Raw genomic sequence first — 51,963 nt, 5'->3', positions numbered from 1 at the left:
CCGGGGCGGCTGCCGCCGGTACCACGCCCACGGCCCGCTACGAAGCCACGCTGGGCCGACAGCCGTTCACGGCCGAGCTGCAGGACGCCAGCGGCCTGCCCGATGCCAACGACCTGACCGCCCAGGAGTGGGAGCGGCTGTTCGCCCTGCTGGGCACGGCCCCGCCGCGTGCGCGCGAGCTGGCGCTGCTGACCATGGAGTTCAAGAACCGGGTGATGGACGCGCGCGGAACGGCCGGATTTTCAAGCATGCGAGAATTGCTGGATTGGAACGAGATACCGCGCCCCCTGGTGCGGGGTGGCACCACCCAGGTTCCCGTGGGTTTGCAGGACCTGCTGGTGGTTGGCACCAGGAACCGCAAGGTGCGGCTGGACACCACCCCCATCGTGCTGCTGCGGACCCTGGGCAATCTCACGGACGACCACCTGCAGCGGCTGGCCACCATGCGCCGCTCAGGCACCCCCATCACGGCAGCGCTGGCCCAGCAATGGACCAACGGCACGGGGCTGATCGCGGCCGACATGGCGGGCCCGCCCACGGCCGTCACGGCGCGGTTGCGCCTGGGCGGACCTCGGCCCACCGGCGCAGCGCTGGTGGCAACCCTGGTCCAGCAGGGTGGAAGGTTCAGCGTGGTGGATTCCGTGGTCGATGTGAGCGCCCGCTGACAACCGCCAACCCTGTGACCGACACCCGAAGGCTGCCCCGAAAAGAACATCCCGATCAGATTGAAACCTCAACCGATGCGCAATTTCTCCCCCTCAGCCAGCTGGCGGCACCAGCTGGTGCTCTCCCTCTCACCGCACAGCCTGTGCATCCTGCATTTCTACCGCGGGCTGCTGGGCTGGAAGCGTGCGCATGAGCTCGTGGTGCCCCTGCCCGAAGGTGATGGTTTCTCGTCGCAGTTGCAGCAGCAGCTCGCCGACAACGTGACGCGCTGGAAAATTCCGGCAGGCACGCGCGCGCACTGGGTGCTGGCCGGCGACATCCTGGGCATCGTTCCGCCCAATACCCAGGGGGCGGGCGCCCCCCCTTCGCTGCCCTTCCCGGCCAGCGACACGCGCACGCAGGTGGACGCCTTCGGCGGTGCCGAGGGCGCATCGCTGATGTGGATGCACAAGGACTGGGTGACCGAGATCGAGCGCATCAGCAGCGCCTGCCGCCTGGCCCTGGTGGAGCTGTACGCCCGCGCACAGCTGTTCCAGCGCATCGCCGCCAAGCAGCCCGCCTCGCTGCGCGCCGTGGTCGAGACCGATGCCTCCGACCAGTACCTGCATGTCTACGCGGCCAACGGCACCATGCTGCGCACCCGTGTGCTCGACGCGGCCGACACCCACGAACACCTGGCGCAGACCCTGCAGATGGAGCTGGCCGCGCTGGGCGCGCCTGCTGATGCCGCCCCTGGCCGCCCGGTGCAGCTGACCACGCCCAAGGGCTACGCGGCCGAGCCGCAGACCTGGGCCGACTACCAGCACCACGTGCTGCCAGCGGCGTCGCACAGCGACCTGCTCGAAAAGCTCTGGCGCTCGGACCAGGGCGGCATCATCGTGCGCCACACGCACAACGACATGGTGCAGGCGCTCAAGGTGTTCAGCCTCGGGCTGGGTGCCGTGGGCCTGGCGGGGCTGGCGCTCATGGTCTGGCACGACGGCCGGCTGGTGCGCCAGATCGAGGAGGGCCGCGACCGCGTTCGCAAGGACCTGCCCAAGGTGGAAGCCGCCAAGCTGCTCAAGGCCCGCACGCTGCGCATGGCCGACGCGGTGCAGGCGGTCAACACGGCGCGCGAGGCGCCGTCCGCGCTGGGCCCGTTCTCGCAATTGGTTGCGTATTTCCCACCGCCGCCCGCCACCTTGCAGTACTTCAGCTCCGACAATGGCGTCGTCGCACTGGCAGGCCAGGGCAACGAAGGCAGCGTGAAATGGCTGCACGAGCGGCCGCTGGCCGGCTTCGGCGCCTGGACCGATTTCCCCGTGCCGGAGTACCTGGCCGCCAGCACCCCGCAGATCCACCTGCAGGCGCGCAAGGAAGCACCCAAACCCATTGTTCCAGCACCGGCCAAGCCACCCGCATCGGGGGCATCCCAACCATGATGAAGCGCGATCTCAAGCGGGTGCATGCCGCCCACGGCATCAAGTACTTTGCCTTTCCCGTCGTCGTGCTGCTGCTGATCGCGGCCCTGGTGGACCAGCGCCTCACGGGCTACCTGGAGCACCGCGAGCAGGCCAGCGACCTGCAGACGCTGCTGGAAAGCAACCAGAACACCCTCGACCTCGACAAGAAGGTCCAGGCCAACAGCGAGCAGGTGGGCGGCAGCTACACGCCCATCCAGGAGCAGCTGTTCGTGGCCAACGACATCACCGAGTCCGTCAACGCCATGCAGCAGCAGGTGACCAAGCTGCTGCAGGGGCTGTACTTCGACAACATCGACCTGTCGGAGTTCTCGGACGCGCCCAAGGGCAGCGTCTCGCGCATGTCGCTCACGGCGCGCTTCAACGGCGTGCCCCAGCAGCTGCCGCGCCTGCAGATCGCCCTGGCGCAGTCGCCCAAGCTGCTGGTCATGGACAAGGTCGAGATCAAGGTGGTGGACGACACCCAGCGCGGCGGCCAGCAACTGCACGTCGTGGCGCGCTTCTCGGGCCTGCACATGAAGCCGCTGCCCGAGGCCGCCGCCCCTGCTGCGCCTGCGGCAGCCGCCCGAAAATAAATCGAAACCCAGCCGAACTGCTGAATTTCAGAAGACTGCAATGAACAAATCCATTCCTCCCATGCTGCGCAAATTGACCGCTGTGAGCATTGCGCTCCTGCCCACGCTGACGGCAACGCACCTGGTGATGGCCCAGCAGCCACCGATCAACCCCTTCACGGGCCAGCCCATGCCCGCAGTGCCCAGCGGCGGCGGCACCCCCGTGCCCGGCGGCTTCAGCATGCCCGGCATCACGATCCAGGCACCGCAGGCAGGCGGCGCCGTGGCCGCTCCGGCCGCGTCACCAGCGGCACAGCCCACCCCACCCGGTACTGCAGCAGCGCCCACCATGCCCGCCCCCCTGGCCATGCCCGCACCCGGCGCTGTGGCAGCCACCACGCCCGCTGGCGGCAACCCTGGCGCGGTGCTGTCCAACACGCCCAACCCGGGCGTGACGCTCAAGTTCGACAATGCCGACATCTACGAGGTGATCCAGGTCGTGCTCGGCGAAGTGCTCAAGCTCGACTATGTGATCGACCCCACCGTGCAGGGCCGCGTCACGCTCAAGAGCACCGGCGCCATCAGCATGGCCGACATCTACAGCACGCTGGAGACGGCGCTCGCGGCAAGCAACATCTCCATCGTGCGCCAGGGCAAGCTCTACAAGGTGCTGCGCGACACCAACGCCGTGCGCGACGCCGGCCTGGGCCCGGGCGTGGGCGCGGCCTCGTCGGTGATGCAGATCATCCCGGTGCAGTTCGTGCAGGCCAACCAGCTGGCCAACACGCTGCGCGGCTTTGTCGGCTCGCAGGCGGCCATCACCAACGACCCCTCCAACCGCTACCTGATCGTGGTGGACAAGGCCGCCAACGTCGAGAAGATCGTCGAGATGGTCAAGACCCTGGACTCGGACTACGTGAGCCAGGTGCAGATCAAGCTGTTCCCGCTGGCGCACAGCGAGGCGGCCGACGTGGCCAAGGAGCTCGACGCGATCTTCAAGACCTCGGGCATCTTCAACAAGCCCGGCACCGACGCCACCAAGACCTTCTTCCTGCCCGTGGCGCGCATGAACGCCGTGATGGTGGCTGCGGCCAACCCGGCCCTGCTGCAGACGGCCGAGCAGTGGATCAAGACACTGGACGCCGAGCCGCGCAATGGGCTGGGCTCGTTCGTGCATGTGTACCCGGTGGCCAATGGCAATGCGGCGAATCTGGCGAGCCTGGTGACGCAGATCTTTGGCGGGTCGGCGCCTACGCAGAACAATGCGAACACGGGGGCAGCGGGGTTGTCGTCGGCAACGGGAACGGCATTTGGCTCCTCTGGCGGCGCAACGGGGACCAACACCGGACTGGCTGGTGCCGCATCGGGTACCAACAACCAGAACAACAGCTCTGCTGCCCGCACCATCGAGCGGGGCAACACGCCTTCGCAAGGAACGACGGGCACCGCGCCTGGTCTGGGCGGATCGGTGCAAGTGATTGCGGATACGGAAACCAACACGCTGATCGTGCGCGCCTCGCCACAGGACTACCAACAGGTTCGCAAAGTGCTGGAGCGTCTGGACTCTTCGCCCCGCCAAGTGATGGTTCAAGTGATGGTGGCCGAAGTGACGTTGACCGATGCACTGCAATACGGCGTGGAGTGGTGGATCAAGTCTGCGTTGACCACGGGGGGTAAAAGTTGGCCAGGTTTTCTCGGCCTGGACGGTGCCATTGGCCCAACGGGTGTGAACACATCTGCCGTTGGATCAAGCACCTCAACACCTATCGTTGGCTCCACTCCCCGGGTGACAGGCACTTCCACGGGCCTCAACTACGCCGTGTTTGGAAGTGCCGGCCAGGTCATCGGCCTCTTGAACGTACTGGGCCGGGACACCAATGTGAACATCCTGTCGGCACCCCATGTCCTTGCCAGCGATGGCAAGGTCGCCAAGATTGAAGTCGGTAGCGAGGTTCCCGTCATTACCCAGACCGTGTCCACCCCCAGTAGCGGCCTGCTCACCAACTCGTTCTCCACCTCCAACTCGGTGCAATACCGTCCGACTGGCATCTTGCTGGAAGTCAAGCCCAGCATTACCTCGACTGGAAGGCTGACCCTCAGCATTTCACAGGAGGTCAGCAGCCTGGGCGATCAGTTGGATGCTGGCGGAGCCAAGTACCCCAGCTTTCTCAAGCGCAAGGTCACCACGGATGCCACCATTGAAGACGGCAAGACCATCCTGCTGGCGGGTCTGATCGAGAACAGGACTGAAAACGGCGTCGTCGGCGTGCCGGTGCTCAAGGACATTCCCATTGTGGGAGGTTTGTTTGGAACCACCAGCAAGACGAAGACCAAGACCGAGCTGCTGATCAGCATCACGCCGTACATCATCAACAACCGCGAAGAAGCGGATCGGCTTGCAGGCAGCTTCCAGGAAAGCCTGCACAAGCTGCGTGGAATGCTGCAGGACAAGGACACGACGGTTCCGCCCAATCTGGGTCGCGACGCACCGGTTCAAAGTCAGCAAAAACCTGCTGCCTTGAGGGCCCCACAGATCCAGAACAGCGAAGCCTTCGTCAACTGATCTCGCCGGCCCGACAACAAAACAGCCCACCTCGGTGGGCTGTTTTGCTTTGTAGCGGACTCAGGTCAGCAGCGCCACTGCTCCTGAAAAACTCAAAAACGCCAGCGCCGTCGACACCAGAATGATCCGCGCCACACGCCCGTTGTTGGCGCCAAAGCGCTCGGCCAGCAGCGAGACATTGCTGGCGCTGGGCAGGGCCGCCACCAGCACCAGCACGGTGAGCGCGAACGGCGTGAGCGGCACGCCGGCGGCCATGGCCGCCGTGCCTGCTGCCCAGACCAACACCGGGTGCACCAGCAGCTTGGCCAATGCCACGGGCACGTATTCGCGCGTGGGTACCTGCTCGTGCTGGTTCATCTGCGAGCGCGCCAGCACCGCACCGATGGTGAACAGCGCCACGGGCGACGCCGCATCGGCCAGCATGGCCACGGTGCGGTCCACCGGGCCCGGGAGCTTGAAATGCAGGGCCGAGGCCAGCGCACCGAGCGCGATGGACCAGGGCATGGGGTTCGTGGCCATGCCCTTGAAGGCATTGCGCAGCGCCACGCCCACGCCGTGCGTGCCCGCGCCGTCCATGCGCGACAGGGCGATGCACAGCGAGCTGGTGACCAGCATGTCCACAGCGATGGTGACGATGGCCGGGCCGGCGGCCTGGGCGCCCAGCAGCGCCACGAGCAGCGGCACGCCCATGAAGCCGGTGTTGGGAAAGGCGGCCACCAGCGCGCCGAAGGCCGCATCGTTCCAGCCGATGCGCCCGCGCCGCGTGAGCGCCACCGTGGCCGCCACCATCACCAGCGCGCACAGCACGTAGACACCGGCCACGGCCGGGTCCAGCAGCTGCGCGATGGGCGTGCTGGCGCCGAAGCGGTACAGCATGCAGGGCAGCGCAAAGTACAGCACGAAGGCGTTGAGCCCCGGAATGGCAGGCTGCGGCAGCACGCCACGCCGGGCGGCCAGGTAGCCGCACAGCACGAGGGCGAAGAAGGGGAAGGTGACGAGCAGGACGGAGAGCACGGGAGATATTGTCGGGCGGCCTGCGCCGTGCAGGGCCGCACCGTCAGCGCAGAGTCAGGCGGGTGGCATCGCCAGCGGCGAAGCCGCCGGCCTGTTGCTCATTGCTTGCGCTGGATGATCAGGTTGCGCTTGGCATCCTCGGGGTAGGCAAAGGTGATGGCGCCGTTCTTCACCGCGCCGATCACCAGCATGTTGCGCGTGATGGCGTCCTTGTCGGCGGCGCTGAAGGGTTTGTCGTAGGTGGCGACCACGCCGTAGTAGGTCTTCATCTTGCCCTCCAGCGACTCCTTGAGCGCCGGGCCGTTGAGGTTGCCGTCCCGGATGCCGAGGAAGGAGTACATCAGCAAATAGGTGGCGTCGTAGGCATTGGCCGCTGCCATGGGCACGGCCAGCTTGCGCTGGAACTTGCGCGTGTAGCTCGACAGGAAGGAGGCACGGCGCTCGTTGCTGGGCTCGGCGATGAAGGTCTGCACCATGAGTGCGCCTTCGGCCGCATCGCGCGCGCCGTCGAGGAAGTACGGGAACGACAGGGTCCACGGCCCGACCTGCGGCACCTTCCAGCCCAGGGTTTTCTTGCCATTGGCGATGACGGCGTTCTCCTGCCCCACGGTGTAGCTGAAGACCACGTTGGCACCGGCACTGCGCGCGGCCGTCAGCTCGGCGGTGAGGTCCTTCACCCCGAGGTCGAAGCGCGCCACGTGCACGGGCTTCAGGTTCTTGGCGGCCAGCGCCGCCACCACGTCGTTGTAGCCGCCTTCGCCATAGCCAGTCTTGTCGGCGAAGATGGCCACCTTGTCCCAGCCGCGCTTGACGATGTCTTCCACCATGAAGGGGGCCTGCAGCGCGTCGCGCCCCTGCACACGGAAGATGTAGCTCTCGGCCGGCGGGTACTTGGCCGTGACGGCCGTGCCCGAGGAGCAGGGCACGATGAGCGGCGACCTGGCCTCCTGGAACAGGTCAATGGCCTTCATGGCCACGCCGGTGTTGCAAAAGCCGATGGTGGCGACGACCTTCTCGGCCAGCAGGTCCTGCGAGACCTTGCGCCCCTGGTCGGGGTTGGCGGCGTCGTCCTTGACCACCAGTTCCAGCGGCCGGCCCAGGTAGCCGCCACCGGCATTGATCTCATCCACCGCCATGCGGATGCCGTTGAGCATGGGCACGCCGAAATCGGCCGATGCCCCGGTGAACGGCCCGACCACGCCGATGCGTACGGGCGCGGTGCTGCCGATCTGCGCGCGGGCGGGCAGCGCGGCCAGGCTGGTCGCCACCAGTGCGCCCAGAAGAAGAAACGCTCCATTCCACCATGCACGCTGCCGCGTGGTGGTGGCGATGGAGCGCGATGGCGCAGGGCTCTTGGTCGGCATGGCACGGCCTTTCAGGCTTGTCTCGTTGGTCCATGCAGTATCAAAGTGCCTACAGACCTGGGACAGCGGGGTTTCCCGCAGGAAAGCGCGTGCCGGTGCGCTCCGTCAGAATTCGATCAGCTTCTCGATGTCCTGCACCTTGCGGCGGGCCAGGGCCAGGTTGGAGCGGGCCTTGTCGAGCACCACATAGATGAAGATGCCTTCCTTGGAGGCCATGGGGCGGATGATGTGGTACTGCTTGCCCAGGGTGATCAGGATGTCGTCGATGGTGTCCTCCAGGCCCAGCGCCTTCATGGTCTTGTTCTTGGCGCGCACGACCTCGGTGTTGCCGGCGGCGGCCAGCTCCATGTCCACCCCGGTGCCTGCGCTGCCCAGCAGCATGCCGCTGCCGCTGTCCACGACGGCAGCGCACAGCGCGCCCTCCACGGCCAGTAGTTGGTTCAGGGATTCATTGATGCTCGCCATTTTCGGTTCCTTGTTGTTCGTTCACACTGGCTGGAAAGAGGAGTGGGCGCAGGCTGCCAATGAACGCCCGCGCCCGGAAATCGCGTGCGGGGGCTCAGGCCCGGGACATGTCCTGCATCACTTCGCCGGCGGCCCACAGGGCACGGCCGAGCAAGGCATCGCTGCCCAGTACCAGGCACAGGATGCAGGGCACGGGCGCATCGATGGCCTGGAAGACCACGGTGCTGCCCTCGGCCTCGAAGGTCAGGCGCTTGCACTGCGGGCTCTGGATCTCGCGGCCCACGGCGCGGGCCATGGCCATGAGCGAGCTGGCCATGGCCGAGAGGCGGCCCGCCTGCAGGTCGCTGCGGTTGCGCAGGCAGGCGATCTCGAAACCGTCGGGCGTGGCCAGCAAGGCCAGCTGCAGGCCGCTGATGGGGGCCGCATGGGTTTCGAGGGCCCGCAGGGCCGTCTCGGCCAGGGCATCGGAAATCAGGGGGGCACTGCTTTTCATGGGGATTCACTGCGAAGGGACAACATCGACACCAGCACGCTCAGGGCCTGCAGCACATCGGCACGCTTTCGCACATCGACCTGGAGCACGGGCACCACGCCATGGCCGGCAGCCTGCAGGCCATCGGCGAAGGCCTGGGTGGCCGCGGTAGACGCCGGGCGGGCGCTCAGCACCAGGGCCAGGGGCGGGGTTTCGGCCGCTGCGGCCTCGGCCAGCAAAGCACCGGCTGCGTGTACGGCATCGGCCGCGTTCACGTCGACCATCACGAACACGCCCACCGAGGCGGACACCACCCATTGCCGCAGGAAGTCGAAGCGGTCCTGCCCCGGGCAGCCGCAGACCTGCACGAACTCGCCATCACCCAGGTCGATCTGACCGAACTCGGCGCCCACGGTGGTGAATTCCTTGGCGTGGGACTGGCGGTCCAGGTTGGGCACGTCGGATGCCACCATGTCATCGCCGCACAGCGCGCGGATGGCCGTGGTCTTGCCCACGCCCATGGGCCCCATGAAGGCGATGCGCGGCATGGGGGAAATGCTGGAATAGGTCATTGCAGGGGAGGTCATGGCCGGCTGGCACCACTGATCCAGTGGGAGAGGCGGCGCACCAGGCCTTTGTTCACTGGTGCCGGGCGGCGGGATTCGGCAGCAGTTGACGAGGGCGCCACCGGCTGCGCGGGCGCGATCACCTGCAGCACCTTGCGGCGCGCCAGCTCCTTGAGCAGCTCGGCCAGTTGCGCCGGGGCCAGGCCGCTGTGGACGTGCAATTGCTGCGCGGTCACGGGCTGGCGCGCGAGCAAGGCCAGTGCGCTGATGCAGCCGGAGCTGTCGAAAGGCGGCCCCAGGAACACCCAGGCCCCCAGCCGGTAGCGGCTGCCCTGGGCTGCGGCCATGGCGGCTGTGCCAGCGGCCGCAGGGGGTGTGGGCTGGATGGTGCTGTGGGCAAATGCACGCGACGGTGTCGATACAGGGACCACCGGAGGAATGGCCGCAGGTTGCGCCGCCACGGCGACCACGGCTGGCGCAGCGGGCCGGCGTGCCTTCCAGTCCAGCAGGAAGACGGCTGCGCGGTCCAGGATGTCGATCAGGTCGGCCACGGTGTAGTCCTGCGGCAGGCGTCCCACCCAGGCGTCGGCAAAGCGCGCGGCGGCCTGCTCGCGCCCGATCCAGATCACGCAGGGCGGTAAAGGCTGCAGGCGCACCAGGTTCGACGACACGTCGAGCACCGCCACCTGGGCTTGCTCCAGCGGCGATTCGCGCCAGGCAAAGACGGATTTGCGGGCCGCGACCCCGAACAACTCGGAAAACCGGGTGCGCAATGCAGGGGCCAGCAGGCCGGTCGCCAGATCCCCCTTCAGATTGGTCTTCACGCAAAATACTCCGCAGTGCAGGGTGCAACTGGTCAGTTTAAGTGAGCACTCCATTCGCAACCAGTACAAAACCGTATCAGTCAGGTTTTGTGACAGTAGTTGACCTTTCTGTTGCCAATTGTTCACATCAGGGCCCGAGAGGTGCCCAAGGTATGATCTGCCACTCCCCTGCTGCAAACCACGCCGCGCGCCTTCGGCGCATGCGCGTCACCCCTCCCCGGTCGCTGCCTCCCCCATGTCTTTCGGTCTCAACCTCGCCCAGCTCCAGGCTGTCCACTACACCGACGGGCCCTGCCTCGTGCTGGCCGGTGCCGGTTCGGGCAAGACGCGGGTGATCACGCAGAAGATCGCGCACATGATCGAGCGCGGGCTCGATCCCAAGCGCATTGCGGCCATCACCTTCACGAACAAGGCCGCCTCCGAAATGCGCGAGCGCGCCAAAAGCCTCATCGGGCGGCGTGCCAAGGATGTGCTGATCTGCACCTTCCACGCGCTGGGCGTGCGCATGGTGCGCGAGGACGGGTCGGTGCTCGGCCTCAAGCCCCAGTTCAGCATCCTCGACTCGGACGATGTGACCGGCATCCTCAAGGACGCCGCGGGCGGCACGGTCGACATGGCCACGGCGCGCCAGTGGCAGTGGACCATCAGCGCCTGGAAGAACAAGGGCCTGACCTCCGAGCAGGCGCTGGCCGAGGCTGCGGACGACAACGAGCGCAGTATCGCCGTGCTCATGACCCGCTACGAGGAGCGCCTGGCGGCCTACCAGAGCGTGGACTTCGACGACCTGATCGGCATGCCGCTGCGCCTGCTGCGCGACTTCCCCGAGGTGCGCGCCAAGTGGCGGGCCTTGCTCGGCCATGTGCTGGTCGACGAATACCAGGACACCAACGCCACGCAGTACGAGTTGCTCAAGCTGCTGGTGGGCGAGCGTGCCCGCTTCACGGCGGTGGGCGACGACGACCAGTCCATCTACGGCTGGCGCGGCGCCACGCTGGACAACCTGCGCAAGCTGCCCATCGACTTCCCGAGCCTGCAGGTGATCAAGCTCGAGCAGAACTACCGCTCCACCAGCGCCATCCTGCGCGCGGCCAACAACGTGATCGGCCCCAACCCCAAGCTGTTTCCCAAGACGCTGTTCAGCGAACTGGGCGAGGGCGAGCCGGTGCGCGTGATCGACGCGGACAGCGAGGAGCATGAGGCCGAGCGCGCCGTGGCGCGCATCCTGAGCCTGCGCGCCGCCGCCAACCCGCAGCCGGACTGGAAGCAATTCGCCATCCTGTACCGTGCCAACCATCAGGCGAAGCCCTTCGAGAAGGCGCTGCGCCGCGTGAACATCCCGTACAAGGTGTCGGGCGGAACGAGCTTCTTCGACCGCGCGGAGATCAAGGACCTGTGTGCCTGGTTCCGGCTGTGGATCAACAACGACGACGACCCGGCCTTCCTGCGCTGCATCACCAGCCCCAAGCGCGGCATTGGCCACACCACGCTGGGCTCGCTGGGGGCCTTTGCCACCCAGCACAAGCAGAGCATGTTCGCGGCGCTGTTCAACAACATGCTGCCGGCAGCGGTACCCAAGCGGGCGCTCGAAAGCCTGCATGAGTTCGGCCGCTACATCAACGACCTGGAGTACCGCGCCCGCCACACGCACGGCGCCGAAGCCTCGCGCGCCTTCCTGGGCGAGTGGCTCAAGGAGATCGGCTACGAGCAGCACCTGTACGACGGCGAGGACAGCGAGACCGTGGCCGCCGCGCGCTGGACCAACGTGCTCGAGTTCTGCGACTGGATGGCCCAGCGCGCGGGCGGCCAGATCGACGACACCTCGGGCACGCCCGTGGCCGCAGAGACCAAGAGCCTGCTCGAGGTCTCGCAGACCATTGCCCTGCTGTCCACCATTTCGGAGCGCGAAAAGGAGCAGGACATGGTCGTGCTTTCGACCCTGCATGCCTCCAAGGGGCTGGAGTGGCCGCACGTGATCCTGGTCGGCGTGACCGAGGGCATGCTGCCTTTCAAGCTCGACGACGACGAGGGCCGCCAGAAGGTCGTGGCCGAGGACACGCAGCAGCGCCTGCAGGAAGAGCGCCGCCTGATGTACGTGGGCATTACCCGCGCGCAGCGCACCCTGGCCGTGAGCTGGACCAAGCGGCGCAAGAAGGGCCGCGAGATGGTGCAGGCCCGCCCCAGCCGCTTCATCGCCGAGATGGGGCTGGACCGCACCACCGTGCGCGAGGACCCACGCGAAAAGCTCAAGGCGCTGCGCGCGGAGTTCGCAGCGAAGGCCAAGGCCAGCAGCGACGCCGCATCCCCATGATGCGCACACACAACACCCGCATGTAGGTCAAGATCGCCAACGACATCCGGCGGCGGCCCGTCTCTGGAAAAATGGGCACCGGCAAGAAACCCAGCGGCCTGGCCCAGCCAGATCGCCCACTGCCATCGCGGCAAGAAATACCAGGCACATGCAACAAGCTCACAGCACCTCTCTCCCCTTCCTTCGTCCTGCACAGGCGAGTGCACCGGGCATGGCGGCGGCCCACCGCACGGTGGCGCTGGCGCTGGCGGTGCTGGCACCGGCCGGTGCAGCTTTCGCACAAGGTACCCCCACCCCGGCCATGGCCCCTGGCAGCACCTCTGCAGGCGACCAGGCCGTCTGGCGCCGCTGCGCCGCGCTGTCCGACGACAACCAGGCCCGCCTGGCCTGCTTCGACCAGTGGGCCGGCCAGCAGGCCTGGCAGTCACCTGCGGCCACGGCCGCGGCGGCCAGTGCCGTGCCCACCCCGGTGGACACGACGCTGCCCGCCACCCGCATCATCGAAGTGGCGCGCACCGAAGGTTGCCGCGACCCGCAGTACAGTGACCTGTCGCGTTTCTGGGAACTGGAGTCGGGCAGCGATTGCGGCACCTTCAGCTTCCGTGGCTACCGCCCCATCACGGTGTCCGTGGCGGCCGGCAGCAACGTGAACCGCCAGCCCACCTCGGGCGCGGACGGCAACTCGGCGACCGAGTCCACGCCCTACCGCCGCACCGAGAACCGCATCCAGCTGTCGGTGCGCACCAAGGTGGCGCAGGGCCTGCTCACGCAGGGCCATCCCACGCTCAAGGATTCGGTGTGGTTCGGCTACACCCAGCAGTCGTACTGGCAGCTGTTCACGCCCGAGCTCTCGCGCCCCTTCCGCACGACCGACCATGAGCCGGAAGTCATGTATGTCTACCCCACCGATGCCAAGCTGCCCTTCGGCTGGCGCTGGCGCTACAGCGGCATCGGCCTGGTGCACCAGTCCAACGGCCAGAGCAAGCCGCTGTCGCGCAGCTGGAACCGTGCCTACCTGATGACGGGGCTGGAGCTGGGCAACGACATCAACGTGCGCGCCCGGCTGTGGAAGCGCATTCCCGAAAGCAGCGGCAGCGATGACAACCCGGGCATCAGCGACTACATGGGCCGTGCCGAGCTGGCCGCTTTCTGGAACTACGACAAGGACAACTCTGTGGGCGCGACGATGCGCCATTCGCTGGCCAACAGCGACCGCGGCTCGCTGCGCCTGGAGTGGCTGCAGACCCTGGGCGCGGGCTTCCTGGGCAGCAAAAGCAACCTGCGCCTGCACACCCAGCTGTTCAGCGGCTATGGCGACAGCATGATCGACTACAACCGCAAGCGCACCGTGTTCAGCCTGGGACTGAGCCTGGTGGATTTCTAGAGTACATCCCCCTGAGGCGCTGCGCGCCTTCACCCCTTCTCTCGAATGGCTGCGCCATTCGGGAAGGGGGACGCAGCCAGTGCGGCGGGGCGGCCCTTGCACGGCTGCCCTGGCCTGGGCCGTAGGTATTCGACGGCTGTTGGCAGCGCTTCGCGCCTGGCATGTCGCGTGAGAAGACGGCGCATTTCGGACGTTCACAAACCGTTACGCAATTGCGGTCAAGTTTCATTTGCACATGCCGAGGGGCCGCGCACAATGGCACGCGCACCGACTGGCATGCCAGCACGGATCACGCGCCGATAAGAGGCGTTTTCCGGCCCCATTCCCTGCGATTGCCCTGTGGTGCGCCCTCGACAATGCCCCCAGAGAGGAACCACCATGGACATGCAATACCAGCTCAAGGCCGGCAGCTACTACCTGTACGACATGCGCGAGGCGCCCAGCGCCGTGACCGGTGAGCGCAGGTTCAAGCTCAAGACCGATACCGTGGCCATCGCCTTCGATGCGCACACGGGCGAGGTGCACCAGCATGGCAGTCCTACCCGCATCCAGTCCTGGGCCAACAACACGCGCCGCCGCCTGCGCGCCGCCGGGGCGCAGGACATGGCCAACGACATCGTGGTGGTGTCCGGCCCGCTGCCCGTGGACGAACTCAACAAGTGCCTGTGGGTCAACGGCTATGTGCGGCGCATGTTCTCGCGCCTGGCCAGCCTGCCGCACGGCAAGCTGCAGCGCAGTGCGGCCGAGCAGCCCTTCCGCAAGGCGGCCTGAGCCGCCAGCAGCGAACGGGGGATGATGCCAAGGGGCCGCTCACGCGGCCCTTGTCGCATCTGCGCGGGGTGCAGCGCGCGGTCAGAGCGGGGCGTCCGCCGTCCCGTCTTCCGACTCCGGTTCAGGCTCCAGCTGCCGCGCCACGTCGACATGCTTGACGATGGTCACGGGCACGGGGCTGGCATGGGCCACTTCCTGGGACACCGAGCCCAGCAGGGCACTGCTGATGGCCCCCTGCCCGCGCGCACCGATGACGACCAGATCGCAACCGCTGCGCTCGATCATGTCCACCAGGGTGTGCGCCACGTCGCCCACGCCGATGTCGGTTTCGTAGGAGACACCGGCCGCATCGAGCAGGGCCCGGGCCGGGGCCATGAGGTGCTCGCCGGCCTCCAGGCTGGCGGCGGCGATCAGGTCGGCATCGCGCGCGGTGACCATCTCGTAGAGCGTGGCCGGCTCCTGCACGTTGGCCAGCACGATGCTGGCCGACAGCCCCTGGCGCACGAGGCCCAGGGCATGGTGCACACCGTCCAGCGAGAGGTCCGAGCCGTCCACGGCAATCAGGATCTTGAACATGGGGTTCTCCTTCCGTTTGTGTGCGACCCAGTGTACAGACTGCGGGGTGCGCCGCACCCCATGGCCTCACCCAGGGCCTGTCAATACCCATTTCGGGGCCGCGGGGGCCGTGGCGTGCGGTCTGGGACAATGTGGCCCATGCTGCAGTTTGACCTCCTCACCACCGACCCCACCAGCCATGCGCGGCGGGGCACGCTCACGCTCAACCACGGCGTGGTGCAAACACCGATCTTCATGCCCGTGGGCACCTATGGCACCGTCAAGGGCGTGATGCCGCAGAGCCTGCACGACATGGGTGCGCAGATCATCCTGGGCAACACCTTCCACCTGTGGATGCGCCCGGGCCTGGATGTGATGGAAAGCTTCGGCGGCCTGCACGGCTTCGAGCAGTGGAACAAGCCCATCCTCACCGATTCGGGGGGCTTCCAGGTCTGGAGCCTGGGCGCCATGCGCAAGATCACCGAAGAGGGCGTGACCTTCGCGAGCCCGGTCAACGGCGACAAGCTGTTCATGTCGCCCGAGGTGAGCATGCAGATCCAGACCACGCTCAACAGCGACATCGTGATGCAGCTCGACGAGTGCACGCCCTACGAGACCAAGGGCCACCTGACCACCGAGCGCGAGGCGCGCCAGTCCATGGAGATGAGCCTGCGCTGGGCCAGGCGCAGCCAGGACGAGTTCCACCGCCTGAACAACCCCAACGCCCTGTTCGGCATAGTGCAGGGCGGGATGTACGAGAACCTGCGCGCCGAGTCGCTCGAGCGGCTGGTGGAGATGGACTTCCCCGGCTACGCCGTGGGCGGTGTCTCGGTGGGCGAGCCCAAGGACGAGATGCTGCGCATCATGGCGCACACCCCGCACCTGCTGCCGGCGCACAAGCCGCGCTACCTGATGGGCGTGGGAACGCCCGAGGACCTGGTCGAGGGGGTGGCCCAGGGCGTGGACATGTTCGACTGCGTGATGCCCACGCGCAATGCGCGCAACGGCACGATGTTCACGCGCTACGGCGACCTCAAGATCCGCAACGCGCGCCACAAGAGCGACCACCAGCCCCTGGACACCAGCTGCACCTGCCACGCCTGCGCGGGCAAGAGCGGTGTCTCGTGGGAAGCCGGCGGGCGCGAGGGCTTCAGCCGCGCCTACCAGCACCACCTGGACCGCTGCGGCGAGATGCTGGGCCCCATGCTCACCAGCATCCACAACCTGCACTACTACCTGAACCTGATGCGCGAAGTGCGCGAGGCGCTGGATGCGGGCACCTTCGCCCAGTTCCGCGCGAAGTTCAAGGCCGACCGGGCGCGCGGCGTCTGAGCCCCGGCCCCACAGCCCACACGCCGTGCCCCCCATCCTGCGCAAGCTGTTGCTGTGGCCGCTGCGGCTGATCGGCCACCTGGCCGGCTGGCTGCTGGCACTGGTCATCGTCTTCGAGGAATGGGGCTGGGAGCCGCTGCAGAAAATCCTGGCGCGCATCGGCCGCTGGCCCGGCTTGCGCTGGATCGAGGGCGCCGTGCGCGGCCTGCCGCCCTGGGCCGCGGTGCTGGTCTTTGCCCTGCCTTCGCTGATGCTGCTGCCCATCAAGCTGCTGGCGCTGTGGACCATCGGCCAGGGGCATGTGCTGCTGGGCATGCTCATCATCGTGGTGGCCAAGCTGGCAGGCACGGCGGTACTCGCCCGCCTGTTCACGCTGACCCAGCCGGCACTGCTGCAACTGCGCTGGTTCGCCTGGGTGTACACCCGCTGGATGCGCGCCAAGGCGGCGCTGCTCGAACGCGTGCGCGCTTCCTGGCCCTGGCGCGCGGGCCGGGTGCTCAAGCGCCGGTGGCGCCAGCGGTGGCAAGCCTGGCGCGCCAGGTAGCCAGAAGCCAGGTTCGGCCCGCCAGGCACCTGCCCGCGCTGAAAAGCGATTGCCAGGGCGGCGTCACAGAGCCCTTCGATAATCGGTGCGACATTTCTGCGCACAAGACTCCATGGACTTCCAGCTCGACCTGGCCACCGTTCTTCTTCTCTACAACACCTCCCTCATCGCCGGTGCCCTGAGCATCTTCCACATTCGCCGCCACTCATGCCGGCCGCAGGGCCTGGCATCGCTGGCTACGGCCTATCTGATGCTGGCGGTGGGTGCGATCCTGGCCTGGCGCGGCGAAAGCGCAGCCCTGCCGATGTGGATGTGGACCCATGGCAGCCTGCTCTTGGGCACTGGCGGGTACGCCCTTTTCTGGGCAGGAGTGCGCAGCTTCAGCGGGCGCAGGCGAGTGCCCTGGCGGGCCGTGGTGCTGCTGCCACTGGCATGCCTGGCGGCGGGCATCGCCACGGGTTTTCCCCTCCAGAACCTGCTGCGCGCAGGGGCCTTTCACGCCACGGCTACGCTGGTACTGGCCGCCTGCACGTTCGAGATACTGCGCGACTGTCGCACCGAACCCCTGCCTTCGCGCGCACTGATGGCCGCCTTTCTGGGATTGAGCGGCAGCATCTATGCGTTGCGGCTCGCCTACATCCTCGGTGGCACGGCAGGCTCCACCGGCTTCGCCTGGGCGTTCTCCGTGCAGATGTTCTGCCACTTCGGCATGGCACTCATGGTGGCGGCATTGTCCAATGAACGCGCCGAGATCCGGCTGGAGCAGGCGGCCCACACCGACCCGCTGACAGGCACTGGCAACCGACGCTGGCTGGAATCCCGGCTGCCCGCCCGGCTTGCGCCCCAGAGCGCCATCGCCCAGCTGGACCTGGATCGCTTCAAGCAGATCAACGACCGCTTTGGCCATGCTGTTGGTGACCGGGTGCTCGTGGAGTTTGCACGCTGCCTGCAAGGGCAGTTGCGCAGCTCGGATCTGCTGGCGCGCATGGGGGGCGAGGAATTCGTGGTCTACCTGCCGGCGGTGACACAGGCGGAGGCCCAGGCGATTGCCGAGCGGCTGTGCGCCAGCGTCTCCATGCTGCACATCGAAGCACAGGGCTCGCAGATTTCCGTCACGGTAAGCATCGGCCTGGCCTGGGTACATGACACGCCCGTCGCTGCGGACACCTTGTTCAAGAGAGCCGACGATGCCCTGTACCAGGCCAAGCAATCGGGGCGCAACCAGGTGGTTCTGGCGGCTGGCACTGCCGTGCAAGGGGCCTGAGTGCCTGGAAAAATGCCGCCCGGACACAATTTTCCACCGTTGCCGGCTGCGTCTGCGGTCAGACCCCGCTGGGGCGCTGAGGGGTTTCGCGGCTACAGTGGGTCCAAATCGCCCCGCGCCCCCTGAACTTCAACGCATGCCGTCTTTGCTTCGCCCCCCCTCCCCCGGCACCGCCGCCGGCCCGCTGAAGGGCTGGGGCCTGTGTGCGGCCATCGGACTGCTGGTCTTTGCCGCCTCCCTGCTGGGCATCGTGACCCGGCCCCTGGGTTTCATGGCCGCCTTCTGGCCCGCCAATGCGCTGCTGCTGGGCCTGCTGGTGCGCTACCCGCGCCTGGCCGCATCAGGCACCTGGGCGGCCGCCGCGGTGGGCTACGTGGCCGCGGACCTGGTGACCGGCACCGCGCCCCTGGCCACGCTGTGGCTGGCTACGGCCAACCTGAGCGGCGTGGCGCTGGGCTGGTGGCTGTTCGGCCAGGTGCCGGTGGCCACGCGCTTCCTCAAGCGGCAGATGTCGGTGGTGCTGATGTTCGGCATCTGCGTGGCCAGCAGTGTGCTGGCTGCGCTGGTCGGTTCGGGCACCGGGCCACTGCTGTTCAACACCACCTGGCTGACGGCGCTGGGCATGTGGTTCTGCACGGAGCTGATCAACAGCGTGCTGATCCTGCCGGTCATGCTGAGCCTGCCGACCCCGCAGGAAGCACGGCGCACGCTCAAGAAGCGCCGCTGGTCCCGGCGCCGCTGGAAGTACGCGGCGCCCCTGCTCGCACTGGCGGCCAGCGAGGCGGCGGCGATCGCCATCGGCGGCCCCGGGGCGCTGGCCTTTCCGGTTCCGGCGCTGCTGTGGTGTGCGCTCACTTATGGTGTGTTTGCCACCAGCGTGCTGTCCATGCTGACCTGCTTTGGCCTGGCGATCGCGGCCGGCGCGGGCATGCTGGACCTGGCGTTCGCGCCCACCCATGCCTGGGCGGTGTTCTCGCTGCGCGTCGGGATCTCCTTGCTGGGCCTGGGCCCGCTCTCGGTGGCCACAGCCAAGGCGGCGAGTGTCGAGGCCATGCGCCGCCTGCACCGCGCGGCCAGCCATGACTTTTTGACCGATGCGTTGGCACGCCGCGCCTTCATGGCCCAGGGCAGCAAGCTGCTGGCCCGGCTGGCACGCGAGCGCAGCAGCGTGGCGGTGCTGATGCTGGACCTGGACCACTTCAAGCGCGTGAACGACACCTATGGCCACGCCCAGGGCGACAAGGTGCTGCATGGTTTTGCCACCACGGTCAGCGAGGCCCTGCGCCCCGGCGACCTGTTCGGTCGCCTGGGCGGCGAGGAGTTCGCCGTGGTGCTGCCGCGCATCCGCCAGGCCGACGCCATGGCGGTGGCGCGCCGCCTGTGCAAGCAGGTGCGCAACCACCCCTTCGCCTTGCAGGGGCACCAGGCGCCCCTGCACGCGACCGTGAGCATCGGCCTGGTGGTGCGCACCGGCGTGTCCACGCAAGACTCACTGGGGGCCCTGATGTCCGATGCCGATGCCGCGCTCTACGAAGCCAAGGCGGCGGGCCGCGACCGCATCCACCTGTACGAGCCCCGGCCCGCGCCGGTGCCCTGAGATCAGGGCACGCCGACGGGCGCCACCTGCCCTGGCGGTACCGGTGGCGTGGGCGGGATCACCGGCAGCACCTGGGGTGCTGGCGCACCCGCTGCTGCGGCGCCGCAGGCATGGCAGAAGCGGGCAAAGGCGCTCTTGCGCGTGGTGCACACGCCGCAGTGGTCGAACAGGCCGATGCCGCAGTGCGGGCAGAAGTCGATGGCCTCGTTCTTCAGGTCCACCGGCCGCTCGCAGCCGGGGCACACGCTCTTGGCCAGGCGCGCCAGGGCCACGTCGTAGCTCAGCTCCTTGCGGCGCTCCTGGTCGGGCAGGGCCTCGGCCAGCTTCTGGCGCTCCAGGTAGCGGTTGAGCGCCACGATGGCATAGCGCCCGACCAGCACCGTGATGCCGATGCCCACCACGTAGCGCACATAGCCGCCGTAGCTGGGCAGGTAGGGCACCAGCTCCACGAAGAAGGCGAACAGCGCGAAAAAGATGAAACCCCAGACGAAGGGCCAGTAGGTGCCCTTGCGCTTCTTGACGAACAGCCAGCCGGCGATGGCCAGGAGCGGCAGGGTGAGCGCCAGCCGGTACAGGAACACGCGCAGCTCCAGCTTGCGCTGCTCGACGGACATGCGGTCATAGCCCTCGCGCTCCATTTCGCTCTGGCGCTGCTGGGCAGCGCTGGCGGCCTGGTGGGCATCGAGCGCAGCCTGCTGCTGCGCCTCGACCGCCTGCTGGGTCTTGCGCTCGGCGAGCTTGAGCACGTCGAGCTTCTGGGTGCGGGCAATGACCTCGGGGTCCTGGTCAGCGCGTTGGGTGGCGCTGCGCGTGGCCAGCCAGTTGTTGAAGGTCTCGCGCTCGGCCGCGCTTTCGCTGCGCGTCTTGCTGCGCTGCAGCTGGGCCTGTTGCAGCGCGGTCTCGGCATCCTCTTCGGCCTTGCGCGAGGCGCGCACCTCCTCGCGCACCCGGTCGTAGGCCGCCTTGTCGACGAAGTCTTCGACCACCAGGCGCTTTTCCACCTGAGGCAGGTCGCCGACGATGGTGCCGCCCAGGCCGATCAGAAAACCCGCGAAGACGAAGGCCACCAGCCACAGGCCGCGGCGGAACCACTTCTCGGAAAGTCGCAAGGATTTGCTCATGGACAGTTCTCCCGGTTGCCGATCGCGCCCGGACCGGGTCGCCCAGGCGCATCGTCACGTCACTTCAGAACCAGCGTGGCGGGCGCCGCACCCAGCTGCGCGCGCTGCAGCCAGGCGAGCATCGAATCCACGGTCACCGTCTCGATGCGGTCGGAGTACCGCTTGTCGTTGGGGTGGTCGTCGAAGGCGATGTTGGCCGATCCCACGCGCCCGCCCATGCGGGTCAGTGGCCCGATCTTGAGCGTGGTGGGCTCATAGCCCTTGAACTTGAGCCAGGCCTGCGCCTGCTCGCGGCTGTTGACGGTGGCCGGCTCCATGGCGGCGGCCAGGGTCTCCAGCGCCCACTGGTTGGACTGCTGGTACTTGGTGCCCCAGACGTAGCTCACCATGCTGTAGGCGGGCTGGTTCATGGCCTTGGTGCGGCCCTTGTCCTGCAGCAGCGTGTACAGGCGCTGTTGCACCTCGGGCGTGGGCACGGCCCACACGGCCTCGTAGCGCCACAGGTCGTCGAGGAAGAATTCGCCCAGGCCCTGGCGGTAGACATGGCCCACGGCGGTGCCGCACTCGTTGAGCTTGTGCGCCACGCGCCAGGGGCCCTCGGGCGTCTTGTAGGCCCAGCCCAGGTGCGAGTAGCGTATGCCGTACTTGCCCAGGTCCTGGCCGGCGCGGCCCAGCATCACGACCTGGGCACCGGTCGCGTCCAGCGCCTGGGAGGTGCGCTCGGCCAGCTGCATGCCGCGCTCCACGCTCTTGGCGGGAGGCGGCTTGGCCGCCTCGCACGAGCGGCCGGCATGGGCCTGGGTGGCAGGCAGCAGGGCAGCGCCGGTCAGCAGCGCCGCGCCCAGGGCCCAGCGCAGGCCGGGCTGGTGCAAAGTGGTGGTGGTGTGCATGGCTGCGGCCTTCTTCACAGGCGCTCGTTGTGCAGCAGTGCCCGGCCGATGGCATTGGGGACGAAGGCCAGGGCCTCGCCGGCCACCGACAGCACCACGCCCGAGCCGATCACGGTGCAGACCACCACCGTGCCCACGGCATGGGCCGAGGCACCGATGCCGCGGCCCAGCACCTCCACGCTGACGCGGGCGCCGTCCGAGGCACGTTCGAGCACGTACACGGTACCGACAGCCGACACCTCCACGGCGCGCACCGAGAGCACGGCGCCACCGACCGACAGGGCTGCGGGCAGGGCCACGACGGCGCCGGCAGCGGTCGAGGCGACCGAGGCCGTGCCCACGACGGAGGCCACGGGCAGCAGGGACAGCGCGGCCGAGGCCTCGCTCTGTGCGCGGGCCGGCAGGCTGGCCAGGGCCGCGAGGAAACTGGCGGCCAGCAGGGTGCGGGCCAGGGTGCGTTGCAGGGTCTTGTTCATCGACATGGTGTCACTCCAGAGGGTTGGGTGCGCCTGGCGCACACAAGGCGCCAGGCAATGCATTCAGGAAAGGACTGCGCGGCTCAACCGTTGCTGCCGGACGCTGCCTGGGCCGCTTCGCGGCGGCCCTGGAGACGGGCTTCGGCCAGGTCGGCTTCATGGCGGTCGCGCAGCATCTTGGCCAGCGTGAACGCGGTGGTGATCAGGTACAGCCAGCTCACACCGAGGAAGGCCTTGTAGGTCTGGTTGACCTCCATGCTGAACAGGCCCCAGCCCGTCAGGCCCATCGCGACCGCAAAGCCACCCCACACCACCAGCTTCCACATGGGGGTGTCGCCAGCGCCGCGGCGGCCCGCACTTTCGTTGTCCCGCACGAACTTGGCCAGCACGAAGGCGGCCGAGAGGCAGAACACATAGCCCATCACCATGAACGCGCGCTCCAGCTGCTCCCCGGGCAGCCAGGCCAGGCCGACTGCGCACAGGAACACGGCAATGCCGAACGAAATCCAGACCTGGAGCTGCCAGGCACGGGTATCACGCTGAACGACGAAGGAAGATGCTGACATACGGGTGGTGTGGCCCTGGGGCCGTTGTTGAACACGGAACGAATGGTCGCAAAGCGCCAGCCGGGTGTCCGCATTGAACCACCACAGTGGCATTGCGCCAGCTCTTCAGTATCGTTTTACGGTACTTGGTCACACTTTGACACCCTTATCCGACCCCACAGTTGCGCGCAAGCCACCACCAGTATCCCGAGTTGGAAATTCGTTGAATCAATCTACCGACAATCCCCGCCATGCGTCGTTGCAAATGCTCGACATGCTCCCAGCATGGCTGTGCTTTGCGCCTAGCCTTGCAGCGATTTCGGCAGATTGCTTTCTTCAACGAACTTCCAACTCGGGACACTAGGAAGCGCATGGGCGACAGCCGATGCTGCCCGGGTCTTTCACAATCCCGGCGATTGCGGGGCCTGCCCGCCCTACCGAATCTCCTGGAGAACCGCCATGACCAAACCCTTTGACATCGTCGTCCACGGCGCCACCGGCTTCACCGGCCGCCTGGTGGTGGAGTACCTGCTGCAGCGTTACCCGGCCGGCAGCGGCCTGCGCTGGGCCATGGGCGGGCGCAGCGCCGAGAAGCTGGCCGCCGTGCGCGACGAGCTGGGTGCCCCTGCCGACACGCCCCTGGTGGTGACCGACAGCGCCAGCATGGAGAGCCTGCAGGCCCTGATGGCGCAGACCCGCCTGGTGCTGACCACGGTGGGGCCTTACCAGCTCTACGGCAACGAGCTCGTGGCCGCCTGCGCCGCCGCAGGCGTGGACTATGTGGACCTGTGCGGCGAGCCCGCCTGGATGCGCCACATGATCGATGCGCACGAGGCTGCGGCGAAGGCCAGCGGCGCGCGCATCGTGTTCTCGTGCGGCTTCGACTCCATCCCGTTCGACCTGGGCGTGTTTATGCTGCAGCGCGAGATGCAGGCGCGCTTCGGCCACCCTGCCAGCCGCGTGCGCGGCCGTGTGCGCAGGATGAAGGGCACCTTCTCGGGCGGCACGGCGGCCAGCCTGAAAGCCACCATGGCCGCATCGGCGGCCGACCCCAAGGTGCTGGAACTGCTCAAGAACCCGTTCTCGCTCACGCCCGGCTTCGAGGGCCCACGCCAGCCCACGGGCCACAAGCCCATGGAGGACGAGGCCCTGGGCATGTGGGTCGCCCCCTTCGTGATGGCGGCCATCAACACGCGCAACGTGCACCGCTCCAACTTCCTGCTGCAGCACGCCTATGGCACGGACTTCGTCTACGACGAGATGCTGGTGACCGGCCCTGGCGAGAAGGGCGAAGCCATCGCCAATGCGGTGGCGGGCGACAAGTCCATGGGCTCCAAGGAGGGTCCGAAGCCCGGCGAAGGCCCTTCGCGCGAGGAGCGCGAGGCCGGCTCCTACGACGTGCTCTTCCTTGGCGAGGACGGCGAGGGACACACCCTGCGCGTGGGCGTCAAGGGCGACCGCGACCCGGGCTACGGCTCGACCTCGAAGATGATCGCCGAGGCGGCGGTCTGCCTGCTGCAGGAAGCCGCTGCCACCCCGGGCGGCATCTGGACCCCGGCGCCTGCCATGGGCGAACCGCTGATCGCGCGCCTGCAGGCCAACGCCGGTCTGGCGTTCGCGGTCGAGACGCCGTGAATCCTGGGCCGTTGGTCAGAGGGCCAACGGCAGCTCCGTGGTGGACAGCACGTTGCGCAGCACCATGAAGGAGCGCACCTGCCGCACGCCCGGCAGGTAGATCAGTTGCTCGGCGTGCAGGCGGTTGAAGCTGTCGCTGTCGCGCGTGCGCACCAGCATGAAATAGTCGAACTCGCCCGTCACCACGTGGCATTCCATGCAGCCCGAGATCTTCACGGCCGCCTTCTCGAAGGCCGCGAAGGACTCGGGCGTGGAGCGGTCGAGCACCACGCCGATCATCACCAGCATGCCAGCCCCCACGGCCTTGGGGTTGAGCAGCGCCACCACCCCGTCGATGAGCCCCAGGCGCTTGAGCCGATCCACGCGGCGCAGGCAGGCGGGCGGGCTCAGGTGCACCTTCTCGGCCAGGGCCACGTTGGACAGTGAGGCATCGCGCTGCAGCAGGCGCAGGATGGCCTTGTCGGTGCGGTCCAGGTCGTCGGTGATGCCTTCGGTGGCAGGCACGCTCTTGCCACGAACTTTTGTTGCGCACATGGTGTATTTCGTGAAATCAATGGAAATCCATTTCCATTCTTGCATACCAAACCACCAAATATCCACCCATTTTCACAACCACGTTAACCACGGCTTTTTCTACGATGGAGGCACTGCAGGCAAGGCGCCAACGAAGCGTTCCTGCACGTGATACCCCCTTCCACCGCACACGAGAGCCCGCCATGAACCTGCAGAAATTCGCCCGCCACCCGCTGACCTTCGGCCCTTCGCCGATCACGCCCCTGAACCGCCTGTCGGCCCACCTGGGCGGCAAGGTGCACCTGTACGCCAAGCGCGAGGATTGCAACAGCGGCCTGGCCTTTGGCGGCAACAAGACGCGCAAGCTCGAGTACCTGATCCCCGAGGCGATCGCCGGCGGCTACGACACGCTGGTGTCCATCGGCGGCATCCAGTCCAACCAGACGCGCCAGGTGGCTGCCGTGGCCGCGCACCTGGGCATGAAGTGCGTGCTGGTGCAGGAGAACTGGGTCAACTACTCCGACGCGGTGTACGACCGCGTGGGCAACATCGAGATGTCGCGCATCATGGGTGCCGACGTGCGCCTGGATGCCGCGGGCTTCGACATCGGCATCCGCCCCAGCTGGGAGCAGGCCATGGACGACGTGAAGAAGGCCGGCGGCAAGCCCTTCCCCATCCCCGCGGGCTGTTCCGAGCACCCCTACGGTGGCCTGGGCTTCGTGGGCTTTGCCGAGGAAGTGCGCCAGCAGGAAAAGGAGCTGGGCTTTGCGTTCGACTACATCGTCGTCTGCTCGGTCACGGGCAGCACGCAGGCCGGCATGGTGGTGGGATTCGCGGCCGACGGACGGGCGCGCAAGGTGATCGGCATCGATGCCTCGGCCAAGCCCGCGCAGACGCACGCGCAGATCCTGCGCATCGCGCAGAACACCGCCCAGCTGGTGGAACTGGGCCAGGAGCTCACGGCCGAGGACGTGGTGCTGGACACGCGCTACGGCGGCCCCGAGTACGGCCTGCCCAGCGAGGGCACGCTCGAGGCCATCCGCCTGTGCGCACGCCAGGAGGGCATGCTCACCGACCCGGTGTACGAAGGCAAGTCCATGCACGGCATGATCGACATGGTGCGCAAGGGCGAATTCCCCGAAGGTTCCCGTGTCCTGTACGCGCACCTGGGAGGGGTGCCGGCGTTGAACGCCTACAGCTTTCTTTTTCGCAACGGCTGATCGCAGCGAGACCGAGGGCCAGCGCCTGGCCCAGCTGGCGGGGCTGTCGCTGATCTGAGCCGTGCCTAGGCCGTGGGATCGCCCAGGGCGGCGTTGAGCGCCGTGGCATCGCGGACCAGGCGGACGAAGACCGCCTGGTCCAGCGGCGTGTCGTCAAGCAATACGAGCGTGGCCATCTCGTACTGGCCGCCGGCCTTGAGGCGGGGTTCCAGATGCTGCAGCCGCTGGCCACGCCAGAAGCCCAGCAGCACCCGCCGGGGCTCGGCGCGCACCAGCAGCACCGGGCCGTTAGAGAAAAAGACCAGATGACCCCACTTGAGCCGCTCCTGCAGCGCTGGCGACGCCGCCAGCGCGTGCGTGCGCAGGGCCTCACAGTAGCTGCGCTGCCAGCCCTCGAGGCAGCCGATGTAGCCCTCGGGCGTGGTGGCAGAGGTCAGCACCATCTTCATGGCAGGCTCCCGTGGCGGTGTCCGGTGCGCCGCCAGGCCCGCTGGGCGTCGGCATGGCGCATGCTCAGGTGGCCAGCAGATCGGCCACGCGTGAACGCAGCAGCGCGGGCTGCACGTCCGACGACGCCACGGCGTGCCCCACGTTCAGGCCGACGCGGCTGTAGAACCCGCGGCGGAACGGCCGCACCATGGCACCGCCCTGCTCGATGCGGCTGAAGTAGGAGCCCCAGAGGTTGGTCAGCGCCATGGGGATCACGGGGGCGTTGATGCCCTCCTCGCGCGCCCGGTCGATGATTTTCATGATGCCGCCCTTGAACTCCTGCAGCTGCCCGTCCTTGGTGATGCCGCCTTCCGGGAAGATGGCCAGCAGATCGCCCTCGCGCAGCACCTGGGCCGCGCGCTCGAAGGCGGCTTCGTAGGTGGCGGGGTCTTCCTTGTAAGGCGCGATGGGGATGGCCTTGGCCAGGCGGAACAGCCAGCCGAGCACCGGCACGCGGAAGATGCGGTGGTCCATCACAAAGTAGATGGGCCGCGGGCTGGCCGCCATGAGCAGCACTGCATCGACGAAGCTCACGTGGTTGCAGGCCAGGATGGCCGCACCCGTGGTGGGCAGGTTCTCGTCGCCCTGCACCTTGAAGCGGTAGACGAAGCGCGAGGACACCCAGGCCACGAAGCGCAGCAGGTACTCGGGCACCAGCATGAAGATGTAGAACGCCACCACCGCGTTCGCCAGGCCGGTGAACAAAAAGATCTGCGGCACGGTGAAGCCCGCGCCCAGCAGCGCGCCGGCGATCAGCGAGCTGGCGATCATGAACAGCGCGTTCAGGATGTTGTTGGCGGCGATGATGCGCGCGCGGTGCGTGGGCTGGCTGCGCATCTGGATCAGCGCGTACATGGGCACGCTGTACAGGCCGGCGAACAGGCTCAGCAGCGCCAGGTCGAGCATCACGCGCCAGTGCTGGCTCTGCGCGAGGAAGGCACCCAGGCCCATGATCTCCGACGGCGGCAGGCTGCGCGCGGCGAAGTACAGGTCGATGGAGAACACACTCATGCCGATGGCGCCCAGCGGCACCAGGCCGATCTCCACATGGCGGCGCGAGAGCACCTCGCACAGCAGCGAGCCGATGCCGATGCCCACCGAGAACACCACCAGCAGCAGCGAGGCCACCTGCTCGTTGCCGTGCAGCACCTCCTTGGCGAGGCTCGGGAACTGCGACAGGAACACCGCGCCGAAGAACCACATCCAGCTGATGCCCAGCAGCGAGCGGAAGACCACGATGTTGCCGTGCGCGAGCTTGAGGTTGCGCCAGGTCTCGGTGATCGGGTTCCAGTTGATGACCAGGCCCGGGTCGGTGGCCGGTGCCGAGGGAATGGCCTGCGCCACCAGGCGCCCGACCAGGGCCAGCGCCACGCAGGCGATGGCCACCGTGGTGTGGCCGATGCCCGGCAGCGCCACCAGCAGGCCGCCGGCCACGTTGCCCAGCAGGATGGCGACGAAAGTGCCCATCTCCACCATGCCGTTGCCGCCCGTGAGCTCGCGCTCGGTCAGCACCTGGGGCAGGTAGGCGAACTTCACCGGCCCGAACAGCGTGGAGTGCATGCCCATGAGGAAGGTGCACAGGAGCAGGATGGGCACGTTGCCGGCCACGAAGCCCACGGCCGCCACCAGCATGATGGCGATCTCCAGGTTCTTCACGAAGCGGATCATGCGCGTCTTGTCGTACTTGTCCGTGAGCTGGCCCGAGGTGGCCGAGAACAGCAGGAACGGCAGGATGAACAGCGCCCCGATCACCAGCCCGGCCATGGCCGGCGGCAGCCAGCCCACGCTGAGCTGGTAGGTCACCATCACCGTGAAGGCGAACTTGAACAGGTTGTCGTTGGCCGCGCCCGAGAACTGCGTCCAGAAGAAGGGGGCGAAACGGCGCTGGCGCAGCAGGGCGAACTGGTTGGGGTCTTCATGGCCGCCGTGGCCGCCCTGGACGCCAGGGCTGCCGTGCAGGGGGCTCGCGCCCGCAGAAGGGGTCTCGGTGGTCATGCGTCTCTCCTCGCTTGCTTGCGTCTTGGTGTAGTCGAACGGCATCTCAGGCACCCTGGCGGCGTGCGCTGCGCGCCGTGGCCGGCCCGCTGCCCGGCCGGTGCTGGCCGCCATTCTGCCCGGTTGCGGCGACAGCGCCATGGCCCTCGGTGCGTGGCAGCAACGCGGCCAATGCCGACAGCACCGGCAGGGCCGCAGCGGCGGCAGCCAGGTGCTTGAGGCTGTGGCCGGACACCCATTGGCCCGTGGCCTCCAGGATGGCATGGTCGGCGGCCTCGAACAGCTTGGCCACGCCATAGAAAGCGATCACCGCGCCCAGGTGCACGGCCAGGGCCCCTTCGCGCCGCGGCAGCGCGGCCAGGGCCAGCACCACCAGCATGCCGCCCAGTTGCACCACGGCCCAGGGCAGCACGTTGCCGGTCAGCGCCCACCACAGCACGGCCGATGTGCCGCCCAGCAGCACGGCGCCCGCCGTGGCGATGCCCGCACGCTGGCTGACGCGGCCCGCCGCCGCCAGCCCCAGCAGGCCCGCGAACGGCAGCACCATGCCCAGCCGGTCCCACATCAGGCCAAAGTCGCTGGGCCCCCAGTGGTAGAAGGCCGAGCCCACCGAGGTGCAGACCAGGCCGGCAAAGAACAGGCCGGCCAGCGCACGTGCAACGCCCTCCACTGCAGCCACCGGCACCTGGGCCAGCCACGCGAGGCCCAGAGCCCCGGCGATGGCGAAGGGAAGATTGCTCAGCACGTCGAGCGCGCAGGGAATGCCCAGCAGCGTGCGCTGGTCGGCAAAGCCGTGCTGGTGGGCGCTGTCCTGCAGCACCGGACCGAACACGGCCAGCGCCAGCAGCGCAAAGGCGCCGAGCAGCAGCACCACCTCGGGGCGGGAAGGGCCTGGGGCGGTCGAAGGGAGTGGCAGCGGCATGGTTCGGGTTCCGGGAGTGGTTGATGGAGCGCAGTGTGGGAACGCCGAGGGCTCGATCGGTACCGAAATCTGTTCAAAGGGCTACCAAATGCACCAGAGGTACCGATAATCGATACCCATGAGCACCACCGCCGACCTCGTTACCGCCCTCAAGAAGGAACTCAAGACCGCGCAGATGACCTACGCCGACCTGGCCCAGCAGCTGGGCATGGCGGAGTCCAGCGTCAAGCGCATGCTGGCCAAGGGGGACATGCCGCTGTCGCGCATCGACGCCATCTGCCGCGCGCTGGCGCTGGACTTCGCCGACCTGGCGCGCCGCGTGGCCGAAAGCCAGCCCCTGCTCAAGGAACTCACCCAGGAGCAGGAAAAGGCCGTGGTGGCCGACAAGCGGCTGCTGCTCATGGCCATCTGCGTACTCAGCCAGTGGACGCTGGAGCAGGTGACCGGCACCTACCGCCTGTCGGAGGCCGAGGGCATCAAGTACCTGGCCCAGCTCGACCGCATCGGCATCATCGAGCTGCGCCCGCTCAATCGCTACCGGCTCAAGCTGGCCAAGACCTTCCGCTGGCGGCCCCATGGCCCGGTGATGAACTACTTTCGCGAGCATGCGCTGCTCGACTACTTCGCCGGTGGCTTCGACGGCGCGGGCGAAGGCGTGCTGCTGGTGCACGGCACCATCAGCCGCAGCCTGGCCCCGGCCTTCATGGAGCGCATGCAGCGCGTGGCCCAGGACTTCGCCCAGCAGCACCTGGCAGACCAGAAACTGCCACCGCGCGAGCTTGAGGGCTACACCCTTCTGCTGGCGCTGCGCAGCTGGGAGTTCGAGGCCTTCACGGGCATGCGCCGCTAACCCCCGCCTCCGGTGGATTTGAGGGCGCTCACGCCAGGCGATTGCGTGCCTGCTTGACGCCACAATCAAAAATCACTATTCTTTAAATCATAGATTTCACTGATTTAAGGATAGTCAATTGAAAACCACCCGCCAACAGCAGGACGCGACGCGCCGCCAGATCGTGGCCAGCGCGGTCGATATGATGACGCGCCAGGGCTTCGACGGCACGACGATGAAGGACATCGCGCGTGCGGCCGGCATCGGCGATGCGACGATCTACAAGTACTTCCCGACCAAGGACCGCATCGTGCTGGGCTATGTGGACGAGGCGGTGCGCGCCGCGCTGGCCGATACGCTGGCCACGCCGGACCTGGCGGACTACGGCCTGCAGGAAAAGCTGCAGCGCCTGACCGATGCGGTGCTGGAGCGCCTGCTGCCCGACCGCGAGTTCGTCGCCGAGTTGCGCACGCTGGCCCGGCGCTCGCCGCTGTCCATGCTGGCCGAGCCGCTGGCGGCACGCCAGGCCCTGCGCGAGGCGGTGGCGGGGTTCATCGAAGCGGCCGAGGCCAGCGGCGAGATCGAGCCCTGCGACTTCAAGGGTGTGGCCAGCGGTTTGTATGGCGACTACCTGGCCGGCGTGGTGGCCTACTGGCTGGCCGACGAGTCGGACGGGTTCGCCGACACCACGCAGCTGGTGGACCTGTCGCTGGGCGTGGCGGTGCTGGCGCTGCGCGCCGGCCTGGTCACCCGCGTGCTGCAGCTGGGCGGCTTCATGCTGCGCAGCCAGATGGCGCGCTTCATGCAGCACGGCAGCGGTCTGGTGGGTGTGCTGCGCATGGCCAAAAACGCCCTGGGGGACACGATGGTGTCCCCGGTGGATACACCGCGCACGCCGCGTGCGCGCCCGCCGGCCCAGGCCCCCGTGGCCGATGCGCCCAAGCCCGCCCGCAAACCCCGCACCCGCAAGGCCGCCCCATGAGCCTCGCCCGCACTGTTCGAGCCACGGCCATCCCTTCGGGCAGCGTGATCGCCACGCAACTGCCAGGCGCCCAGTTTGCCGACTGCTTCGAGACCGCCGACCCCCTTTCCGACACCAGCGCACTGCAGACATGGCTGGACATGGTGATCCGCACGCCGGGCTGGACGCGTGCCCTCATGGCCCTGCGCAATCGCCTGGTGAGCATGGTCGGACTCAAGGGCGTGGGGCAACTGCACGACGGCACCCGCCGGAGCGCAGCAGGCTACCGGGTGGGCGACCAGGTGGGTTTCTTCGAAATCCGCCACCTGGGCGAACGCGAGGTGGTGATGGGCGTGGACGACCGCCACCTGAACGTGCTGGTATCGCTGCACAAGCGCATGCAGGACGGGCAGGCCGTCCTGGCCCTTTCCTCCGTGGTGCACATCCACAACGCGCTGGGCCACACCTACATGGCCACGATCGCACCGTTCCACCGGCTCATCGTGCGGACCCTGCTGGCGCGGTTGGATGCTGCCGCGCCGGCTTCTACCAGCCCCCAACGCCCGCCCCGCGCATGACAGGCGCCAAGCCACCCCGCACGGGCACGCTCGCGCGCGGCACCATCACCGGCATCACGGCCGCACGCCTGGGCCTGGCCCAACTGGGCCAGCGCATGCGGCCCGCCCACGCCGACGAAGTGGCACAGGCCGATGCCCAGGCCCGGCACGAGGCAACCCTGGGCCGCATCCTGTTCCAGGCCATGGGGCAGTTGCGCGGCACAGCGCTCAAGGTCTCGCAGATCCTGAGCATGGACAGCAGCTTCCTGCCCGAGGGCGTGCGGCGCGAGCTGGCGCGCGCCTGCCACCAGGCCACGCCGCTCAACCGCGCGCTGGTCGGCCGGGTGTTCCGCCAGGCCTTCGGGCAGGAGCCCGAGGCCTTGTTCACCCGCTTCGAGCCCCGGGCCTTTGCCGCCGCCAGCCTGGGCCAGGTGCACCGCGCCGAGCTGGCCGGGCACGGTGCCGTGGCGGTCAAGGTGCAGTACCCGGGCATTGCCACCACCATCGCCTCGGACATGCGCCTCTTGCGCACCACCTTGCGTGCCCTGGCGCACAGCGACCTGCCCCTGCCCGGCGATGTGGTGGTGGAGCGCGTGATGCAGGAGATCGAGCGCACGCTGCAGCGCGAGGTGGACTACCTGCACGAGGCGCGGCAACTGCAGTGGTTTGCCGAGCATGCGGCGCTGCCGGGCATCGTGCTGCCACAGCCCATTGCCTCGCACACGCGTGCGCAGGTGCTCACCCAGCAGTATCTGCCGGGCCTGCACCTGGCGGACTGGCTGGGCACCGAGCCCACGCAGGCCGCGCGCAACCAGGCCGGCCAGCTGCTCTGGGACTGGTTCATGCACTGCACCTTCGGCCTGGGCCACATGCATGCCGACCTGCACCCGGGCAACTTTCTGTTCCTGCCGGACGGGCAGCTCGGGGTGCTCGATTTCGGCTGCACGCGCGAGCTGTCGCCCGCGTTCCGCGGCGGGGTGCTGCAGGCCTGGCGCGCACTGCTGCAACCCGCATCGCCGAACCATGCCCAGGGCGTGCTGCAGGCCTACGTGGCGCTGGGGCTGGTCCATGCATCGATGGACCTCGCCACCTTCACCGACGAGCTGATGCCCGCCCTGTCGATCATGCAGGCCTGGCAGACCGAGCCCTTCACGGAGCCGGTCTTCGACTTCGCAGGCAAGAGCCGCCCGCCCGCCCCCGTGGCGGCGCAGCAGAAGGTGCTGGCCAGGCACCTGGCCGGCGTGCCACCCGAACTGCCGGCTTTCGAGCGCGCCTGGCTCGGGCTCATGCACCTGCTGACCGAGATCCGGGCGCAGGTCCACACGCAGGCCGATCGCTGGATCGGCTGACCACCCTTCGTCCCCCGCACTACAAGGAGCCTTCCGTGCACAGCCTTCTCTGGTCCCTCTCCACCCTTGCGGCCCGCCCCTGGAAGGGCTTCTGGCTGCTGGCCGTGGCTCTGCTGCACACGCTGGCGGCGGTCGTCCTGTTCGCCCCCCAGTGGCGGATCCTGTGGCAGCGTGGCGTGTTCAACGCCGTGGCAGACGACATGCACCTGGGCGCCGCCGTCTGGTTCCTGCTGTTCGGTGCCGTGCTGGCCCTGCTGGCATGGGAGGTGACGGCGCTCGAGCGCAGCCAGCCGGCCGAGGCGCTGCGGCCCATGGGCTGGTGCCTGCTGGCCCTGGTGCTGGCCGGCGTGGTGCTGATGCCGGTGTCGGGCTTCTGGCTGGTGCTGCCGCCGGCTTTGGCGCTGCTGGTCAGGTGAAATGCCCCCTTGAGTCGCTTAGCGCCTTACCCCAGAGGGGGGCGGCCCTTGCGCGGGGGCGCTGGCGTGGGTCGCGCCAGTTTCATGCGCCCCGGGTGGCGCGCAGCGCGATGGACCGCCGGTGTGACATAAATCACGCTTTGGGTGCGCGAGCTGCGCCGCAGCAACACCCGCTTACAACTCTTCGCACGGGCACTACACCGGCTTGACGCAAAGCGCCCACGATCAAGGCTCCGGTTCCGCAAGGAATCATTTCCAAGGAGACCTTCATGGCCCGCATCGCCCTCGCCGTCGCTTCCCTGGCCTTGCTGTCGCTGGGTGCCGTTGCCCCGGCGCTGGCATCCCCCAGCGCCACCGTCGTCATCCAGACCGGCACCCCTTCTTCCTACTACCAGCATCCGGTGCAGCGCCCCGCCCTGGCCCCGCTGCAGGCCACCCCGGTGCAGTACCACGCGCCACCCCCACCCCGCTATGAAGCACCACCCCACGCACGCCGTGGCATGGCCTGGGTGCCCGGCCATTGGGAATGGCGCGGCGGCCGGCATGTGTGGATCCAGGGCTACTGGATCAAGGCCCGCCCTGGCTATACCTACCGCGAGCCGCGCTGGGAAGAGCGCGATGGCCGCCACCACATGCGCCCCGGCGGCTGGGACCGTGACGGCGATGGCGTGCCCAACCGCCACGACCGCCGTCCGGACAACCCTTACCGCAACTGATGGCGGCAGGCCGGCTGCCCCACAGGTGCCGGCCCCGCCCGCCTACAGGGGGCAAGGTGCGGCGCCTACAGACCTGTCGCCACCGCTTGCCCACCATACAGAGGCGACACAACAACATTGAAAAAGGAGTCATCCATGGCTTACAAAACCACTTACGCAGCCCTCATCGCCACCACGCTGGCACTGGCAGGCCTCTCTTCGGTCGCCACGGCCCAGCCGGCGCACCAAGGCACCGTGGTGATCCAGTCGGGACCCCAGGGTTACCAGGTCATCCCTGCGCCACCGCCACCCCGCCGTGAAGCCGTGCCGCGCCCACGCCGTGGCCAGGTCTGGGAAGAGGGCCATTGGGATTGGCGTGGCGGCCGCCATGTGTGGGTCGCCGGCCACTGGGTGAAGGCCCGCCCCGGCTACGCTTACCGCCAGCCCACCTGGCAGGAACGCGACGGCCGCTGGGAAATGCGCCGTGGCGGCTGGGACCGTGACGGTGACGGCATTTCCAACCGCAACGACCGGGACCGCGATGGCGATGGCGTATCGAACCGCCGCGACAGCAACCCTGACAACCCCCGCCGCAACTGACGCCTGACCGGGCCAGCGCCCGGCCTTGTATCAGCAACGAACGCCGCACATTAGCTGCGGCGTTCGTCTTTGTGCCTAGAATGGCCCCTGCAGGAGAGCAAGCGGCAGCGTCCGCTTCACCGAAGGCGCAAACTCCCATGCACGCTCAGGTTCCGTACTGCACCATTCATCAAGGCCGTCTGGAGAGCCGCTACGCCATGTAGCGCACCGAAGGAGCAAGCCGCAGCCCATGAGGGGCGGCGGTGAATCTCTCAGGTACCAAGGACAGGGGGAGCGGCAGCCGGGCAATGACGTGCCCGCTGCGCGCTATGGACACCCATACCCGCAGCGACATCGACAGGCCTGGCGATTGCCCTTCCAGAGGCTTTCAAAATGCGTGTGATCGTTCTTGGCGCCGGCCTGCTCGGCGTGACTTCGGCCTATTTCCTGCAACAGCTCGGCCACGAGGTGACCGTCATCGACCGCCAGGGTGCACCCGGTGCGGAAACCAGCTTTGCCAATGGCGGCCAGATCTCGGTAAGCCATGCCGAGCCCTGGGCCAACCCGAGCGCGCCGCTCAAGGTGCTGCAGTGGCTGGGCAAGGAAGACGCCCCCCTGCTGTTCCGCATCCGCGCCGACATGCGCCAGTGGCTCTGGGGACTGTCCTTCCTGCGCAACTGCACGCCCGCGCGCACGCGCCACAACATCGAGCAGATCGTGCGCCTCGGTACCTACAGCCGCGATACGCTGCAGCAGCTACGCGCAGCCACCGGCATCGCCTACGACCAGCGCACGCAGGGCATCCTGCACTTCTACACCAACCAGAAGGAGTTCGACGGCGCCCTGGCCCCGGCAGAGCAGATGCGCCAGCTCGGCTGCGAACGCCAGGTGATCAGCGCCGACGAGGCGGTGCGCATCGAGCCGGCCCTGGCCCACATCCGCCCGCAACTGGCCGGTGCCACCTACACCGCCGAAGACGAGTCGGGCGATGCCAACACTTTCACGCGCGAGCTGGCGCGCCTGTGCGAAGCCGCGGGCGTGCAGTTCCGCCTGGGCCAGCACATCACGGCGCTGCGCGAGGCGGGCGGGCGCATCGACCATGTGGAGGTGACCACGGCCGAAGGCCGCTTCGAGCGCGTGCACGGCGATGCCTTCGTGCTCGCCATGGGCTCGTTCAGCCCGCTGCTGGCGCAGCCGCTGGGCATCCACCTGCCCATCTACCCGGCCAAGGGCTACTCGGTGACCATGCCGGTCAAGGACGCATCGATGGCGCACCAGGTGAGCCTCACCGACGACGAGTACAAGCTCGTGTTCTCGCGCTACACCAGCGAGCGCGGCGACCGCCTGCGCATTGCCGGCACGGCCGAGCTCAACGGCTACCAGCGCGACCTCAACCAGGTGCGCTGCGACGCCATCGTGCGCCGCGTGGAGCAGCTGTTCCCGGGGGCCGGCGATGCCAGCCAGGCGCAGTTCTGGACCGGGCTGCGCCCCGCCACGCCGAGCAATGTGCCGCTGATCGGCAAGACCAAGCTGGCCAACCTGTTCCTCAACACCGGCCACGGCACGCTGGGCTGGACGCATGCCTGCGGCTCGGGCAAGTCGCTGGCGCGCATCGTGAGCGGCCTGGCGCCCGAGCTGGACTTCGCGTTCACGGGCATGCCGCAGAGCAGCGTGCCCAGCCTGTTGCCTGCGGCGTCGAAGGCCTGAGCAAGCGCCGGGTCAGGGCGCGGCACCCGAGGCCTGCGCGACGAAACTCGCCAGCGCCCGCATGTCCTTGTCGCTGAGCTTGTCGGCATAGGACGGCATGACACCGATGCCCGCCTTCAGCGCGCGCAGCACGCGCTCGGCGTTGGGTTTGAGTTCGTCGAGCACGGGCCCGACCTGGCCTTCGGCGCCCGCGGCCTGCAGCGTGTGGCACACGCTGCAGGCGGGCTGGATCTTGCCGAACAGTTCCTTGCCCCGCGCCAGTTCGCCGGCATCCGCGGCCCAGGCGCCGCCGCTTGCCAGCGCCAGCAGCACGGCGGTCAGCGCAGTACGCAAGGCGTGCGCCTCCTCACGCGACCACCACGGTCACACCGTGGTCACGCCAGCTCGTGTTGTTGTAGCCGCCCAGGTTCTCCTCGCGCTGCTCGGGCTGCACATGACCGGCGGTATCGGTGGCACGGCTGAGCAGTTCGTACGAACCCGCCGCCAGCCGCACGGGCAGCACGAACTGGCGCCAGGCGAAGCGCCCCAGGTCGGGCCCGATGAGCTGGGCCGCCTGCCAGGTCTTGCCGCCATCGACGGACACCTCCACGCCCTTCACGCCGCGCGTGCCGCCGAACGCCACGCCATGCACCTGCACCAGCCCGGCCTTGAGCGTGCCCTGCTCGGGCAGGGGGCCGTTGATCCAGGACTTGGTCGTCATCTCCCACACCGAGGGCTGCTCGGGGCTGGCCTTGGTGCCGGGGGGCGACATGCGGTAGCCGTGCGACATGATGCGCGCCTGGGACTGCTCGGCGCCGAAGGCCACGCGCTTGACGTACTTGATGTTGTTCACGCCCTGGTAGCCCGGCACGATCAGGCGCAGCGGTCCGCCATGCGCCAGGGGCATCGGCTCGCCGTTCATCTCCCAGGCCAGGATGGCATCGTCCAGCGCCTGGATGGGCACCGAGCGCTCGACCACCACCGTGAGCGGGTCCACGCCTTCGGGCAGTTTCTCGCCGCCCGTGCCGGTGAGGTAGGCGGCACCGCCCGCCAGCCCGCCCAGGGCGGCCACCACATTGCGCAGCGGCACGCCGCTCCAGACCACGCAGCCCGCGGCGCCCACCGTCCACGGCGTGCCGCTGGGCTTGCTGGGGAAAAAGCCGCGCCCGTTGCCCGAGCATTGCAGCACCGTGGTCACGGTCTCGATGCCCAGGGTCCGAAGTTCGGCCAGGGTCAGCGCGCGCGGTGCCTTCACGCCCTCGATGGAGACGCTCCAGGCATCGCGGTCGGCCACGATGGCGGCATCGGGCGCAGGCAGGTTGTTGCGGATGTACAGCTGGCTCGATGGCGTGACCACCCCCGTGCCGAAGGCCGCCCGGCGCGTCTCCAGGGTGCTGCTGCTGTGCACGATCAGGCTGCCTGGGTTCTTCCATCCCGCATAGGCAGGCAGCGGCTTGGCCGCCGCAGCCGGCGCAGGCTGGGCATGCGCGCCCCGGGTCCATGCGGCCAGCCCCAGGGCGCTGAGTGCGGCAGCACTGCCGGTGAGCAGGTGTCGGCGCGGCAGGGTCACGGGATTCTTCATGGAACGGTCCTCCGGGGGGTGGTCAGGCTCAGGTGTTTTCCGCAGCACGCACCGGTCATGGAAGACCGCGAGCATGCGCGGGGCATGCCGCATTCTGGTATGGCCGCTGCGGTTTGCCCTGGGGGTTTTGGAGAGCAGGTGTAAGAAATGGCAACAACCTGCGCAAGGACGTGTGCTGCGTAGCGCCCTGGTGCATATTTGACATCGGCTGACAGACTCCGAAGGAGACACCATGTACCGCACCACACGCCATGCCTTGCTGTCCCTGTTGCTGCTATCGCTCGGTCCCCTGGCCCAGGCCCAGATCACGGCCATCGTGGCCGTGGAACCCACGGCCAAGAAGGCGGCGCACAGCATCCTGCGCAGCGCTTTCGAGTCGGGCCTGTCCAAGGCCGCCGGCCTGCCGGCCACCGTGGCCACTAGCGAGGACCTGGCCGATGTGATGCGCGCCACGCGCAGCGCGGGCTACGATGTGTTCATCGGCCCGGCCCAGGTGGCGGCCTCGGCGCTGCAGCGCGGGTATGAGCTGGTGGGCGCGACCCAGAAATCGGACCAGTACCTGCTCGTGGGCTCGGCCCAGGTGGCCAACGTGGCCGCGATGAAGGGCCTGCGCCTTTACCTGCCCCAGCAGGATTCGATCTACACCTACATGGCACGCGGCATGCTCAACGAAGCCGGCCTGTCGTTCCAGGACCTCAAGTCGGTGCTGCACGAGAAGCACCCGCAGGCCGGACTCAGCGCGCTGGTGCTGGGCAGCACCGATGCCACCGTGGTGCGCGCCGACGACTGGGCCGAATGGTCTGCCATCCACAAGGGCCAGGCACAGGTGCTGGCCACTTCGCAGCCGGTACCGGGCGGCTTCTCGATCACGGTGAAGAAGGACCTGCCCGCCGACGTCAAGGCGCGCCTGGCGCAGTGGTTCGCAGCAGGCACGGGAGCGGGGCTGGCCCCCGTGGCCCTGCGACCCCAGGCGCAGGAGTACCGCCGCGTGGCGGAGCTCGGCCTGTTCACCCCCAACAGCCTGCCTGGCGTGAACCGCATCACGGCGCGCGAGGCGCAGAAGCTGCAGGCAGAAGGCGCCGTGGTGGTCGACACGCGCACCGAAAAGGAATTCAAGGCCAAGCGCATCCGCGGTGCCGTGTTCGCGGCCTACGTGGAAAAGAGCCTCAAGGACGTGGCCTTCAATGCCGCCCAGGACGACTTCCAGGCACTGGAGAAAGTGGACCGCAGCAAGCCCGTGATCTTTGCCTGCAACGGGGCCGAATGCTGGAAGTCCTACAAGGCGGCCAAGGTGGCGGCCAGCAAGGGCTACAAGACGGTGTACTGGCTGCGCGGCGGCCTGCCCGAGTGGGACGCCGACGGGCTTCCGACCGAAAGCAGCAGCTGAGGCCGGCCGTGGCCCGGCCGCTCAGGTGAAGACCGTGAGCACCCCGGTATAGCCGTACAGGTGGTGGTGCGCGATCTCGCCACCGGCAAAGAAGCCGGCCAGCGGCACGTCGCCCAGCGCATGCCGCACGATCTGCAGTTCCGCGCTGGTCCCGCCGAAATGCGGGCCCCCCCGGCCTGAGCAGCTCACGTAGATGGCGCCGCGAATGCGCCGCCCAGGCTGCGTCGCCGCCCGGCCCTGGGCGCCCGTTGCGGGTGCAGGGGCCTTCGTCGCAGCGTCCGCATGGCCCGCCTCCAGCGGCGCGGGCTCCAGTTCCTCGGGTTCGAGTTCCTCGCGGATCTCGGCGCAGATGCGCATCAGGTCTGCGCGTGCCGCCGCCACGTTGCGCTGGCAGAAAGCCAGGTGCATGCCGGGCTCCACCTTGTCGCCGAGCGCGACGCCACGGCGCGCCCCGTCGAGCCCCACGATGTGGCGCACGCGGGTGTCGGTGCCGAAGTGGCCTGTGCGCTGCTGGCCCTGGGGCTGGGCCCCGGCATCCACCAGCCCGGCCAGCGTGGCGCGCACCTTGCGCAGCGCGGGCTGCGGATCGCCGTCGAGCGACACCTCCAGCGTGTCGAGCAGCACGTCGAGCGCGGGCTCGCCATCGAGCTGCAGCACCACGTTCTCATGCGCGGCGGTCACGCTGCGCAACGGCCCCACGGGCTGGCAGCCCTGGGTGACGCGCGAGACCAGGGCCACCTCGGCGCCGAAGGCCACGCCCGACAGGCCGCCATCGAAGACCCCGCCAGCGCCGCCCTGCCCGGCGATGTTGCCGTCGCCAGCGACTGCGAACTGCACGCCCGCGCCCCGGCTGGCGCTCAGGCCGCCGAACAGGTAGCCGGTCTCGGTGCGGCCGGCCATCTCGGCCAGCAGCTCCGCCAGTTCGGGCGTGTGGCCGTCGGCATGCACCAGCGCCGTGTGGGCCGCGAAACCGCTGGTCGGCTGGCGCGGCAGCGGGGCCACGCCCGAGAACACACGGTACTGGTCGGGTGACACGTCGAGCAGCATCACGGACAGCGCCGGCTCATCGAAGTACTCGGCGTTGTTGGCCGCCACGCCCACGCCCACGGTGCCGCTCCAGTCGGTCACCTCGGGCAGTTCGCCGGCCAGGTAGTCGAGCAGGGCCTGGGCCTCGCCCGCATAGTGGTCGGTGATGTAGAGCAGGCCCAGCGTGGGAGCGCTGGCGTACTCGGGCAAGGCCATCTGCGCGCGCAACTGCGCCAGTGCCAGGGCTGCCGCCATGCGCCACTGGGGATGGGTGGCATGGCCGGAGGGAAAGAGTTTCATGGTGTGTGTCTTCTCGCAGGCGGTGCGCGCTGCCGACGCACGGCCGGGATCAGCGGGCGCTCTTGCGCGGTGCGCGCTTGGCCGCCGCCGTGGTCTTCTTCGCTGCCGGCCGGGCCTTGGTAGCAGGCTTGGCCGCTGCCACCTTCTTGGCTGCGGGCTTGCGCTCGCCGGCCATGCTCTTCATGCCCTTGGCGGCGAACTGGCTGGCCATGCCGGTGGCCGTCTTGATGGCCTCCTTGGCCAGGCCGGTGGCCATGTTCTTGGTGGTATCGAGGGCGGTCTGCTTGGCCGCGTCCTTCATGGCGTTCGCGGCGATCTGCTGGAACTGGCCCGTGAGCGCGCCCCACCATTGCAACGGGTCGACCACGGAGGCTTCGGGCGCCGCAGCGGCGGCCTTGCCGCTCTTCCTGGCCTTGGTGGGCGCCTCCTCGGGTTCTGCGTCGTCCTCTTCCTCCTGCGCCTCGTCCTTCGCGCGGCCCGTGACGCGGGCGGCAGCGCCGGCCACGGCCTCTGCCGCGCCGCTGACCGTGTCGGCGGCCTTTTGCACGCCGCTCATCACGGTATCGGCCGTCTTGAGCTTGAAGGCATTGGCCACGTCGCCCATGCTGAAGTTCATGCCCTTCAAGGTGGCCAGCGTCATCTTCTGCACCTCCAGCGCCTGGATGGTGGCGGCCAGCGCGCGCGAGTTCTGCTCCAGCCAGAACTGCACGGCCTTGAGTTCCTCGATGCGCTTGTCCAGCTCTTCGACGCTGATGGTCGGGGCCACCCAGTTGGACAGGTTGGGCAATTGCGGAATGCTGTTGGTCGCCCCCTTGGCCAGGCTCTGCAGAAAATCAAAACCGGGGACGAATTTGCCGAAACCGAAATTGGATGTGTCGCTCATGGCCGCTCCGCAAGAATGGGTGGGGGGATCGCTCCTGACAGCTTACCCCAATGGGTGGCTGCTGGCGATGGCATGCAGGGGGCTTGTTCCTCAGTGTTTGTGCCCATGTGCATGGGCTGGCGCACCCGCTTGCGCGCCCGGTGCGCTGGTCGCCACGGGCACGGTCAGCTCGAGCCTGCTTTCCACGCCCTTGGCGTCCTTGAAGGTCAGTGTGAGCGGCACGGTGCTGTCCTTGGCCAGGGGTGCCTTGAGGTCCAGCAGCATGACGTGGTAGCCCCCGGGCTTGAGCTCCACGGCCTTGCCGGCGGGCAGCTCCAGCACCGGCACGGCACGCATGCGCATCACGTCGCCATCGAGCTTCATTTCATGCACCTCGGTCACGCCAGCGGCAGGAGAGGATGCACCCACCAGGCGTGCGCCCTGTGGCGCGGTGAGCTTCATGAAGGCGCCGGTGCCCTTCTGCCCGGGGACGCTGGCGCGGGCCCAGGCGCCCTCGACCTTCACGTCGGAGGCCTGGGCCAGAGCGGAAGCGGCCAGCAGGGTGGACGACAGGGCGAGGCCGGCAAGGAGGGTCTTGTGCAATGGCATGGGTGGTGGGCTCCTGGGAAACGATGGTGCACCGCGCGGCATGGATGCGGCAAAGGCTGGCGGCCGGGGGCAGAGCGGCGCAAACTCCCTGGGCAGCGGCCACCCGCTGCGGCGGATGCGGACCATTGTAGGACCGGTGCATGCGTCATCTGCGCGACCGGGCCGGGCCGGCCGACCGCCTAGCATGGCACCCGGCAACGACCCCTACCAAGAGATACAGGAGACACCCCATGCTCACCCTCTGCGGCTTTTCGGCCAGCAACTACTACAACAAGGTCAAGCTCGCGCTGCTCGAAAAGGGCGTGCCCTTCACCGAAGAACTGGCCTGGATCGGCGAGACCGACCGCAGCGCCAGCCCGCTGGGCAAGGTGCCCTACCTGCGCACCCCGAACGGCACGCTGTGCGAGTCGGCGGTGATCGCCGACTACATCGAGTCGGCCTACCCCGAGCACCCGCTGATCCCGGCCGACCCGCTGGCCGCTGGCAAGGTGCGCGAGCTGATCACCTTCATGGAGCTGCACCTGGAGCTGGTGGCGCGCAACCTCTACCCCCAGGCCTTTTTCGGCGGCACGGTGAGCGAGGCGGCGCGCGAGAAGGTCGGCGCCCAACTGGCCAAGAACATCACCGCCTTCGCCCAGCTCACGAAGTTCAGCCCCTTCATCGGCGGTGACAGCTTCACCGCGGCGGACTGCGCGGCCATCGTGCACCTGCCGCTGGTGTCGTCGGCCACGAAGATCATCTACGGCCGCGACTTCCTGGCCGAGCTGCCGGTGCGCGACTACCTGGCCCGCATGAACGAGCGCCCCCACGTGGCGCGCGTGAATGCCGACCGCAAGACCAACACGGCCGAGATGCTGGCCAGACCGAAAGGCTGACGTCGCCAGGGGGGAGCGCATCCGCTGCTATCCTGCACCGATGCACAGCCTTTTTCACCTTGCCTTCAACGTCACTGACCTCGACGCAGCCCGCCGTTTCTACGGCGGCGTGCTGGGCTGCCGCGAAGGCCGCAGCACCGACACCTGGGTCGATTTCGACTTCTTCGGCCACCAGATCTCCCTGCACCTGGGCACGCCGTTCACCAGCGCCGCCACCGGCCATGTGGGCGAGCACCTGGTGCCCATGCCGCACTTCGGCGCCATCCTTGAATTGCCCGCCTGGAAGGCCGTGGCCGAGCGCCTGAAGGCGGCCGGCACGCCATTCGTGCTTGCGCCCCAGGTGCGCTTCGAGGGCGAACCCGGGGAGCAGTGGACGATGTTCTTCTACGACCCGAGCGGCAACCCGATCGAGATGAAGGGCTTCAAATCCATGGAACAGGTGTACGCGGCGTAGGCCGCCACCGCGCCGGGAGCCAGGGGCGGCAGCCGCCGCCCCTCCCCCGCACCCCTCTCAGCGCCGCTGCATCAGCGGCATGCTCCCCAGTGCGAACACCGAGTTGGGCACACCGAGCCCGGCCAGGCGCGGCTTGGGCTTGGCGCTTGGCACAGCGCGGGCACGTTGCTGCGGCGCCGGCTCGCCGGACTCCACCACCACGCCACGGGCCAGTTCCTGCGTCACCAGCTCCGCCAGCGTCACGGACTGCAGGTAGTCCATCACCCGGCTGTTGAAGGTGATCCACAGCTCACCCGTCATGGCCTTCATCTGCGCCGCCTGGCCCTGGGCCAGGCTCTGGGTGTCGTCACCCTTGAGGTTTTCCACCGCCAGGATGATGTCGGCCACGGACACCTGGTCCGCGCGGCGCGCCAGCGTGTAGCCGCCGCCAGGCCCGCGCGTGCTATCCACCAGCCCGGCGCGCCGCAGCGCGCTGAACAGCTGCTCCAGGTAGGACAGCGAGGTGCCCTGGCGTGCACTGATGGTCGACAGTGCCACAGGACGCATCTGCTGGCGCAGTGCGAGATCGGTCATGGCCGACACGGCAAGTTGCCCTCGGGTAGTGATACGCATCTTTGACTCCTTGTGAACGTTGTATGGCCAGGGTTCGGTGCCCGAAGGGGCGTTCCGCGATCTGTCCATGGACGTACTTTAGGGATCTTGACACTTCGCGTATATTCGATTTATTGGGATTTTTACTTCGTTTTTTGCGAAGTATCAAGGAGACGGCATGAACTTCAAGCACCTGCGCTACTTCTGGACCACGGCCAAGGCGGGCGGCATCATGCGCGCCGGCGAGCAGCTCAACACCACGCCGCAGACGCTCTCGGGCCAGATCAAGCAGCTCGAGGAATGGCTGGGCCACGACCTGTTCAAGAAGCGCGGCCGAGGGCTGGAGCTGACCAGCGAGGGCCGGGTGGCACTCGGTTATGCGGAGCAGATCTTTGCGCTGGGCGACGAGCTGGAAAAGTCCATCCGCCTGGCGCGCGGGCAATCGCGCCCGCTGGAGTTCCGCGTGGGCGTGGCGGATTCGGTGGCCAAGTCGGTCGCCTACCGCCTGCTGGAGCCGGCAATGGGCCTGGCCGAACAGGTGCACATGACCTGCCACGAGGGCAAGTTCCCGGAGCTGGTGGCGCAGCTGAGCCTGAACCGGCTGGACCTGGTGCTGGCGGACGAGCCGGTCTCCCGGAAGATCGGCGTCAAGGCCTTCAACCACGGCCTGGGCACCAGCTCCATGAGCTTCTTCTGCGCACCGGCCCTGCGCAGCCAGCTGCAAGGCCCGTTCCCCAAGTGCCTGCATGGCGCGCCGATGCTGATCCAGGGGCCCATGTCCTCGGTGCGCCAGCAGCTCGACCACTGGTTCAACAAGCACCAGCTGCAGCCGCGCCTGGTGGGAGAGTTCGACGACAGCGCGCTGATGAACGCCTTCGGGCGCGAGGGGCGCGGGGTGTTCACCTCGCCCACGGTGCTGGAAGAGGAGACCCAGGCCCAGTTCGGGGTCGAGGTGATCGGTCGCTCCACGGAGCTGGTCGAGGAGTTCTTTGCGATCTCGGTGGAGCGGCGCATCAGCCACCCCTGCGTGGCCGCCATCACCAAGGCCGCCCGGTCCGACCTGTTCGCGGCATGACCGGGGCAGGTGCCGACGGCCCTGCCCCACCGGTTCAGGCGGCCGGCACCTGCACCTGGCGCGCGTACGGCAGGGGCGCCACGGCGCCATAGCCCTGCACGGCCAGCGCGGCCGCGGCATTGGCATAGCGCGCCGCCGCGAACACGTCGTCACCCTGGGCCAGGCGGGCCAGCAGGTTGCCGCAGAAGCAGTCGCCGGCACCGGTGGCGTCCACGGGCGTGACGCGCAGGCCGATGATGCGCTCCCTGAGCTGGCCGTCGCTGGCCAGGGCCCCCTCGGCACCGAGCTTGAGCACCACGGTGGCCGCGCCACGCGCATGGCCCCAGTCGACTATGGCCTCGGGATCGGACAGGCCGGTCAGGGCCTGCATGTCCTCCAGGCTGGGCAGGAAGATGTCGCACAGCGCCACGGCCTGAGCGATGCAGGCCTGGGCCCGCGCCAGCGGCCAGAGCTTGAGGCGCAGGTTGGAGTCGAAGGCCACCAGGGTGCCGGCCTCGCGCGCGAGAAGCATGGCCTCGAAGGCCGTGTCGCAGGCCTGCGGCGAGATGGCCAGCGAAATGCCCGACAGGTGCAGGATGCGGGCCGCCTGCAGCACGGCCGTGGGCTCGCCGGCCAGCCACTGCGGCGCCATGCGGCTCGCGGCCGACCCTGCGCGCAGGTAGCTGAACTCGTGCCCGGCCGCTCCATGCGAGACGAAGTAGATGCCGGTGGGGTGCTCGCCGTCGCTCTGCACGGCGCGGGTGTCCACGCCCTCGGCGCGCCACAGCGCGGTGAGCGCCTGGCCGAAGCTGTCCTGCCCGATGCGCGTGAGGTAGGCCACGCGCGCGCCGGCCCGTGCCGCCGCAATGGCGGCATTGCTGGTGTCGCCGCCGAAGCCGCGCAGGTACTGCGGCTGGCCGGGGTGGACCTGGTTGAACTCGACCATGGCCTCGCCGAGCGCGGCCACGTCGAAGGTCTTGCCCACGGAGGTGGTGGAACGCTCAGGCACGGGGCTTATAGGCGGTGACGTCGATCTCGACCTTGGCGTCGATCATGAGGCGCGACTCCACCGTGGAGCGGGCCGGCCGGTGTTCGCCGAAGCACTCCATGTAGACGCGGTTGAAGCTGCCGAAATCGCGCGCATCGGCCAGCCAGACGCTGACCTTGGCCACGTCGGCCAGGGTGCAGTCGGCCAGCGCCAGGGCGTCCTTGACGCGCTGGAACACCTGGCGCGTCTGGGCCTCAATGCCGCCGACGATGACCTGACCCTGGTCGTCCGTGGGCACCTGGCCCGAGACGAAGACGAAGTCGCCGGCGCGCGTGGCGGGCGACAGGGGACGCGCCTGGCGGTCGGATGCAATGGGGGACTGGCCCAGCAGTTCTACATGGCTCATGCAAGCTCCTTGTGTAATGAATTTACATAAATCATCGGAAAAAACCCGTTTGACTTTCACAAACGAGTCATCTACGATTAAAAATGTAATGTTATTACTTATGGAGCCACGATGCAATCCTCATCCATCCGTGATTGGTTGACGCCCGGAAGGCCTGTTCAGGCCGCCAGGCGCAGCGTTCTGGGCCTGGCAGCAAGTGCTGCCGTGCTCGTGGCCCTGGGGTCGGGCCAGCCCGCCCTGGCCGCCCCCGCCAAGGGGGGCGCCGCCAACCTGGCCATGGTCGGCGAGCCCCAGGGGCTGGACCCCATGGTGAGCACGGCCGACCTGGTCGGCACCATCATGCAGCACGTCTACGAGCCGCTGTACACCTTCGACGCGAACTGGGCCGTGGCGCCCATGCTGGCCGAGGGCCTGCCCTCCGTGTCCAAGGACGGCCTGACCTACACCATCGCCCTGCGCAAGGAAGTGAAGCTGCACAACGGCCGCGACCTGAATGCCGACGACGTGGTGGCCTCGCTGCAGCGCTGGATGGAGCTGTCGCCGCGCGGCAAGGCCGTGGGCAAGGAGGTGGCCTCGCTCACCGCCAAGGGCCCGCTGTCGGTGGAGCTCAAGCTCAAGGCGCCCTATGCACCGCTGTTGGCCCAGCTGGCGCTGCCCAGCGGCATGGCCGCCATCATGGCCAAGGAGAGCATCGCGCCGCAGCTCAAGGATTTCATCGGCACCGGTCCCTACAAGTTCAAGGAGCGCCGCCCCGACCAGTTCACGGTGCTGGTGCGCCACGACACCTACAGCGCCCGCAAGGAGGCCCCGAGCGGCTATGCCGGCCGCCGCGAGGCCCTGCTCGACGAACTGCGCTTCGTGCCCGTGCCCAACGCCAACACCCGCGTGGAGGGCGCCCTGTCGGGCCAGTTCCAGTACGCCGACCTGCTGCCCGTGGAAGCGGCCAGCCGCATCGACAAGGGTGCCCCGGCCGTGGTGCCCATCGTGACCAAGAACTTCGGTTTCCCCTACATCGTCTTCAACACCAAGGAAGGCGTGCTGGCCGCGCAGCCGCTGCGCCGCGCGGTGCAGACCGCCGTGGGCTCGGGCGAGCTGCTGGCTGCGGGCTTTGGCGACAACCGCTTCTTCGTGGTGGAGCCGAACTTCTTCCCCAAGGGCACGCCCTACTACTCGGACGCGGGCAGCAAGCTGTACAACGAGCGCAACCCGCAGGCTGCCAAGGACCAGGCGGCCAAGGCCGGCTACAGCGGCCAGCCGGTGCGCATCATGGCCAGCCGGCAGTACGAGTTCCACTACAACATGGCGCTGGTGATGGCCGAGCAGCTCAAGAAGGCCGGCTTCAAGACCGAGCTGCAGGTGGTGGACTGGGCCACACTGGTGCAGCGGCGCAACGATGCCAAGCTGTGGGACGTGTACTTCACACACTCGGGCCTGTTCCCAGAGCCCATGCTCTCGCCGCCGCAGCTGGGTGACGGCGCGCCTGGCTGGTGGGATTCGCCCGCCAAGAAGGCCACGCTCACGGCCTTCAACCAGGAGACCAATGTCGCCAAGCGCGGCCCGCTGTGGGGTGCCGTGCAGCAGGTGGTGTACGACGAAGTGCCCTTCATCGAGGTCGGCAAGTTCAACGGCCTCTCGGCGCGCTCGGCCAAGCTGGAAGGCTACACGCCGGCGATCTGGCCGTTCTTCTGGAACACGGGCCTGGCCAAGTAAGCCCCCACTGCACGAAGGTTCGTTGCCATGCGTTTTCTGATGACCCGCCTGGGCGGCGCCCTGGTGGTGCTGGCCCTTGTCGCGGTGCTGGTGTTCGCGCTCACGCGCCTGGCCTCGGGCGACCCGGTGGCGCTGCTGCTGGGCGAGCAGGCCACGGCCGAGGACATCGCCGCGGCGCGCGTGCAGTACGGGCTGGACAAGCCCCTGCCCACGCAGTTCGTGCTCTGGGTGGGCGAGCTGCTGCAGGGCAACCTGGGCCAGTCCATCTTTCTGCAGCGCCCGGTGGCGCAGGCGCTGCTCGAGCGCGCCGAGCCCACGCTGTTCCTGGCGCTGTTCGCGGTGGGCATCGCGGCGCTGATCGGCATCCCCTGCGGCATGGCGGCCGCCATCTGGCGCGGCAGCCCCGGTGACCAGGCCCTGAGCGGCGTGGCCATGCTGGGCGCCAGCGTGCCCAGCTTCTGGCTCGGGCTGATCCTGATCCAGCTGTTCGCGGTCAAGCTCGGCTGGTTCCCGGCCTCGGGCTATGGCGACCCGGCCTCGCCGCTGGCCGAGCGCCTGTCGCACCTGCTGCTGCCGGCGCTGGTGCTGGGGCTGCTGAACTCGGCGCTGATCATCCGCTTCACACGCGCCTCGATGCTCGACATCCTGGGCGAGGACTACGTGCGCACGGCACGCGCCAAGGGCCTGGCCGAAGGCACGGTGATGGTCAAGCACGTGCTGCGCAATGCGCTGGTGCCCATCGTCACGGTGCTGGGCCTGACACTGGCGCTGATGATCGGCGGCACGGTGGTGACCGAGACGGTGTTCAACCTGCCCGGCGTGGGCAATCTGGTGGTGCGCGCCGTGCTGCGCCGTGACTACCCGGTGATCCAGGGCACGCTGCTGGTCATCGCGGCCATCTATGTATTCATCAACCTGGCCATCGACTTCCTGTACACGCTGGTCGACCCACGCATCCGGCTGGAGGGCAAGTGACATGGTGCAAGGCCTGATTCGCAATCTCAAGGACTACTGGCTGCCACTGGCACGCCGCCTGTTCGCACGCAAGGTGGTGCTGGCCTCGGCCATCGTGCTGGCCCTGGTGGTCGCGGTGGCCACGGTGTTCCCCTGGGTGTCGGACGCCGACCCCAACGCCATCTCGATCAGCGAGCGCCTGAACGCGCCCTCGGCCGCGCACTGGGCCGGCACCGACGAGCTCGGGCGCGACGTGATGCTGCGCATCGTGCACGGCGCACGCTATTCGCTGCTGATCGGCGGGCTCACGGCCGCGGGCGCGGTGCTGTTCGGCACGCTGCTGGGCATGTTCGCGGGCTTCTTCCGGCGGCTGGACGCGCCGCTGATGCGCGTGGTGGACGCGATGATGTCCTTCCCCGACATCTTGCTGGGCATCGCCCTGGTGTCCATCCTGGGGGCCTCGCTGTGGAACGTGATGCTGGCGCTGGTCATCGTCTACACGCCGCGCGTGGCGCGCGTGGTGCGGGCCAGCACCCTGGTGCTGCGCGAGCTGCTGTTCGTGGACGCCGCGCGCGCCCTGGGCGTGCGCACGCCGCGCATCCTGCTCAAGCACATCCTGCCCAACCTGGTCTCGCCCATCCTGGTGCAGGTGACCTTCATCTTCGCCTATGCCATCCTGGCCGAGGCGGGCCTGTCCTTCCTGGGCGTGGGCGTGCCGCCCGACATCCCCACCTGGGGCACCATGATCGCGGGCAGCCTGGAATCGGCCGACCGCGCGTTCTGGACGATTCTCTACCCGGGCCTGGCCATCGTGTTCACCGCCCTGTCGCTGCAGATGCTGGGCGACGGCGTGCGCGACCTGCTCGACCCCAAGCTCAAGAAGGCCGCATGAGCTTTCACCGACCCACGCAAGCGCCCGCCCCTGGCGAGCGCGTTACGAAGGCACCCACCCCATGACCACCCCCACGGCTGCCCGGCTCGAAGTGCAGGGCCTGTCCACCTCGTTCGCCACCGACGCCGGCCGCATCCAGAGCGTGGCCGACGTGTCCTTTGCCATCCACCCGGGCCAGACGCTGGCGCTGGTCGGGGAGTCGGGCTCGGGCAAGTCCGTCACCAGCCTGACGCTGATGGGCCTGCACGCCAAGACCTCGCAGGCCCAGGTCAGTGGCCAGGCCTGGTTCACCCGGCGCGACGGCCGGCGCGTGGACCTGCTGGCCCTGCCCGAGGCCGAGCGCCGGGCGCTGCGCGGCAACGAGATCGCGATGATCTTCCAGGAGCCCATGACCAGCCTGAACCCGGTGCTGACCGTGGGCGAGCAGATCGCCGAATCGGTGCGCCTGCACCTCAAGCTCGACCGCCGCGCTGCACTGGCCCATGCCCAGCGCATGCTGGAGCTGGTGGAGATACCGGCCGCCAAGCAGCGCGTGCACGAGTACCCGCACCAGCTCTCGGGCGGCATGCGCCAGCGCGTGATGATTGCGCTGGCCATGGCCTGCAACCCCACGCTGCTGATCGCCGACGAGCCGACCACCGCGCTGGACGTGACCATCCAGGCGCAGATCCTGGCCCTCATGGGCCGGCTGCAGAAGGAGACGGGCATGAGCATGCTGTTCGTGACCCACAACCTGGGCGTGGTGGCGCAGTACGCCGACGCGGTGGCCGTGATGTACGCCGGCCGCATCGTCGAGTCGGCCCCGGTGCACGACCTGTTCGCGCAGCCCGAGCACCCCTACACGCGCGGCCTGCTGGCCTGCCTGCCCGGCGTGGCCAGGCGCCATGCGGTCGCGGTGGCCGGGCAGCGCCCGCGCCTGGTGGCCATACCGGGCCAGGTGTCGAGCCCGCTCGCGCCGCCGCCGGGCTGCGCCTTTGCGCCGCGCTGCGAGCGCCGCATCGCGGCCTGCGATGCGCGCATGCCGGCCCTGTCCGACGGCAGTGCCACCGAGGCCGGCCGGCGGGTGCGCTGCATCCGTGTGGGCGAGCAGGCGCAGCAGGAGGTGAGCGCATGAACGCCGTGGCCATGGCCCCGACCCCGGGCGACAACCTCATCGAGGTGCGCGGCCTGCGCAAGTACTTCGGCAGCGGCCCGCACCCGGTGCGCGCGGTGGACGACGTGAGCTTTGCCATCCGGCGCGGCGAGACCCTGGGCCTGGTGGGCGAGTCGGGCTCGGGCAAGAGCACCATCGGCCGCCTGCTGACGCGCCTGGTGGACCCGACGGCGGGCCAGATGCTGTACCACGGCAGCGACGCTGGCGGGCAGGACCTGGCCGGAATGAGCCAGGGCCAGTTCCGCCCGCTGCGCTCGAAGATCCAGATCATCTTCCAGGACCCGTACGCCAGCCTGAACCCGCGCATGCGCATCCGCGAGGTGCTGGGCGAGGCGCTGGACACGCACCGCCAGGCGCGCGGTGCGGCACGCCTGCCGCGCATCCACGAGCTGCTCACGCAGGTGGGCCTCAGGCCCGAGCATGCGGACCGCTTTCCGCACGAGTTCTCGGGTGGGCAGCGCCAGCGCATCGGCATTGCGCGCGCGCTGGCAGTGCAGCCGAACTTCATCGTGGCGGACGAGCCGCTGTCGGCGCTGGAC

At 68.4% G+C, this 51,963-nt stretch carries 53 protein-coding genes and 1 riboswitch; of the genes, 30 read left to right on the top strand and 23 right to left on the bottom strand.

Features of this window, described 5'->3' with window-relative positions:
- The 4 genes from PMI14_RS03585 to gspD all read left to right on the top strand — a co-directional run.
- The coding region (locus tag PMI14_RS03585; protein ID WP_007849737.1) for a hypothetical protein at positions 1-665 on the top strand (665 nt) is incomplete at its 5' end.
- Between the two features lie 75 nt (positions 666-740).
- A complete protein-coding gene (locus PMI14_RS03580) occupies positions 741-2,087 on the top strand; it encodes a hypothetical protein (RefSeq protein ID WP_007849736.1) in 1,347 nt (448 codons plus the stop codon).
- Positions 2,084-2,701, top strand: coding sequence for a hypothetical protein (locus tag PMI14_RS03575; protein ID WP_007849733.1), 618 nt, complete (start codon positions 2,084-2,086; stop codon positions 2,699-2,701). The genes PMI14_RS03580 and PMI14_RS03575 overlap by 4 nt, the downstream gene beginning before the upstream one ends.
- A 40-nt stretch (positions 2,702-2,741) precedes the next feature.
- Positions 2,742-5,243: a type II secretion system secretin GspD gene (gspD, locus tag PMI14_RS03570; protein ID WP_007849730.1), complete on the top strand. Its 2,502-nt coding sequence runs from the start codon at positions 2,742-2,744 to the stop codon at positions 5,241-5,243.
- Between the two features lie 60 nt (positions 5,244-5,303).
- On the opposite strand, the gene PMI14_RS03565 is transcribed toward gspD, so the two are convergent.
- The 6 genes from PMI14_RS03565 to PMI14_RS03540 all read right to left on the bottom strand — a co-directional run bounded on the left by PMI14_RS03565 (position 5,304) and on the right by PMI14_RS03540 (position 9,948).
- The gene (locus PMI14_RS03565) at positions 5,304-6,257 is read right to left on the bottom strand and encodes an AEC family transporter (RefSeq protein ID WP_007849729.1); all 954 of its coding nucleotides are present in this window, start codon (positions 6,255-6,257) and stop codon (positions 5,304-5,306) included.
- A gap of 98 nt (positions 6,258-6,355) precedes the next feature.
- Positions 6,356-7,621, bottom strand: a complete 1,266-nt coding sequence (locus PMI14_RS03560; protein WP_007849727.1) for an ABC transporter substrate-binding protein — start codon at positions 7,619-7,621, stop codon at positions 6,356-6,358.
- 105 nt (positions 7,622-7,726) lie between these two features.
- Entirely contained in the window at positions 7,727-8,086 is a 360-nt protein-coding gene (locus PMI14_RS03555; protein WP_007849725.1) for a hypothetical protein, read from the bottom strand.
- A gap of 94 nt (positions 8,087-8,180) precedes the next feature.
- Positions 8,181-8,579 (bottom strand): roadblock/LC7 domain-containing protein, encoded by a 399-nt coding sequence (locus PMI14_RS03550; RefSeq protein WP_007849724.1) that lies wholly within the window; start codon positions 8,577-8,579, stop codon positions 8,181-8,183.
- Positions 8,576-9,145, bottom strand: coding sequence for an ATP/GTP-binding protein (locus PMI14_RS03545; protein ID WP_007849721.1), 570 nt, complete (start codon positions 9,143-9,145; stop codon positions 8,576-8,578). The genes PMI14_RS03550 and PMI14_RS03545 overlap by 4 nt, the downstream gene beginning before the upstream one ends.
- On the bottom strand, positions 9,142-9,948 hold the full coding sequence (locus PMI14_RS03540) for a hypothetical protein (RefSeq protein ID WP_007849719.1): 807 nt from the start codon (positions 9,946-9,948) through the stop codon (positions 9,142-9,144). Before PMI14_RS03540 ends, PMI14_RS03545 begins: the two co-directional genes overlap by 4 nt.
- A gap of 235 nt (positions 9,949-10,183) precedes the next feature.
- Between PMI14_RS03540 and PMI14_RS03535 the strand changes: the two genes are divergently transcribed.
- From PMI14_RS03535 to PMI14_RS03525, 3 genes are all read left to right on the top strand, one after another.
- Positions 10,184-12,256, top strand: coding sequence for an ATP-dependent helicase (locus PMI14_RS03535; RefSeq protein WP_007849716.1), 2,073 nt, complete (start codon positions 10,184-10,186; stop codon positions 12,254-12,256).
- Positions 12,257-12,467: 211 nt separating this feature from the next.
- The gene (locus tag PMI14_RS03530; protein ID WP_007849713.1) at positions 12,468-13,640 is read left to right on the top strand and encodes a phospholipase A; all 1,173 of its coding nucleotides are present in this window, start codon (positions 12,468-12,470) and stop codon (positions 13,638-13,640) included.
- Between the two features lie 378 nt (positions 13,641-14,018).
- Positions 14,019-14,411, top strand: coding sequence for a hypothetical protein (locus PMI14_RS03525; protein WP_007849707.1), 393 nt, complete (start codon positions 14,019-14,021; stop codon positions 14,409-14,411).
- Between the two features lie 81 nt (positions 14,412-14,492).
- Here PMI14_RS03525 and PMI14_RS03520 read toward each other — a convergent pair whose 3' ends face one another.
- Positions 14,493-14,987: a universal stress protein gene (locus PMI14_RS03520; protein ID WP_007849704.1), complete on the bottom strand. Its 495-nt coding sequence runs from the start codon at positions 14,985-14,987 to the stop codon at positions 14,493-14,495.
- Between the two features lie 138 nt (positions 14,988-15,125).
- Here PMI14_RS03520 and tgt point away from each other — a divergent pair, with 138 nt between their 5' ends.
- From tgt to PMI14_RS03500, 4 genes are all read left to right on the top strand, one after another.
- Positions 15,126-16,298: a tRNA guanosine(34) transglycosylase Tgt gene (tgt, locus tag PMI14_RS03515; protein ID WP_007849702.1), complete on the top strand. Its 1,173-nt coding sequence runs from the start codon at positions 15,126-15,128 to the stop codon at positions 16,296-16,298.
- A gap of 25 nt (positions 16,299-16,323) precedes the next feature.
- A complete protein-coding gene (locus tag PMI14_RS03510) occupies positions 16,324-16,842 on the top strand; it encodes a hypothetical protein (RefSeq protein ID WP_238541795.1) in 519 nt (172 codons plus the stop codon).
- A 112-nt stretch (positions 16,843-16,954) separates the two neighbouring features.
- A complete protein-coding gene (locus PMI14_RS03505; protein WP_007849697.1) occupies positions 16,955-18,106 on the top strand; it encodes a diguanylate cyclase in 1,152 nt (383 codons plus the stop codon).
- Positions 18,107-18,242: 136 nt separating this feature from the next.
- On the top strand, positions 18,243-19,703 hold the full coding sequence (locus PMI14_RS03500; protein WP_007849694.1) for a GGDEF domain-containing protein: 1,461 nt from the start codon (positions 18,243-18,245) through the stop codon (positions 19,701-19,703).
- 2 nt (positions 19,704-19,705) lie between these two features.
- On the opposite strand, the gene PMI14_RS03495 is transcribed toward PMI14_RS03500, so the two are convergent.
- From PMI14_RS03495 to PMI14_RS03480, 4 genes are all read right to left on the bottom strand, one after another.
- A complete protein-coding gene (locus PMI14_RS03495; protein WP_007849692.1) occupies positions 19,706-20,824 on the bottom strand; it encodes a zinc ribbon domain-containing protein in 1,119 nt (372 codons plus the stop codon).
- 59 nt (positions 20,825-20,883) lie between these two features.
- Positions 20,884-21,714 (bottom strand): DUF2145 domain-containing protein, encoded by an 831-nt coding sequence (locus PMI14_RS03490; RefSeq protein WP_007849690.1) that lies wholly within the window; start codon positions 21,712-21,714, stop codon positions 20,884-20,886.
- Between the two features lie 14 nt (positions 21,715-21,728).
- Positions 21,729-22,196: a hypothetical protein gene (locus PMI14_RS03485; RefSeq protein WP_007849688.1), complete on the bottom strand. Its 468-nt coding sequence runs from the start codon at positions 22,194-22,196 to the stop codon at positions 21,729-21,731.
- A 77-nt stretch (positions 22,197-22,273) separates the two neighbouring features.
- Positions 22,274-22,756 (bottom strand): YiaA/YiaB family inner membrane protein, encoded by a 483-nt coding sequence (locus PMI14_RS03480; protein WP_035202208.1) that lies wholly within the window; start codon positions 22,754-22,756, stop codon positions 22,274-22,276.
- A gap of 438 nt (positions 22,757-23,194) precedes the next feature.
- On the opposite strand from PMI14_RS03480, the gene PMI14_RS03475 reads away from it, so the two are divergent.
- Positions 23,195-24,370 (top strand): trans-acting enoyl reductase family protein, encoded by a 1,176-nt coding sequence (locus PMI14_RS03475; RefSeq protein ID WP_007849684.1) that lies wholly within the window; start codon positions 23,195-23,197, stop codon positions 24,368-24,370.
- Between the two features lie 15 nt (positions 24,371-24,385).
- On the opposite strand, the gene PMI14_RS03470 is transcribed toward PMI14_RS03475, so the two are convergent.
- Positions 24,386-24,904 carry an Lrp/AsnC family transcriptional regulator gene (locus PMI14_RS03470; RefSeq protein WP_007849681.1) on the bottom strand — a complete coding sequence of 173 codons (519 nt, stop codon included), beginning with the start codon at positions 24,902-24,904 and terminating at the stop codon, positions 24,386-24,388.
- Between the two features lie 182 nt (positions 24,905-25,086).
- On the opposite strand from PMI14_RS03470, the gene PMI14_RS03465 reads away from it, so the two are divergent.
- Entirely contained in the window at positions 25,087-26,103 is a 1,017-nt protein-coding gene (locus tag PMI14_RS03465) for a 1-aminocyclopropane-1-carboxylate deaminase (RefSeq protein ID WP_007849678.1), read from the top strand.
- A gap of 65 nt (positions 26,104-26,168) precedes the next feature.
- Here the strand turns inward: PMI14_RS03465 and PMI14_RS03460 are convergent, their stop codons facing one another.
- The 3 genes from PMI14_RS03460 to PMI14_RS03450 all read right to left on the bottom strand — a co-directional run bounded on the left by PMI14_RS03460 (position 26,169) and on the right by PMI14_RS03450 (position 29,509).
- Complete coding sequence (locus PMI14_RS03460; RefSeq protein WP_007849675.1) at positions 26,169-26,552, bottom strand: DUF1801 domain-containing protein; 384 nt, start codon at positions 26,550-26,552, stop codon at positions 26,169-26,171.
- A gap of 64 nt (positions 26,553-26,616) precedes the next feature.
- Complete coding sequence (locus tag PMI14_RS03455; RefSeq protein WP_007849672.1) at positions 26,617-28,587, bottom strand: MFS transporter; 1,971 nt, start codon at positions 28,585-28,587, stop codon at positions 26,617-26,619.
- Between the two features lie 46 nt (positions 28,588-28,633).
- Positions 28,634-29,509 carry a hypothetical protein gene (locus PMI14_RS03450; protein ID WP_007849669.1) on the bottom strand — a complete coding sequence of 292 codons (876 nt, stop codon included), beginning with the start codon at positions 29,507-29,509 and terminating at the stop codon, positions 28,634-28,636.
- 118 nt (positions 29,510-29,627) lie between these two features.
- Here PMI14_RS03450 and PMI14_RS03445 point away from each other — a divergent pair, with 118 nt between their 5' ends.
- The 8 genes from PMI14_RS03445 to PMI14_RS03410 all read left to right on the top strand — a co-directional run bounded on the left by PMI14_RS03445 (position 29,628) and on the right by PMI14_RS03410 (position 36,602).
- Entirely contained in the window at positions 29,628-30,359 is a 732-nt protein-coding gene (locus PMI14_RS03445) for a helix-turn-helix transcriptional regulator (protein ID WP_007849667.1), read from the top strand.
- Positions 30,360-30,477: 118 nt separating this feature from the next.
- On the top strand, positions 30,478-31,320 hold the full coding sequence (locus tag PMI14_RS03440) for a TetR/AcrR family transcriptional regulator (RefSeq protein WP_007849665.1): 843 nt from the start codon (positions 30,478-30,480) through the stop codon (positions 31,318-31,320).
- Positions 31,317-31,877 carry a DUF2867 domain-containing protein gene (locus tag PMI14_RS03435; RefSeq protein WP_007849664.1) on the top strand — a complete coding sequence of 187 codons (561 nt, stop codon included), beginning with the start codon at positions 31,317-31,319 and terminating at the stop codon, positions 31,875-31,877. The genes PMI14_RS03440 and PMI14_RS03435 overlap by 4 nt, the downstream gene beginning before the upstream one ends.
- Complete coding sequence (locus PMI14_RS03430) at positions 31,874-33,205, top strand: AarF/ABC1/UbiB kinase family protein (RefSeq protein WP_007849662.1); 1,332 nt, start codon at positions 31,874-31,876, stop codon at positions 33,203-33,205. Before PMI14_RS03435 ends, PMI14_RS03430 begins: the two co-directional genes overlap by 4 nt.
- A 35-nt stretch (positions 33,206-33,240) precedes the next feature.
- Positions 33,241-33,621, top strand: a complete 381-nt coding sequence (locus tag PMI14_RS03425; protein WP_007849660.1) for a DUF6463 family protein — start codon at positions 33,241-33,243, stop codon at positions 33,619-33,621.
- A gap of 269 nt (positions 33,622-33,890) precedes the next feature.
- A complete protein-coding gene (locus tag PMI14_RS03420; RefSeq protein ID WP_007849658.1) occupies positions 33,891-34,337 on the top strand; it encodes a YXWGXW repeat-containing protein in 447 nt (148 codons plus the stop codon).
- Between the two features lie 135 nt (positions 34,338-34,472).
- The gene (locus tag PMI14_RS03415) at positions 34,473-34,916 is read left to right on the top strand and encodes a YXWGXW repeat-containing protein (RefSeq protein ID WP_007849657.1); all 444 of its coding nucleotides are present in this window, start codon (positions 34,473-34,475) and stop codon (positions 34,914-34,916) included.
- Between the two features lie 169 nt (positions 34,917-35,085).
- A riboswitch (glycine riboswitch) is annotated at positions 35,086-35,194 on the top strand.
- 94 nt (positions 35,195-35,288) lie between these two features.
- Positions 35,289-36,602, top strand: a complete 1,314-nt coding sequence (locus PMI14_RS03410) for a D-amino acid dehydrogenase (RefSeq protein ID WP_007849655.1) — start codon at positions 35,289-35,291, stop codon at positions 36,600-36,602.
- 12 nt (positions 36,603-36,614) lie between these two features.
- On the opposite strand, the gene PMI14_RS03405 is transcribed toward PMI14_RS03410, so the two are convergent.
- Positions 36,615-36,935, bottom strand: coding sequence for a cytochrome c (locus tag PMI14_RS03405; RefSeq protein WP_007849651.1), 321 nt, complete (start codon positions 36,933-36,935; stop codon positions 36,615-36,617).
- 13 nt (positions 36,936-36,948) lie between these two features.
- The gene (locus PMI14_RS03400) at positions 36,949-38,163 is read right to left on the bottom strand and encodes a sulfite oxidase (protein ID WP_007849645.1); all 1,215 of its coding nucleotides are present in this window, start codon (positions 38,161-38,163) and stop codon (positions 36,949-36,951) included.
- Between the two features lie 232 nt (positions 38,164-38,395).
- Between PMI14_RS03400 and PMI14_RS03395 the strand changes: the two genes are divergently transcribed.
- The gene (locus tag PMI14_RS03395) at positions 38,396-39,550 is read left to right on the top strand and encodes a rhodanese-like domain-containing protein (protein ID WP_007849641.1); all 1,155 of its coding nucleotides are present in this window, start codon (positions 38,396-38,398) and stop codon (positions 39,548-39,550) included.
- Positions 39,551-39,571: 21 nt separating this feature from the next.
- On the opposite strand, the gene PMI14_RS03390 is transcribed toward PMI14_RS03395, so the two are convergent.
- The 3 genes from PMI14_RS03390 to PMI14_RS03380 form a co-directional block, all read right to left on the bottom strand.
- Entirely contained in the window at positions 39,572-40,876 is a 1,305-nt protein-coding gene (locus PMI14_RS03390) for an FIST N-terminal domain-containing protein (protein WP_007849639.1), read from the bottom strand.
- Between the two features lie 49 nt (positions 40,877-40,925).
- The gene (locus tag PMI14_RS03385; protein WP_007849637.1) at positions 40,926-41,759 is read right to left on the bottom strand and encodes a PhaM family polyhydroxyalkanoate granule multifunctional regulatory protein; all 834 of its coding nucleotides are present in this window, start codon (positions 41,757-41,759) and stop codon (positions 40,926-40,928) included.
- Between the two features lie 90 nt (positions 41,760-41,849).
- A complete protein-coding gene (locus PMI14_RS03380) occupies positions 41,850-42,347 on the bottom strand; it encodes a copper chaperone PCu(A)C (RefSeq protein WP_007849634.1) in 498 nt (165 codons plus the stop codon).
- A gap of 230 nt (positions 42,348-42,577) precedes the next feature.
- Between PMI14_RS03380 and PMI14_RS03375 the strand changes: the two genes are divergently transcribed.
- Both PMI14_RS03375 and PMI14_RS03370 read left to right on the top strand, forming a co-directional pair.
- On the top strand, positions 42,578-43,222 hold the full coding sequence (locus tag PMI14_RS03375) for a glutathione S-transferase (RefSeq protein WP_007849631.1): 645 nt from the start codon (positions 42,578-42,580) through the stop codon (positions 43,220-43,222).
- Between the two features lie 40 nt (positions 43,223-43,262).
- Positions 43,263-43,676: a VOC family protein gene (locus PMI14_RS03370; RefSeq protein ID WP_007849627.1), complete on the top strand. Its 414-nt coding sequence runs from the start codon at positions 43,263-43,265 to the stop codon at positions 43,674-43,676.
- A 57-nt stretch (positions 43,677-43,733) separates the two neighbouring features.
- On the opposite strand, the gene PMI14_RS03365 is transcribed toward PMI14_RS03370, so the two are convergent.
- On the bottom strand, positions 43,734-44,288 hold the full coding sequence (locus tag PMI14_RS03365) for an Rrf2 family transcriptional regulator (RefSeq protein ID WP_007849624.1): 555 nt from the start codon (positions 44,286-44,288) through the stop codon (positions 43,734-43,736).
- Positions 44,289-44,445: 157 nt separating this feature from the next.
- Here PMI14_RS03365 and nhaR point away from each other — a divergent pair, with 157 nt between their 5' ends.
- Entirely contained in the window at positions 44,446-45,342 is an 897-nt protein-coding gene (gene nhaR, locus PMI14_RS03360) for a transcriptional activator NhaR (RefSeq protein WP_007849621.1), read from the top strand.
- Between the two features lie 34 nt (positions 45,343-45,376).
- Here nhaR and PMI14_RS03355 read toward each other — a convergent pair whose 3' ends face one another.
- A complete protein-coding gene (locus PMI14_RS03355) occupies positions 45,377-46,330 on the bottom strand; it encodes a sugar kinase (RefSeq protein WP_007849616.1) in 954 nt (317 codons plus the stop codon).
- Positions 46,323-46,715 (bottom strand): RidA family protein, encoded by a 393-nt coding sequence (locus PMI14_RS03350; protein WP_007849612.1) that lies wholly within the window; start codon positions 46,713-46,715, stop codon positions 46,323-46,325. The genes PMI14_RS03355 and PMI14_RS03350 overlap by 8 nt, the downstream gene beginning before the upstream one ends.
- Positions 46,716-46,826: 111 nt before the next feature.
- Between PMI14_RS03350 and PMI14_RS03345 the strand changes: the two genes are divergently transcribed.
- From PMI14_RS03345 to PMI14_RS03325, 5 genes are all read left to right on the top strand, one after another.
- The gene (locus PMI14_RS03345; RefSeq protein WP_007849611.1) at positions 46,827-48,425 is read left to right on the top strand and encodes an ABC transporter substrate-binding protein; all 1,599 of its coding nucleotides are present in this window, start codon (positions 46,827-46,829) and stop codon (positions 48,423-48,425) included.
- Positions 48,426-48,452: 27 nt separating this feature from the next.
- On the top strand, positions 48,453-49,400 hold the full coding sequence (locus tag PMI14_RS03340) for an ABC transporter permease (protein ID WP_007849607.1): 948 nt from the start codon (positions 48,453-48,455) through the stop codon (positions 49,398-49,400).
- Between the two features lies 1 nt (position 49,401).
- Entirely contained in the window at positions 49,402-50,271 is an 870-nt protein-coding gene (locus PMI14_RS03335) for an ABC transporter permease (RefSeq protein ID WP_007849605.1), read from the top strand.
- Between the two features lie 61 nt (positions 50,272-50,332).
- On the top strand, positions 50,333-51,385 hold the full coding sequence (locus tag PMI14_RS03330) for an ABC transporter ATP-binding protein (RefSeq protein ID WP_007849591.1): 1,053 nt from the start codon (positions 50,333-50,335) through the stop codon (positions 51,383-51,385).
- Positions 51,382-51,963: dipeptide/oligopeptide/nickel ABC transporter ATP-binding protein (locus tag PMI14_RS03325; RefSeq protein ID WP_007849563.1), on the top strand; the 582-nt coding region annotated here is incomplete at its 3' end. The genes PMI14_RS03330 and PMI14_RS03325, both read left to right, overlap by 4 nt.

It is taken from the genome of Acidovorax sp. CF316 (assembly GCF_000276605.1).
GTDB lineage: Bacteria > Pseudomonadota > Gammaproteobacteria > Burkholderiales > Burkholderiaceae_C > Acidovorax.
The sequence above is the reverse complement of the archived record's forward strand: the minus strand, read 5'-3'. Positions and strand labels throughout refer to the sequence as shown.

Bases quoted from the DNA above. Each gene is read 5' to 3' on its own strand.
- PMI14_RS03420 (WP_007849658.1), top strand. From the start codon at position 33,891: ATGGCCCGCATCGCCCTCGCCGTCGCTTCCCTGGCCTTGCTGTCGCTG.
- PMI14_RS03480 (WP_035202208.1), bottom strand. From the start codon at position 22,756: ATGTCAGCATCTTCCTTCGTCGTTCAGCGTGATACCCGTGCCTGGCAG.
- PMI14_RS03535 (WP_007849716.1), top strand. From the start codon at position 10,184: ATGTCTTTCGGTCTCAACCTCGCCCAGCTCCAGGCTGTCCACTACACC.
- PMI14_RS03390 (WP_007849639.1), bottom strand. From the start codon at position 40,876: ATGAAACTCTTTCCCTCCGGCCATGCCACCCATCCCCAGTGGCGCATG.
- tgt (WP_007849702.1), top strand. From the start codon at position 15,126: ATGCTGCAGTTTGACCTCCTCACCACCGACCCCACCAGCCATGCGCGG.
- gspD (WP_007849730.1), top strand. From the start codon at position 2,742: ATGAACAAATCCATTCCTCCCATGCTGCGCAAATTGACCGCTGTGAGC.
- PMI14_RS03485 (WP_007849688.1), bottom strand. From the start codon at position 22,196: ATGTCGATGAACAAGACCCTGCAACGCACCCTGGCCCGCACCCTGCTG.
- PMI14_RS03475 (WP_007849684.1), top strand. From the start codon at position 23,195: ATGACCAAACCCTTTGACATCGTCGTCCACGGCGCCACCGGCTTCACC.
- PMI14_RS03375 (WP_007849631.1), top strand. From the start codon at position 42,578: ATGCTCACCCTCTGCGGCTTTTCGGCCAGCAACTACTACAACAAGGTC.
- nhaR (WP_007849621.1), top strand. From the start codon at position 44,446: ATGAACTTCAAGCACCTGCGCTACTTCTGGACCACGGCCAAGGCGGGC.
- PMI14_RS03350 (WP_007849612.1), bottom strand. From the start codon at position 46,715: ATGAGCCATGTAGAACTGCTGGGCCAGTCCCCCATTGCATCCGACCGC.
- PMI14_RS03545 (WP_007849721.1), bottom strand. From the start codon at position 9,145: ATGACCTCCCCTGCAATGACCTATTCCAGCATTTCCCCCATGCCGCGC.
- PMI14_RS03410 (WP_007849655.1), top strand. From the start codon at position 35,289: ATGCGTGTGATCGTTCTTGGCGCCGGCCTGCTCGGCGTGACTTCGGCC.
- PMI14_RS03505 (WP_007849697.1), top strand. From the start codon at position 16,955: ATGGACTTCCAGCTCGACCTGGCCACCGTTCTTCTTCTCTACAACACC.
- PMI14_RS03395 (WP_007849641.1), top strand. From the start codon at position 38,396: ATGTACCGCACCACACGCCATGCCTTGCTGTCCCTGTTGCTGCTATCG.
- PMI14_RS03380 (WP_007849634.1), bottom strand. From the start codon at position 42,347: ATGCCATTGCACAAGACCCTCCTTGCCGGCCTCGCCCTGTCGTCCACC.
- PMI14_RS03580 (WP_007849736.1), top strand. From the start codon at position 741: ATGCGCAATTTCTCCCCCTCAGCCAGCTGGCGGCACCAGCTGGTGCTC.
- PMI14_RS03435 (WP_007849664.1), top strand. From the start codon at position 31,317: ATGAGCCTCGCCCGCACTGTTCGAGCCACGGCCATCCCTTCGGGCAGC.
- PMI14_RS03335 (WP_007849605.1), top strand. From the start codon at position 49,402: ATGGTGCAAGGCCTGATTCGCAATCTCAAGGACTACTGGCTGCCACTG.
- PMI14_RS03500 (WP_007849694.1), top strand. From the start codon at position 18,243: ATGCCGTCTTTGCTTCGCCCCCCCTCCCCCGGCACCGCCGCCGGCCCG.
- PMI14_RS03530 (WP_007849713.1), top strand. From the start codon at position 12,468: ATGGCGGCGGCCCACCGCACGGTGGCGCTGGCGCTGGCGGTGCTGGCA.
- PMI14_RS03455 (WP_007849672.1), bottom strand. From the start codon at position 28,587: ATGACCACCGAGACCCCTTCTGCGGGCGCGAGCCCCCTGCACGGCAGC.
- PMI14_RS03340 (WP_007849607.1), top strand. From the start codon at position 48,453: ATGCGTTTTCTGATGACCCGCCTGGGCGGCGCCCTGGTGGTGCTGGCC.
- PMI14_RS03430 (WP_007849662.1), top strand. From the start codon at position 31,874: ATGACAGGCGCCAAGCCACCCCGCACGGGCACGCTCGCGCGCGGCACC.
- PMI14_RS03415 (WP_007849657.1), top strand. From the start codon at position 34,473: ATGGCTTACAAAACCACTTACGCAGCCCTCATCGCCACCACGCTGGCA.
- PMI14_RS03400 (WP_007849645.1), bottom strand. From the start codon at position 38,163: ATGAAGAATCCCGTGACCCTGCCGCGCCGACACCTGCTCACCGGCAGT.
- PMI14_RS03560 (WP_007849727.1), bottom strand. From the start codon at position 7,621: ATGCCGACCAAGAGCCCTGCGCCATCGCGCTCCATCGCCACCACCACG.
- PMI14_RS03470 (WP_007849681.1), bottom strand. From the start codon at position 24,904: ATGTGCGCAACAAAAGTTCGTGGCAAGAGCGTGCCTGCCACCGAAGGC.
- PMI14_RS03330 (WP_007849591.1), top strand. From the start codon at position 50,333: ATGACCACCCCCACGGCTGCCCGGCTCGAAGTGCAGGGCCTGTCCACC.
- PMI14_RS03345 (WP_007849611.1), top strand. From the start codon at position 46,827: ATGCAATCCTCATCCATCCGTGATTGGTTGACGCCCGGAAGGCCTGTT.
- PMI14_RS03385 (WP_007849637.1), bottom strand. From the start codon at position 41,759: ATGAGCGACACATCCAATTTCGGTTTCGGCAAATTCGTCCCCGGTTTT.
- PMI14_RS03520 (WP_007849704.1), bottom strand. From the start codon at position 14,987: ATGTTCAAGATCCTGATTGCCGTGGACGGCTCGGACCTCTCGCTGGAC.
- PMI14_RS03460 (WP_007849675.1), bottom strand. From the start codon at position 26,552: ATGAAGATGGTGCTGACCTCTGCCACCACGCCCGAGGGCTACATCGGC.
- PMI14_RS03490 (WP_007849690.1), bottom strand. From the start codon at position 21,714: ATGCACACCACCACCACTTTGCACCAGCCCGGCCTGCGCTGGGCCCTG.
- PMI14_RS03575 (WP_007849733.1), top strand. From the start codon at position 2,084: ATGATGAAGCGCGATCTCAAGCGGGTGCATGCCGCCCACGGCATCAAG.
- PMI14_RS03525 (WP_007849707.1), top strand. From the start codon at position 14,019: ATGGACATGCAATACCAGCTCAAGGCCGGCAGCTACTACCTGTACGAC.
- PMI14_RS03365 (WP_007849624.1), bottom strand. From the start codon at position 44,288: ATGCGTATCACTACCCGAGGGCAACTTGCCGTGTCGGCCATGACCGAT.
- PMI14_RS03550 (WP_007849724.1), bottom strand. From the start codon at position 8,579: ATGAAAAGCAGTGCCCCCCTGATTTCCGATGCCCTGGCCGAGACGGCC.
- PMI14_RS03445 (WP_007849667.1), top strand. From the start codon at position 29,628: ATGAGCACCACCGCCGACCTCGTTACCGCCCTCAAGAAGGAACTCAAG.
- PMI14_RS03495 (WP_007849692.1), bottom strand. From the start codon at position 20,824: ATGAGCAAATCCTTGCGACTTTCCGAGAAGTGGTTCCGCCGCGGCCTG.
- PMI14_RS03555 (WP_007849725.1), bottom strand. From the start codon at position 8,086: ATGGCGAGCATCAATGAATCCCTGAACCAACTACTGGCCGTGGAGGGC.
- PMI14_RS03465 (WP_007849678.1), top strand. From the start codon at position 25,087: ATGAACCTGCAGAAATTCGCCCGCCACCCGCTGACCTTCGGCCCTTCG.
- PMI14_RS03370 (WP_007849627.1), top strand. From the start codon at position 43,263: ATGCACAGCCTTTTTCACCTTGCCTTCAACGTCACTGACCTCGACGCA.
- PMI14_RS03450 (WP_007849669.1), bottom strand. From the start codon at position 29,509: ATGCCGCTGCCACTCCCTTCGACCGCCCCAGGCCCTTCCCGCCCCGAG.